Source organism: Algoriphagus ornithinivorans (assembly GCF_900115305.1).
In the GTDB taxonomy this organism is placed as follows: domain Bacteria; phylum Bacteroidota; class Bacteroidia; order Cytophagales; family Cyclobacteriaceae; genus Algoriphagus; species Algoriphagus ornithinivorans.
The window spans coordinates 173,015-230,685 of the sequence record NZ_FOVW01000006.1; the positions used below are offsets into that span (position 1 = coordinate 173,015).

The 57,671-nt window shown below is 38.8% G+C and carries 49 protein-coding genes (2 of these 49 running past the window's edge); 15 read left to right on the plus strand and 34 right to left on the minus strand.

What is annotated here, in order from left to right; all coding sequences use genetic code 11:
- Both BM073_RS10750 and BM073_RS10755 read right to left on the minus strand, forming a co-directional pair.
- Positions 1–2,101: the 5' portion of a T9SS type A sorting domain-containing protein gene (locus BM073_RS10750; RefSeq protein WP_091654019.1), read on the minus strand. It extends 1,622 nt beyond the left edge of the window; only the first 2,101 of its 3,723 coding nucleotides appear in the window; its start codon is at positions 2,099–2,101; the stop codon falls past the left edge of the window.
- A gap of 38 nt (positions 2,102–2,139) precedes the next feature.
- Positions 2,140–3,222, minus strand: a complete 1,083-nt coding sequence (locus BM073_RS10755) for a DUF1573 domain-containing protein (protein WP_091654020.1) — start codon at positions 3,220–3,222, stop codon at positions 2,140–2,142.
- A 70-nt stretch (positions 3,223–3,292) separates the two neighbouring features.
- Between BM073_RS10755 and trpS the strand changes: the two genes are divergently transcribed.
- A complete protein-coding gene (gene trpS, locus BM073_RS10760) occupies positions 3,293–4,267 on the plus strand; it encodes a tryptophan--tRNA ligase (protein ID WP_091654022.1) in 975 nt (324 codons plus the stop codon).
- A 709-nt stretch (positions 4,268–4,976) separates the two neighbouring features.
- Here the strand turns inward: trpS and BM073_RS10765 are convergent.
- Both BM073_RS10765 and BM073_RS10770 read right to left on the minus strand, forming a co-directional pair.
- On the minus strand, positions 4,977–5,399 hold the full coding sequence (locus tag BM073_RS10765; RefSeq protein WP_091654024.1) for a hypothetical protein: 423 nt from the start codon (positions 5,397–5,399) through the stop codon (positions 4,977–4,979).
- Between the two features lie 80 nt (positions 5,400–5,479).
- Complete coding sequence (locus tag BM073_RS10770; protein ID WP_091654025.1) at positions 5,480–6,448, minus strand: zinc-dependent alcohol dehydrogenase family protein; 969 nt, start codon at positions 6,446–6,448, stop codon at positions 5,480–5,482.
- Between the two features lie 368 nt (positions 6,449–6,816).
- Between BM073_RS10770 and BM073_RS10780 the strand changes: the two genes are divergently transcribed.
- The 5 genes from BM073_RS10780 to BM073_RS10800 all read left to right on the plus strand — a co-directional run bounded on the left by BM073_RS10780 (position 6,817) and on the right by BM073_RS10800 (position 13,293).
- Positions 6,817–7,584 carry an SDR family NAD(P)-dependent oxidoreductase gene (locus tag BM073_RS10780; RefSeq protein WP_091654029.1) on the plus strand — a complete coding sequence of 256 codons (768 nt, stop codon included), beginning with the start codon at positions 6,817–6,819 and terminating at the stop codon, positions 7,582–7,584.
- Positions 7,585–7,587: 3 nt separating this feature from the next.
- Positions 7,588–8,796: an acyl-CoA dehydrogenase family protein gene (locus tag BM073_RS10785; protein WP_091654030.1), complete on the plus strand. Its 1,209-nt coding sequence runs from the start codon at positions 7,588–7,590 to the stop codon at positions 8,794–8,796.
- Positions 8,793–9,818 carry a phosphotransferase family protein gene (locus BM073_RS10790; RefSeq protein WP_091654032.1) on the plus strand — a complete coding sequence of 342 codons (1,026 nt, stop codon included), beginning with the start codon at positions 8,793–8,795 and terminating at the stop codon, positions 9,816–9,818. Before BM073_RS10785 ends, BM073_RS10790 begins: the two co-directional genes overlap by 4 nt.
- 1 nt (position 9,819) lies before the next feature.
- Positions 9,820–10,695, plus strand: coding sequence for a 3-hydroxyacyl-CoA dehydrogenase (locus BM073_RS10795; RefSeq protein ID WP_091654034.1), 876 nt, complete (start codon positions 9,820–9,822; stop codon positions 10,693–10,695).
- A 207-nt stretch (positions 10,696–10,902) separates the two neighbouring features.
- Positions 10,903–13,293 (plus strand): hybrid sensor histidine kinase/response regulator, encoded by a 2,391-nt coding sequence (locus tag BM073_RS10800; protein WP_091654035.1) that lies wholly within the window; start codon positions 10,903–10,905, stop codon positions 13,291–13,293.
- Here BM073_RS10800 and trmB read toward each other — a convergent pair.
- Genes trmB through holA form a run of 9 tightly spaced genes read right to left on the minus strand, consistent with a single transcriptional unit; the run spans position 13,290 to position 23,951 of the window.
- Entirely contained in the window at positions 13,290–13,952 is a 663-nt protein-coding gene (gene trmB / locus BM073_RS10805; RefSeq protein ID WP_091654037.1) for a tRNA (guanosine(46)-N7)-methyltransferase TrmB, read from the minus strand. The genes BM073_RS10800 and trmB overlap by 4 nt on opposite strands.
- A 2-nt stretch (positions 13,953–13,954) precedes the next feature.
- Positions 13,955–15,241, minus strand: coding sequence for a bifunctional folylpolyglutamate synthase/dihydrofolate synthase (locus tag BM073_RS10810; protein ID WP_091654039.1), 1,287 nt, complete (start codon positions 15,239–15,241; stop codon positions 13,955–13,957).
- Positions 15,242–15,243: 2 nt separating this feature from the next.
- Positions 15,244–16,200: an energy transducer TonB gene (locus tag BM073_RS10815; protein WP_091654041.1), complete on the minus strand. Its 957-nt coding sequence runs from the start codon at positions 16,198–16,200 to the stop codon at positions 15,244–15,246.
- Between the two features lies 1 nt (position 16,201).
- Positions 16,202–16,591, minus strand: coding sequence for an ExbD/TolR family protein (locus BM073_RS10820; RefSeq protein ID WP_091654043.1), 390 nt, complete (start codon positions 16,589–16,591; stop codon positions 16,202–16,204).
- A 1-nt stretch (position 16,592) separates the two neighbouring features.
- Positions 16,593–17,282 carry a MotA/TolQ/ExbB proton channel family protein gene (locus tag BM073_RS10825; RefSeq protein WP_091654044.1) on the minus strand — a complete coding sequence of 230 codons (690 nt, stop codon included), beginning with the start codon at positions 17,280–17,282 and terminating at the stop codon, positions 16,593–16,595.
- Between the two features lies 1 nt (position 17,283).
- Positions 17,284–18,168, minus strand: a complete 885-nt coding sequence (locus BM073_RS10830) for an SPOR domain-containing protein (RefSeq protein WP_139217485.1) — start codon at positions 18,166–18,168, stop codon at positions 17,284–17,286.
- Between the two features lie 56 nt (positions 18,169–18,224).
- The gene (locus BM073_RS10835; protein ID WP_091654048.1) at positions 18,225–19,922 is read right to left on the minus strand and encodes a TonB-dependent receptor; all 1,698 of its coding nucleotides are present in this window, start codon (positions 19,920–19,922) and stop codon (positions 18,225–18,227) included.
- 2 nt (positions 19,923–19,924) lie between these two features.
- Entirely contained in the window at positions 19,925–22,912 is a 2,988-nt protein-coding gene (locus tag BM073_RS10840) for a tetratricopeptide repeat protein (RefSeq protein WP_091654049.1), read from the minus strand.
- A 16-nt stretch (positions 22,913–22,928) separates the two neighbouring features.
- A complete protein-coding gene (gene holA, locus BM073_RS10845) occupies positions 22,929–23,951 on the minus strand; it encodes a DNA polymerase III subunit delta (RefSeq protein WP_091654051.1) in 1,023 nt (340 codons plus the stop codon).
- Positions 23,952–24,071: 120 nt separating this feature from the next.
- Between holA and BM073_RS10850 the strand changes: the two genes are divergently transcribed.
- Entirely contained in the window at positions 24,072–24,761 is a 690-nt protein-coding gene (locus BM073_RS10850; protein ID WP_091654052.1) for a tetratricopeptide repeat protein, read from the plus strand.
- 1 nt (position 24,762) lies between these two features.
- On the opposite strand, the gene BM073_RS10855 is transcribed toward BM073_RS10850, so the two are convergent.
- Complete coding sequence (locus BM073_RS10855) at positions 24,763–25,605, minus strand: universal stress protein (RefSeq protein ID WP_091654054.1); 843 nt, start codon at positions 25,603–25,605, stop codon at positions 24,763–24,765.
- A gap of 9 nt (positions 25,606–25,614) precedes the next feature.
- Complete coding sequence (locus BM073_RS10860; RefSeq protein WP_091654055.1) at positions 25,615–26,535, minus strand: 2-hydroxyacid dehydrogenase; 921 nt, start codon at positions 26,533–26,535, stop codon at positions 25,615–25,617.
- A 237-nt stretch (positions 26,536–26,772) separates the two neighbouring features.
- On the opposite strand from BM073_RS10860, the gene BM073_RS10865 reads away from it, so the two are divergent.
- Complete coding sequence (locus BM073_RS10865) at positions 26,773–27,621, plus strand: DUF2911 domain-containing protein (protein ID WP_091654057.1); 849 nt, start codon at positions 26,773–26,775, stop codon at positions 27,619–27,621.
- Positions 27,622–27,802: 181 nt separating this feature from the next.
- Here the strand turns inward: BM073_RS10865 and BM073_RS10870 are convergent, their stop codons facing one another.
- From BM073_RS10870 to BM073_RS10915, 10 genes are all read right to left on the minus strand, one after another.
- A complete protein-coding gene (locus BM073_RS10870) occupies positions 27,803–29,503 on the minus strand; it encodes a sodium:solute symporter family protein (protein ID WP_091654059.1) in 1,701 nt (566 codons plus the stop codon).
- A 102-nt stretch (positions 29,504–29,605) separates the two neighbouring features.
- Complete coding sequence (locus BM073_RS10875) at positions 29,606–32,071, minus strand: PIG-L family deacetylase (RefSeq protein WP_091654061.1); 2,466 nt, start codon at positions 32,069–32,071, stop codon at positions 29,606–29,608.
- Positions 32,072–32,149: 78 nt separating this feature from the next.
- Complete coding sequence (locus BM073_RS10880; protein ID WP_175557893.1) at positions 32,150–33,286, minus strand: acyloxyacyl hydrolase; 1,137 nt, start codon at positions 33,284–33,286, stop codon at positions 32,150–32,152.
- Positions 33,287–33,522: 236 nt separating this feature from the next.
- Entirely contained in the window at positions 33,523–34,725 is a 1,203-nt protein-coding gene (locus BM073_RS10885; RefSeq protein WP_091654064.1) for a tetratricopeptide repeat protein, read from the minus strand.
- A gap of 25 nt (positions 34,726–34,750) precedes the next feature.
- Positions 34,751–37,273, minus strand: a complete 2,523-nt coding sequence (gene gyrA / locus BM073_RS10890; RefSeq protein WP_091654066.1) for a DNA gyrase subunit A — start codon at positions 37,271–37,273, stop codon at positions 34,751–34,753.
- Positions 37,274–37,368: 95 nt separating this feature from the next.
- Positions 37,369–38,385, minus strand: a complete 1,017-nt coding sequence (locus BM073_RS10895; protein ID WP_091654067.1) for a hypothetical protein — start codon at positions 38,383–38,385, stop codon at positions 37,369–37,371.
- A gap of 89 nt (positions 38,386–38,474) precedes the next feature.
- Entirely contained in the window at positions 38,475–38,987 is a 513-nt protein-coding gene (locus BM073_RS10900; RefSeq protein ID WP_245756401.1) for a hypothetical protein, read from the minus strand.
- A gap of 123 nt (positions 38,988–39,110) precedes the next feature.
- Positions 39,111–39,761 carry a ribulose-phosphate 3-epimerase gene (gene rpe / locus BM073_RS10905; protein WP_091654071.1) on the minus strand — a complete coding sequence of 217 codons (651 nt, stop codon included), beginning with the start codon at positions 39,759–39,761 and terminating at the stop codon, positions 39,111–39,113.
- Between the two features lie 37 nt (positions 39,762–39,798).
- Positions 39,799–41,463: a S8 family serine peptidase gene (locus tag BM073_RS10910; RefSeq protein ID WP_091654073.1), complete on the minus strand. Its 1,665-nt coding sequence runs from the start codon at positions 41,461–41,463 to the stop codon at positions 39,799–39,801.
- Positions 41,450–42,127 carry a hypothetical protein gene (locus tag BM073_RS10915; protein ID WP_091654074.1) on the minus strand — a complete coding sequence of 226 codons (678 nt, stop codon included), beginning with the start codon at positions 42,125–42,127 and terminating at the stop codon, positions 41,450–41,452. The genes BM073_RS10910 and BM073_RS10915 overlap by 14 nt, the downstream gene beginning before the upstream one ends.
- Before the next feature lie 102 nt (positions 42,128–42,229).
- On the opposite strand from BM073_RS10915, the gene trpF reads away from it, so the two are divergent.
- Complete coding sequence (trpF, locus tag BM073_RS10920) at positions 42,230–42,850, plus strand: phosphoribosylanthranilate isomerase (protein ID WP_091654076.1); 621 nt, start codon at positions 42,230–42,232, stop codon at positions 42,848–42,850.
- Positions 42,851–42,885: 35 nt separating this feature from the next.
- On the opposite strand, the gene BM073_RS10925 is transcribed toward trpF, so the two are convergent.
- The gene (locus BM073_RS10925) at positions 42,886–43,833 is read right to left on the minus strand and encodes an aldo/keto reductase (protein WP_091654078.1); all 948 of its coding nucleotides are present in this window, start codon (positions 43,831–43,833) and stop codon (positions 42,886–42,888) included.
- A 150-nt stretch (positions 43,834–43,983) separates the two neighbouring features.
- On the minus strand, positions 43,984–45,390 hold the full coding sequence (locus BM073_RS10930; protein WP_091654080.1) for an NAD-dependent epimerase/dehydratase family protein: 1,407 nt from the start codon (positions 45,388–45,390) through the stop codon (positions 43,984–43,986).
- A 147-nt stretch (positions 45,391–45,537) separates the two neighbouring features.
- Here BM073_RS10930 and BM073_RS10935 point away from each other — a divergent pair, with 147 nt between their 5' ends.
- Positions 45,538–46,443 carry a ThuA domain-containing protein gene (locus BM073_RS10935; protein ID WP_091654082.1) on the plus strand — a complete coding sequence of 302 codons (906 nt, stop codon included), beginning with the start codon at positions 45,538–45,540 and terminating at the stop codon, positions 46,441–46,443.
- A gap of 39 nt (positions 46,444–46,482) precedes the next feature.
- Here BM073_RS10935 and BM073_RS10940 read toward each other — a convergent pair whose 3' ends face one another.
- Entirely contained in the window at positions 46,483–47,094 is a 612-nt protein-coding gene (locus tag BM073_RS10940; protein ID WP_091654084.1) for a hypothetical protein, read from the minus strand.
- 87 nt (positions 47,095–47,181) lie between these two features.
- Positions 47,182–48,429 carry an NAD(P)/FAD-dependent oxidoreductase gene (locus BM073_RS10945; protein WP_091654086.1) on the minus strand — a complete coding sequence of 416 codons (1,248 nt, stop codon included), beginning with the start codon at positions 48,427–48,429 and terminating at the stop codon, positions 47,182–47,184.
- Between the two features lie 178 nt (positions 48,430–48,607).
- On the opposite strand from BM073_RS10945, the gene BM073_RS10950 reads away from it, so the two are divergent.
- The 3 genes from BM073_RS10950 (at position 48,608) to BM073_RS10960 (ending at position 51,089) form a co-directional block, all read left to right on the plus strand.
- Positions 48,608–49,825 (plus strand): serine hydrolase domain-containing protein, encoded by a 1,218-nt coding sequence (locus BM073_RS10950; RefSeq protein ID WP_091654087.1) that lies wholly within the window; start codon positions 48,608–48,610, stop codon positions 49,823–49,825.
- A gap of 343 nt (positions 49,826–50,168) precedes the next feature.
- Positions 50,169–50,765, plus strand: coding sequence for a DJ-1/PfpI family protein (locus BM073_RS10955; RefSeq protein ID WP_091654089.1), 597 nt, complete (start codon positions 50,169–50,171; stop codon positions 50,763–50,765).
- A gap of 6 nt (positions 50,766–50,771) precedes the next feature.
- Positions 50,772–51,089: an antibiotic biosynthesis monooxygenase family protein gene (locus tag BM073_RS10960; protein ID WP_217643106.1), complete on the plus strand. Its 318-nt coding sequence runs from the start codon at positions 50,772–50,774 to the stop codon at positions 51,087–51,089.
- Here BM073_RS10960 and BM073_RS10965 read toward each other — a convergent pair.
- Positions 51,086–51,589: a hypothetical protein gene (locus BM073_RS10965; protein ID WP_091654092.1), complete on the minus strand. Its 504-nt coding sequence runs from the start codon at positions 51,587–51,589 to the stop codon at positions 51,086–51,088. The two genes, BM073_RS10960 and BM073_RS10965, sit on opposite strands and share 4 nt — an antisense overlap.
- Positions 51,590–51,595: 6 nt before the next feature.
- A complete protein-coding gene (locus tag BM073_RS10970; protein ID WP_091654094.1) occupies positions 51,596–52,159 on the minus strand; it encodes a hypothetical protein in 564 nt (187 codons plus the stop codon).
- A gap of 244 nt (positions 52,160–52,403) precedes the next feature.
- Here BM073_RS10970 and BM073_RS10975 point away from each other — a divergent pair, with 244 nt between their 5' ends.
- Both BM073_RS10975 and BM073_RS10980 read left to right on the plus strand, forming a co-directional pair.
- A complete protein-coding gene (locus BM073_RS10975) occupies positions 52,404–53,003 on the plus strand; it encodes a hypothetical protein (RefSeq protein ID WP_091654095.1) in 600 nt (199 codons plus the stop codon).
- A 4-nt stretch (positions 53,004–53,007) separates the two neighbouring features.
- Positions 53,008–54,069 carry an alpha/beta hydrolase gene (locus tag BM073_RS10980; protein WP_091654097.1) on the plus strand — a complete coding sequence of 354 codons (1,062 nt, stop codon included), beginning with the start codon at positions 53,008–53,010 and terminating at the stop codon, positions 54,067–54,069.
- A 2-nt stretch (positions 54,070–54,071) separates the two neighbouring features.
- Here BM073_RS10980 and BM073_RS10985 read toward each other — a convergent pair whose 3' ends face one another.
- The 3 genes in view from BM073_RS10985 to BM073_RS10995 are tightly spaced (at most 38 nt apart) and all read right to left on the minus strand, a layout consistent with a single transcriptional unit that may run on beyond the window.
- A complete protein-coding gene (locus BM073_RS10985) occupies positions 54,072–55,985 on the minus strand; it encodes a sialate O-acetylesterase (RefSeq protein WP_091654098.1) in 1,914 nt (637 codons plus the stop codon).
- Between the two features lie 38 nt (positions 55,986–56,023).
- Complete coding sequence (xylA, locus tag BM073_RS10990; RefSeq protein WP_091654100.1) at positions 56,024–57,337, minus strand: xylose isomerase; 1,314 nt, start codon at positions 57,335–57,337, stop codon at positions 56,024–56,026.
- Between the two features lie 30 nt (positions 57,338–57,367).
- Positions 57,368–57,671, minus strand: the 3' portion of a protein-coding gene (locus BM073_RS10995) for a xylulokinase (protein ID WP_091654101.1). It continues 1,199 nt past the right edge of the window; only the last 304 of its 1,503 coding nucleotides appear in the window; its start codon lies beyond the right edge, outside the window — the gene reads right to left on this strand; its stop codon occupies positions 57,368–57,370.

A 57,671-nucleotide genomic window follows, 5' to 3' on the forward strand; every position in this document is an offset into this window, starting at 1 on the left:
CCGAGGCTAGGAAGTCTTCTGGTTTTAACTCCAGTTTTCCCACAATCAGATCCAATTTTTGGGTCGGTGTTTTACCAACCAATTTTGGAGGAATTTTATCCAGCACAGCGACAAGCACCACTTTGGTCCAAGTATTTCCTTTATCATCCTTTACTTGGATTTCCACCTCACTCCCAGCCAAATCGGCACAGGAAAAATTGATATCTCTGGAAAAGGTAATTGTCCAATTTGCCTGAATGGTGTTGTTGAAATAATCTTGAGTTTTGGTATTTGCATTTCCGTTCTCATTTAACTCAACAGTAATTTTCTCCTTGAATTGAGGAGCAATCACTTCGCTGGTTTGGGAAAGCTCAACCATCACTCTAAAAGAATCTCCATAGACTCTTCGCTCTACCTTTTCAAGATCATAATTGCTATTCAGCACAGGGAATGCATAAACAGGATCAAAGTCAATCTGGGCAAATGTCTTTCCTCCGTCTTGGATCTTTTTCAGATTGACTTCCAAATGTCCATAGTGTTTCCCCCCATCTTTTAAAAGAGGAGTAGCTCCGGAAGTGTCCCATTGTTCGGGTTCATTCTGATCAGCTGTCCATTTTTTATAAGGATTATAATTGAGTAACTCCAGCGGATTTCTGAGCCAATTTCGCTTTTCTCCCCGCATTCCATCACCCGCAACTCCTACATCATAGTACAAGACTCCTTTTCCATCCCCATCCAAATCTACCAGGCTTCTCTCAAATAGCTCATCATGTCCTGCCAATACAGCTATTACCCCATTGGCTTCAAAAAGTGGATGTAATACTCTCAATGGAGTTCCTCCTTGACCGGTAGCCAATTCATGATTCATAGGAACTCCATGCTCACCCGAACTAAAAGGAATATGATGAAACTGCACAAAAATCAACTGACCGGCTTCTTTTGCGCTTTTCAAATTTGCCTCTAACCAAACATATTGCTCTGAACCCGGACCAAAGCCACTCAAATCCGTTCCTCCTGCTGCGGCATATTGTGAGGCGGTAAAGTTTTCCTGAGTATCTGTTCCATCCACAGTATATTCCTGGTTTTTCAGTCTGGAATTCTCTGGAAAATCACTGCGGCTTTGATCAGGTGTGCCATTGGAGGAATCTAGTGTCAAAATAGTCACAGGACCATAATCTACTCTGTAATAGCTCTGCCTATGCTTCTGTAAGGGATCTGATGAAGGTGTTTCAAAATAGGCATGAAAGCGTTTTCTTCCCACCACTGGAGCAAACTGACCATTTTCATTATTCCCATATCCCCCACTGATACCACCAAAATTTTCCCAATTACCCAAAGCAGGAATGATGGGATACTTGCTCAAGCCATTATCAAAATCCCCCGCATTATGTCTCCAAAATTCATCCCATGCTGGCTGGTAACCTCCTCCCTGAACCAAGTCACCCGGCATCACAATGAAGTTGGGGTTTCTGGAATTGATGATTTTCAGATTTTGGGCATAGCCTTCTTTTTCAGTTAAGGCATAGTTGAGAATAGGTATCCCCTGTTCTACAGTTACTCCAAACTTATCCTTCCATTTACTGGAATTGGCGGAGGGTCTATAACTCAAGTCTCTGGGAAACCACGCTCTTCGATTGACTCTACCCAATGGCTCTGTTTCGCTATCGGATAATGCTATAAATCGAATATTTTCCCAATTACTTTTATCTGGCGCTGTGGTGAAATTTGACTCAAATACGGCCCCATTCCGAATAACTTGGTAACGATAGGTATGATTTGTTTTGAGGTTGGTTAGCTGAACTCTAAACCTAAATACCTGAGCCTGATAAAGCCAACTGCCCTTATCCAAGCCATCAATACTTTGGTTTAATTCTTGGCTGGTGTAAAAAATTTCCGGTACCTCTTCCCCATTGATTGTTTGACTCAAAACCAGGGTTCCCTGATTATCAAAAACCTTAATTTCAGAGGCTGTATTGGAACTGGTAAACCAGGATATCTGAACTTTTCCATCCTGGAAAACCTGCAAGTAGGGTTTTACACGGAATGTAGGTTCTGCAACTCTAACAAAAGAGCCTGAAAAGATTAAGAAAGCCAGGAAAAATAAAAATCTAAGCGGTTTCATAGCGCAGAATTTAATGAAAAACCCACTCAGAATTCCTCCTATTTAACCCTGGATTTAAGTATCAATGATTGAACAGGGTTTAAGGGATCATTGCTGAAAATGTAAATATTCCTTTGATCTATTCCTTTTCTTCCTTTAGGGTCAAAGGTAATTTGTAATTCAACAGTCTCCCCGGGATTAATCTGAGTTTTTGGTAAACTTAAAGTTAAGCAATTACAATTACCCTGTACCTTTCTTATTTCCAAAATTTCTTTTCCCTTGTTTGTGAGACTCACTGTTTTGTTCACAATTTCATTAGCGGGGATTTCTTTCAGATCGATTTCCACAGGGCTAATGGATAAATTAGCTACACTCCCTAGCTCCTCTCTGGAGAATGGAGGAAAGTATTCGAATATATTGGCAATAATTTCCAAGCTGATTTCCTCTCCATTTCTGAAGGAAAACTGAAATTGATCTTCAAAAAAACCTAAATCATTTTTCTTGTCACCATAATAGACCAGTTTCAAAATACCTCTTTCATTCGACCTTACAGAATCATACTCCATAGAAAGCTGAATATGTTCCGGTCCTTTATACTGAAACTGTTTGCTATTCAGCGTTTTTTTGGAAAAGTTATAAAACTCAATCTCCTTGATTTTAGGCTCATTTGTAAAAACATCCCCCATATTGACTTTATCGAGTCTAAAGCCTACTCCTTGTTGTTTTTTGGGATATTCAAGTTCGGGATTCTGAGGATACGGGATAGCTGTTCCTTCAATAAAAAGTGTATCGGAAGTTCCGGCAAGATTGCCTTTTACTACAATCATTCTGGAGAAAAAGCCTGCTGCAGAACTGGGATCCAAAGAAACAATCACAGAACCCTTTTCCCCTACTTTCAAACTATCCTGGGTAAAGTCGACGGTGGTACATCCACAATCGGTATATACTTTTTCAATTACAAAAATCGAATCCTGGGTATGGGTGAATTTAAACTCAGCGGTCACAGGACCTTGCTCTTCCAGAATAGTACCCAAATCGATTTTATTGATCTCCCAAATTAATTTAGGAGTCTGAGCCTTACCAATTTGTGACCCAAAAATGAAAATCAGGCAGCTGAAAAGGGTTTTTATATTCGTATTCATACCAACAAATAACGTATAAATCCAACCGAATTGTAGGCTGTTTTACTTATTTTGCGCCAAAATTAGACCAATGGCAAGAGTACTGACAGGAATACAAAGTAGTGGAAGACCCCATTTGGGAAATATTCTTGGGGCAATCGTTCCTGCTATCCAATTAGCGAAGGAAAACCAGGAAGAATCATACATTTTTATTGCAGATTTTCATTCTTTGACCAGTTCCAAAGACAGCGAGCTTCGTAAGCAGAATACTTTGGCAGTGGCAGCCGCTTGGTTAGCTTTTGGTCTGGATATTTCAAAGACAGTTTTCTATAGACAATCAAGAAGGCCGGAAGTGGCAGAACTCACTTGGTATTTGAACTGCTTTACTCCTTTCCCTATGCTTGCCAATGCACATAGCTTTAAGGATAAATCGGAGCGATTGGCTGATGTAAATGCCGGTCTCTTTACCTATCCTGTTCTGATGGCTGCGGATATATTATTGTATTCTGCCGATTTGGTGCCAGTTGGGAAAGATCAGATGCAGCATCTTGAGATGACCCGAGATATTGCTTCTACATTCAACAGGATTATTGGAGAAGATCTTTTGACCATTCCTGAGGCAAGAATTTCAGAATCAGTAAAAACTATCCCTGGAACGGATGGGCAGAAAATGTCCAAATCTTACAATAACTACATCGATATTTTCCTTCCTGAAAAGCAGTTGAAAAAGGTGGTCAATACGATTGTCACTGACAGCACTCCTTTGGAAGAGCCTAAGGATCCTGATACCTGTAATGTATACAAGTTATATAGCCTTATCGCTTCAGAAACCCAGACTCAAGAAATGAGAGCAAAATATCAGGGTGGAAACTATGGCTATGGACATGCCAAAAAGGAATTTTTTGAATTGATCCTAACGAAGTATGCTGAGGAAAGAAAGGCCTTTGACTTTTACATGTCAAACCCCAAAGAAATTGAAGAAAAGCTGGCGGCAGGCGAAGAAAAGGCCAGGCAGGTAGGGGAAAAGTTACTTAATCAAGTAAGAGAAAAATTAGGGTTTAGGTAAAAAATAAGAGGCTGTCTCATTAAAAGCTCCAATGTCAGCCTGAGTCTTAAACATTCTTCGGACATACAAAAAAATGATATGACAGAGTCATCCAAAATGGATTCGTCAATTGTTCTTTTGCAACAGAAAACCATTCCTTTTAGAAAAAACTTTATAATGAGGACGCGGTGGGCTGACGCAGCAGCGGGCCAGCGTCCGGCCTAGTGCGCCTGCCTGCCAACGGCAGGGTTGGAGCTTCCTGGCGCACTTTCTGGCTCAAAAACTTTCGTTTTTGCCCTGTCTTGTCCCGTACGGCTGTCGGGATTGGTTCTTTCGCTTCAAGGCAAAAGAACAAAGAGAAAAAAGAAAATGATTAATTGAAATAGCAGGATTTTAAGTTATCTAAACTTACTTTCCACAATAAAAAAATCCGAAATAAGTGAAATTTCGGATTTTAATTAGCAGCTGAATCGAAGGTCATTTCTATCGTTTTGACCTACATTACGAACCTGTACAATTGACTGGACTCTCAATGTGACAAATTGCACTTTTTAGACAGCTTTTTAATTTTATATGAACATCCGCTTTCTTATCAGTAATAAGATTTATATGGCCTAATATTAGCCCAGAGGATCAGAATCCGGAAGCTTCGGTCATCGGTCATCGGTCTTCCAATCGGTCAAGCAAAGAAAATATGGTAATTGCCAAGATTGCGGATAATCAGATTATTTTATCGGCTTCTCCAAAGATCTTTTAACTGTCTTCCATTGATCAGCATCACGAATCTAGCTGGATTAGGAACTAGCACAATCCTCACATCCTGCCTGTCAAATTGATCTGATTCAATTGGAACGCCTTCTTGACCTCCTACTTCATAACTGATTATACCATTAGCATCCGGTAATAAGGGCTTGTATTTATTAGCGATATAAGCCGTTGGAAGAAGAATATCAGTATCCGATTTCAACACGGAGTAAATTTTTTCTAATTCTTTTTCTAAAACTTTCTCATAATCCTCATTGAAATCATCCTCCAAGTCATGGATCTCCTCTTCAAGATCATCGTAATCTTCATGATTATAATCCATCTGCGCGAGTTGATTTCTTTTTTCAACAATTTCGGTTAGCTCTTTATCCAGCTTGTCCCAATTCATTACGTTCTGTCTTTTTGTTTTAGTTTTCAAAGTACAAAGATGGCCATTCCCTTTTTTTATAAAGAATGATTTGCGAGAAATTAACTCACTAAGAGAATTTTTCCATTTCTACCCGGCATTTCATAGGAATTCAGAGCCTCTTTGAATGCTGCCAAAGGGAATTTTCCTGCGATATCAATTTTGGAATCATCTTTCATCAAAAAGCCAAAAACTTTCAAAAAGGCCTGACCTCTAGTCTTTGGATCAGTTTCATCCATCCAAGTGCTCAACCAAAATCCCTCAATTTGAAGGTTATTGAAAATCATTAAACCGCTGTTAACAGGCATATTTTCCAAACTCAATGCCCCAAAAACCATCATTTTCCCTTTAGGGCGAAGTGAAGCTAGTGCTTTAGCTCCCAAGGTCCCTCCTACCGCATCGAATACCACGTGAACTCCACCATCTGTCTTTTCCGGCAATACTTTTTGTATTTTTTCCTTTTCAGAATTGATCACTAAATCTGCACCCATTTTTTCCAAATACTCGATTTGGTCATCATGCCTCACAGTGGCAGCCACCTTGATCCCTCTTTCTTTGGCCATCTGAAGCGCAAACTTCCCAAATGCAGAAGCTCCTGCTGTGATCAGCAACCAGTCTCCCTCTTTCAGACCTGATTTCTCCAGCATTCCATAAGCCGTCATGGGATTAACAAAAGCCTGGCAAGCCACCTCATCCGGCATACCTTCCGGAATGGGGATCGCTAAAGATGCAGGAACACATACATATTCTTTCCAAGTACCGATTGCGGAAAACATTACTCTGGTCCCTTCTTTCAAAATTCCTCCGGCATCTCCTTTTTCCACAACACCTGCTGCTTCAAATCCAGCACTGCTTGGTAATACCGGAGTGATTCCATACATCCCTCTGATAAACATGATATCCGATGGGTTGATATTCCTGGCAGTGACTTTAATCAACACTTGGCCTTCTTTAGGCTGAGGCATTGGAGATTCTTTCAGTTCAAGGACTTCTGATGGAAGACCGGTTTTTTCAAAAATTACTTCTTTCATCTGTTAATAATATTATGTTTTTCGTTTTAATAATTTGGATTAGATAATCACTCTGGAAGTTCTATCAATTTCTGAATGACTGTTCAACATTTAATTAGTTTCAAATACAAGAAAATCAAGATCCTTGGATGCCTTTCTTTCTGGTTTTCAGATCTATCAATTTTTTCTAGAATAAAATTTACTTCCTACCATTTTCCCTCTGGCCAAAAGATTTTGTTTTCCAAAAACTGCAAATCAGGTCGCCAAACAATTTTCTCCAGACAATTCAGGAAAAAATAAGAACTAAAACTAGGAATATATTAGCTGATAGCCCTACCATCAGCCCGATTTTTTTCTATCTTGAACAAGAGATAAAAAATAAACTTTCAATGGATTTATCAAGCGTTTTTTCATTAGACAACAAAGTAGCTCTGATAACTGGAGCATCCAAAGGGATTGGATTGGCAATTGCCGAAATATTTGCAGCAGCAGGTGCAAAAGTGGTTATTAGCAGTAGAAAGCAAGAAGCTTTGGATGATATGGCCAACCACCTTAAATCACGTGGCTATGAGGCTACTGGAATAGCCTGTAATGTGGGGAATATGGAAGAGCTTCCTCAATTGGTGGAAAAAACAGTGGAGAAATATGGTCAAATTGATATTCTGGTCAATAACGCTGCTTCCAACCCTGCCTTTGGTCCTGTTCACGAAACCAGTTTGGAAGCATTTGACAAAATCATGGATGTCAATGTAAAAGCTCCTTTTGAGCTTACCCGGCTCTGCTTTCCGCACCTTCGCAAATCATCCAATGCCTCAGTGATTAATATCAGTTCCATTGGAGGAATATCACCTGAACATGGACTTGGAATTTACTCGGTGAGCAAAGCTGCTTTAATTTCGCTGACAAAAGTATATGCAAAGGAATGGGGAGATGCCAAAATCAGAGTAAATGCCATCTGCCCTGGCTTGATCCAAACGAAGTTTTCTGAAGCACTTTGGAGTAATGATAAAATCATGTCCATGGTGATGAAGCAGCTCGCGATCAAGCGTGCCGGTACAAGTGAAGAAATCGGAGCAATGGCCTTGTTTTTAGCTTCCTCGGCCTCTTCTTACACTACAGGAGGAGTTTTTACGGCTGATGGAGGATTTACTATTTAATGTATGATTGATTCGAAAAATAAACCCAAAACCGATCTTGCTGGCATTTTAAATCAATACAGGGATTTTGTAAAGCAAGAGCTATTTCCTATTGATTTGAAAGTTGTCCAAGGACCTTTTAAGTCTTACTTACCTCAATTAAATGCCTTGAGAGAAAAGGCGAAAAAGCTCGGCTTATTTGCGCCTCATCTTTCCGAAAAAGAAGGAGGCTTAGGACTGAGTCTTTTGGAATTTGCTCATGTGTCAGAAATTCTGGGTCAAAGCCCGCTAGGACATTACGTTTTCAATTGCAATGCACCGGATATAGGGAACATGGAGTTGTTGCATTTATTTGGCTCAGATTTCCAGAAGGAAAAGTTTTTGAAACCTTTACAAAAAGGAGAAATCAGAAGTTGCTTTGCGATGACAGAGCCTGAAAATGCAGGCAGTAATCCTGTCAATCTGAGTACCGTAGCCCAACGAGAAGGAGATCATTATATCATCAATGGTCACAAATGGTTTACCACAGCTGCTGATGGAGCATCATTTACGATAGTCATGGCTGTGACCAATCCGGAAGCAGATTCACCTTATCAAAAGGCAAGTATGGTGATCGTTCCTTTGGATAATCCTGGTTATCAATTAGTACGAAACATCCCTATTATGGGAGAAGCTGGTGAAGATTATTTTTCTCATGCCGAAGTAAAATTCACAGATTGCAAAGTTCCTGCAAATCATTTGATTGGAGAAGAAGGCCAAGGTTTTGTACTAGCTCAGGAAAGATTAGGGCCTGGCAGAATTCATCATTGCATGAGATGGATAGGCATTTGTGAACGCGTATTTTCTATGATGTGCCAGAGAGCAGTTGATAGAGAGCTGTCACCGGGCAAAAGTCTTGCGGAAAAGCAAACCATTCAAAATTGGATAGCTGAAAGTAGAGCTGAAATCAATGCGAGCAGATTGATGGTGCTGGATACTGCCCGAAAAATGGAAGAGCAAGGTGCCAAAGCTGCCAAGGAGGAGATTTCCACTATCAAATTTTTTGTAGCCGATGTATTGATGAAAGTAATAGACAGAGCGATTCAGGTACATGGAGCTTTGGGTGTCACTGATGATACGCTACTTTCTTTTTGGTACAGACATGAAAGAGGAGCCAGAATTTACGATGGACCGGATGAGGTACATAAATCCTCTCTGGCAAGAAGCATTTTGAAAAATTACCAGCGCAAATGAAAGAGCTAGAATTTGATAAACTCAAGGAATTGTTGCATGAAAAGTTTAATTGGGATCCTTCTACCATAGAAATCAAAGCGCTATCAGGGGGTTTTTCGAATCTCACTTTCCTGGTACAAACTCCCACCCATCGCTATGCGCTGAGACGACCACCCTTTGGTTATCAGATCAGCAGTGCCCATGACATGGTCAGGGAAAGCAATGTATTGGAAGCATTGCAACGAGCAGGATACTCCAAAAGTCCCAAACCAGTTTTACTTTTTGAAGATGAGACAGTTTTAGGATCGCCATTTTTCATGATGGAATTTGTTGAGGGTATTGTCTTGAGAAATAAAATACCCCAAGGAGTTCAAATCACTGAGTCTGATTTCCTAAATCTATCCAAACATACCTTAGATACCCTTTTAGAGCTACATCATTTGGAGCTGAATCGATCTGGCCTTATTAATCTAGGAAAGCCGGAAGGATATGTCAACAGGCAAGTTTTGGGTTGGGCGGACCGTTACTCCCGCGCAGCAACAGAGGTGATTCCAGAAATGGAGAAAACCTCAGAATGGTTGAAATTAAATATTCCCGATCAAGAAAATGTGGGTTTCATCCACAATGATTTTAAGTATGATAATCTGGTCTTGGACCCGAATAATATCACTGAAATCAAAGCTCTTTTGGATTGGGAAATGGCAACTGTGGGGGATCCATTGATGGACCTGGGGACAAGTTTGGCTTATTGGGCAGAATCAGATGATCCTGAAATCCTCAAGATGTTTAACCTGACTCATCTTCCCGGAAACTTCACGAGAAAGGAAGTTATCTCCTATTATGATTTACACAGTGGACTTGATTTGAGCAATATCCTTTTCTATTACGTCTTTGGGCTTTTTAAGGTAGGAGTAATTGCCCAGCAGATTTATAAAAGGTATAAGTTGGGACAGGCTGCTGACCCTCGATTTGCAGCTTTGATTGAAGTAGTAAAGGCAGCAGGAAAGAAAGCTAAAAACAGTATCATCACAGAAAATATTTAATATGGAAATCCAAATCGTTAGTATCATTGGAGCAGGAACCTTGGGATCCCGGATAGCATTACAGGCAGCTATTTCAGGGTATCAGGTTTCAATTTTTGACATTACAGATAAAGCGCTTGATTTTTCATTTGAAACAATGAAAAAGATATTGGCACAACTCGATAAAGGAGGTCACCTGAAGGAAAATCCGGAAAAAATTCTTTCTAGGGTTTACTTTACTTTAGATCCAGAAAAGGCTGTAAAAGACGCAGATCTAATCAATGAAAGTGTCACAGAAGACATTGAACTGAAAAAGAAAGTATGGAAGCAGTTTGGTGAATTAGCACCTGAAAAAACTATCCTTACTACGAATACATCCTACTTGCTTCCTTCCATGTTTGCCGATATATCGGGTAAGCCTTCGAAATTTTGTGCTTTACACTTTCATGACGTTTTCTATTCTCGGGTTGTAGACATCATGCCTCATCCCGGAACTGACCCAAGTCTGATTCCTTTGTTGGAGAAATTTGGAAGAAGTTTGAATCAAGTTCCAGTTTTAGTGAAAAAGGAAAACCCTGGATATATTTTTAATACCATGCTATTAGCCTTGATAGGTGCAGCCGGTAAGTTATTAACAGGAGAAGTAGCCTCCGTTGAAGATATCGACAAATCTTGGATGGTCAACTTCCATATGCCAATGGGGCCTTTTGGAATTTTGGATAGCATTGGATTGGATACAGCTTGGCATGTGACCAAATCCAGAGAAGACTCAGCATCTAAAGCATTCGCGGCACATCTCAAAACTTATATTGATCAAGGAAAACTGGGGGAGAAAACAGGGGAAGGATTCTATAAATATCCCAATCCAGCATATAAAGACCCTAAATTTATACAGTAAATATTCGGTCTTATTTTTATTTAATCGGCTATTATTAGGTTTGGATGGATGTAATCTATTTAAAATGTATTACTAACTAGTAGTACTGCTTATAATTTAAATAGATTATTAAGGATTGCATTTTTATTAATTTCAAATTCAATAATCTGAATTCGAAAGGAATCTCGTATATCTGTCGTAATCTTGACACCCTAATTTTAGATTCCTATGAAAAATAAAATAGTTAAGATCATCATTCTAGGTCTTATCCTATTTTTGCCGCGATTGACATCTGCTCAAGTAAAGGTTTCACAAATTTCAGAATATCCATTTTCTGTATTCCGTGACTCTAAACTTTTCGATGCAGAGGACTCTATATATAGCATACAAAGTATACTCTCTAATGAAGAGATTTTACCATTTAATGATATACCAAATAGAAATTCAAATCTTGGTTTTACCACTTTTAATTATTGGGTCAAATTCAGTTTGACAAATGATAGCGAAGAGGATAAAGTATTTTTCTTTGAAACTGGAAGACCCATCACGGATTCAGTAGTATTATATCAAGTTCAAGAAGGGCTAATCAATCAAAAACTGACAAATGGAGATTTAGTCAGATGGGAAGATCGGGCATTTGATCATAGAAAGACAATTTTTCCGCTCAAACTTGAAGCCGGGAAAAGTGCTGATTTTTTCATCAACTATCAAAGTGATGGAGAAGTAATCAATCTCCCCTTAGAATTAAACTCCCCGAGTTCATTGATTAACAGTTCCTATTTCGATCAGTTGATCTATGGTATTTTCTATGGCATCTTATTATTAACAGGAATTACCTATCTATTTTTCTATTTTGGGATCAAGGAGAAAAGTTTTTTGCTCTATATCACTTATGTATTCTCTGTAGCATTATTACACTTAGGCTTAGATGGTTACTTATATCAATATATTTTCCAAGAGCCTGGTTTTATAGCTGATAAAAGTATACTAATTGCTGCTGTATTTTCCACTTTAGCTTTTGGAAGATATACTCAGGTTTATATTCGAATTGAGGAAATCAGCAAAGGCTTAAATAAAGTTTTTACCGGTTTAATTATAGGTATTATCGCATTACTTGGCTGTGTGATTTTCATCGATGCAGGAAGACCGATTTATTACCCTGCTGCAAATGGTTTAGCTTTAATCCTTTTGCTCTTAGTCATTACTTCAATCGTAGTGGGCTACATTAAAGGAAAAAAGATAGATGCATTTTTCACCATCGGTATATTCTTCCTTACCCTAGGCTTTGTTCTTTTTATACTGAATAATTTCAGTGTAATACCAAACACCTTTATCACAGAAAATGCTTCTAAAATCGGAACTGGACTTGAAATCATTTTCTTGTCACTCTCCATGGCAAACCGAATCAGTCTACTGAGATCAGAAAAAGAAAAAGCTCAAGAAGAGGCCTTGCAGCAATCAGAGGAGAGCAACCAAATAAAATCTTACTTCCTTTCTAATATGAGTCATGAATTGAGAACTCCTCTCAATGCGATTTTAGGGCTATCAGAATCCATAATGCGGGATTTGCCAGATGAAAAAGTCAAGGAGAATCTGGAAGTCATCAAATACTCATCTCTCTCCCTACTCTCATCCATTGACGATATCCTGGATTATTCGAAAATTGAAAAGAATGAACTCAATTTAGAAAGCAGACCATTCAGTGTTCATAAGGTCATTCATGAATTAAAAGCCATCACTTACCAGCAAGCTAGGGATAAAGGCCTTCAGTTTGCTTATGAAGAAAAAGCAATATTGCCTGAACGCGCAATTGGAGATGCTACTAGATTCCGTCAAATTCTTGGGAATGTTTTGAATAATGCTGTCAAGTTCACCAATGAAGGTTCGATAAAACTCGAAGTGCTTGATTATGAAGATAAAAAAGACAAACATCTACTAACATTTTCCATCAAAGACACAGGCGCAGGTATAAAAAAGGCGAAGCTTGACAGGATATATGAATCATTTATTCAGGAGCAAATTGATGATAAAAGAAAGTTTGGTGGCTTTGGTTTAGGGCTTTGCATTGTCAAAGCTTTGGTTGAGTTACACCATGGCAAGATTCAAATTCAAAGTGAAGTGAATAAAGGCACAGAGGTCATTATCAAATTAGAATTTGAAAAAGCAGCAAAAGAGACCAATGAGCTAATTTTAGCGGAAAAAAATAATTTACTTAAGGGAAAAAGAATATTAGTCGTTGAGGATAACCCTGTGAATCAGCTAGTCATCAAATCTATCCTCAAAAAGTGGGAAGGAATCAGTTATGATTTTGCGAATCATGGATTAGAAGCGCTGGATAAATTGCAGGCTCAACCATGTGATTTGATTTTGATGGATCTTCAAATGCCTGAAATGGATGGGTATGAAGCTACTCAGGCAATTCGAGCAGGTCAGGCAGGTTCACATCATCAAAATATCCCGATCATAGCAGTTACTGCGGATACTACAGAAAGAAGCAAAGCAAAAGCAATATCTGTAGGAATGGATGAATATCTCACCAAACCTGTAGATAGAGATTTGCTATTGGAAAAGGTATTAGGAACGCTTTACCTTGAGAAGGTCAAATTGAAGTTTGATTAATTCCTGAAATGGAATTTCAAATACTTGATCTTTTCACCCTTTTCGGAAAACATCTTTTCATATCGGGTTTGGATTCCAAAGTGATCATCCTTCCATTCACTTTGATAAAAATCATGAGTAAATCCTAGAATTTCTATGTCTTCTCTGGACTGAACCAACTCCAATGAATAATCAAAAAGGCCGGTATTATCCGTTTTAAAATGAATAATTCCGTCTCTTTTCACCAAGGACTTATACATATCCAAAAACTTGGGAGATGTTAATCGTCTCTTTTCATCTCCGTCCCTTGGAAATGGATCTGGGAAAGTGATCCATAATTCTGATATTTCTTCTTCTGAAAAAAACTGATCCAGTTGCTGAATCTGAGTCCTCAAAAAGGCCACATTCTCAATTCCTTCGGCTGTGGCAGTAGAACTACCTTTCCAAATTCTACTTCCCTTGATGTCGACCCCAATAAAGTTTTGATTAGGAAAAACTCTGGCTAAACCCACAGTAAACTCTCCACGGCCACAGGCTAATTCAACCACAAGAGGGTTAGGATTTTTAAACTGCTTTTCATTCCAATTGCCTTTGATTTCTTCAAAAATTGCTTTGCCAGCCTGGACTACATTCGGATTTAATTCGTTTTCCTTAAAACGAACCAGTTTTTTTCTACTCATTATTACAGCTCTTCGATTTCAGCGACCACAAAAGTACTGCCTCCTACAAATATCAAGTCATTTGGTCCTGCTTTTTTTCTGGCAAATTGAATTGCTTCATTTACATCAGCCATTATTTGGCCCTTAATCCCTATACTTTCTGCTTTTTCAGCCAACTCACTGGCCTTCATAGCACGGGGAATATTCGCTTCGCAAAAAATGAAATTTGCAGATTGAGGTAAGAGCCTGAGAATTTTGGTTACATCTTTATCCTGCACCATTCCTAGGATCATCCACAATTGCTCATAAGAATAAGTCTCAATCTGAGAAACAATCTCTTTCATACCAGGCTCATTATGCCCTGTATCACAGATTGTCAAAGGCTTTTCATACAAAGTTTGCCACCTTCCTTTCAAACCAGTACTGGCAACAACACTATCCAAACCTTCAATGATTGCCTGAGACTCTATATTCCAACCCTTCAATTTCAGTTGATATACAGTCTCAATAATTCCAGGCAAATTCCATTTTTGATAATTCCCTAATAGCTCAAATTTAAATGTAAAGGTTGCTTTGTCGGAACTAGCCTGATAAATCGCTTTCCCCGCCTCTTCTCCATTCTTTTCTATCTTCCAGATTTGATCGGCAAAATAAATAGGTGCTTTCGCCTGCGATGCTTTTTCTTTAAATACCAATGTAGTCTCGTCTTGGGTTTGACTAATAACTACTGGTATTTGAGACTTGATGATACCCGCTTTTTCTCCTGCAATTTGGGGCAAAGTATCTCCCAAAAATTGCATATGATCCCAACCTATATTGGTGATGAGAGAAACCTCAGGAGAAATTACATTGGTACTATCCAGGCGTCCGCCCATACCTACTTCAATTACTGCTATATCTACCTGCTGCTTGGCAAAGTACCAAAAAGCCATACCTACAGTCATTTCAAAAAAACTGGGCCTTAAATCCTCTAAAAAAGCTTTATTCTGTTCAACAAAATCAATCACAGAGATTTCCGGAATTTCTTCTCCGTCGATCTTTATTCGTTCAGTAAAGGACTTTAAATGCGGTGAGGTATACAATCCGGTTTTATAACCAGCCTTTTGTAAAATAGCAGCAATGGAATGCGAAGAACTTCCCTTCCCATTCGTTCCAGCTATATGGATTGATTTGAATTGATGCTGAGGATTGCCTAAGTGCTCACAAAGGGCAATCGTATTACTTAGGTCTTTTTTGAAAGCAGCAGCACCCACCCTTTGAAACATAGGAAGTGCCTGATACAGGTAATCCAGCGTTTCCTGATAGGTCATGATTAATCTACCTTGATAATGAAAGTGATTTTGCCAGTGGAGAAATCGGCAACAGCTCCTCCCTGTTTTTTGAAGGAAATCTGATTGACTACCTGTCTGTAATAAGCCAATACATCATTGGAAACATTATACTCCAATGGTACTGCTTGAACCACACGACCTGAGTCATCCACTGTGATTTTAAAAACTATCCTGCCGTTTCTTGTACTTACCCGGTCATTGATATTAGGCCTTGAAGCAAAATCCCATCCAGCAAGATCCAAGCTGTAGCCTGCACCGGAATTAGTACCTTGTCCGGAACCTTGGCCCATAATAGCTCTTCCGTCTACAGTACCTTTAGGATCTCCTTCGTCACCCTTTTCATTTGAGCTTCCCTGTGCACCTCCAGAGGCAGGAGTTGTTCCCTTCCCTTTTGTGCCTCCCGCACCGAAGATCGCTCTCTGATCAATTTTTGGTTGTTCAGGCGCTTTCTGAACAGTTTCTTCTGCCTTAGATTCTGCAGGCGTAGTTACAGTCTTGGCAGGCTCTGTTTTGGTAGGCTCTGGTTTTTTGGTAGTCTCCACGGCCTTTTTCTCACCCTTAATAGGCGAAGGCTTAGTGGTTACTGCTTCATTTGCAGCCGGTTTGGATGTGGCTTTAGGTTTTGCTGTTTCAGTTTTAGGACTTGGAGCGGGTGTAGCCGGCTGAGTTACTTGTGGCGCAATTTCTCCAGGAGCAGCGGCCTCAGTAACCGGAGTTACGGTTTCGGAAGGGGCATTTGCTGAATTTCTATCGCCCGAACCTGTAGGAGTAAACCCTAGGTTTAACTCCAATCCAAAAGTAGGCAAAGGTGGAATAGGTTGCTTCCAAACTACTATAAAGTAAAAAGCAATCAACAATAGGATGTTGATCAAAAGGGTGATCAAACCAGATCTCCTTTTGTTTTGATTTTCTACTTTATCTGCATCCCAAAATTCCATGTTAATAAGGTTTTGTAGCGATAGAAACATTGGCTTCCAAACCAGCAGCTATACCGCCAATTTCTACCAAATACTCCACAGGTACTTCTTTATCGATATGTAATACGACTTGTCCTTTTTTATTAGCCAATAAATTGGTCAATTCTGCCTTAATCTGATCTCGTGCTACTACTCTATCATTTACGGCATAACGCAGGTCTTTGGTTACCGATACTGTGACCTCTTGAAGAGCAATATCAGATGTTTCACTGGAAGGTAGATTTACCGGAAGACCTGATGGCGTAATGAATGATGAGGTCAACATAAAGAATATCAACAACAGAAAGATAATATCTGTCATAGATGACATGCTGAAAGCAGTTTCTACTTTATTTTTTGACTGGAGTCCCATCTTATTTCTCTTGAAGTAATTCGATAAACTCTATGGAAGAATATTCCATGCTGTGTACCAACTTAGAAACCTGAGTTACCAGGTAGTTGTATCCTAAATAAGCCAAAATACCTACAACCAGTCCTGCTGCTGTAGTAATCATAGCCTCATATATCCCTTCGGAAAGCAATTTAGGAGAAACCATCCCCTCCTCTTGGGCAATTGCTATAAATGCCTGAATCATACCTGCCACTGTACCCAAGAAACCTATCATAGGAGCAGCACCTGAAACAGTTGCCAATAGATTGAGATTTTTCTCAAGCTTGTAGATTTCGATTTTACCTACATTCTCAATAGAAACTTCAATGTTTTTCAATGGAGAACCGATTCGCTCAATTCCTTTAGCGATCATGTTAGCAACTGGCGTTTTTTCACCAGCACAAAGAATTTTTGCTTTTTCTATCTGCCCGCTGGAAACCAAAACTTTCACTTGATCCAATAAATGGGAAGATGTTGCAGTAGCTTTCTTCAAGGTCATTAGCCTTTCAATAAAAATGAAAATTGCTAAGATGAAGAGTAAATAAAGCGGAATCATCATGTAACCACCTTTAATCAGGAGGTCAAGTAATCCGATGTTTTGTCCAGCTGCATCCATTCCAAGACTGTCAGCTGCAGAAAATGAATCTGTTGAGAGGGTTTGAAGAAGAATCATATTAATATTTCAAAATCCATAATGCTTCGGTGTAGTTTTCTTTGATTTTATCCAACTCAGCACTCGCTTGACTAAAGGAATTAAATTTCCCTATGGCCAAACGATAATTAGAGACTTCATCATAAGGAGCAATTAAATAAAGCTCCTTCGTGCGATCTCTGTACTGGTCAGACTCCTGAATTGCTAGTCGCTCGTTTGGCAAACTACCCACTACGATAAAATATCGGGGTCTTGCCTCTCTCGCTTCAATTCGAATCAAAGAACTCTCCTCTTTACGATCAATAGTTGTACCAGTTTCAGTACTTTCTTGAGGTGATGAGGAAAGAGCATTAGAATTTGAGATAGAGTCCTGATTTTCAGTTACTTGATTTTCTTCTTTTGATGTATTATTTATTTCTTCGGTAGTATTCGCAAGACTCTCTGTTGGGGTCATGGAACTCTGAGATGCTTGTTCTGTAGGAGAGTCTGCTTTCTCCTCTTTCATCAACTGCCAAACAATGGTTGAAACCAATAGCAAGCCAATGATGGCAGCATATACAACCCAGGAATTAGATTTCTTTGGAGTCGGTTTCGGGCTTTCTGGCTCTGGCTTTTTGGCCTTGATTTTAGGCTCAGCTGGTTTTTCAGCTTCTACCTTATCACTAGCCTTCGCTTTTTCTTTTACCGGCAAGACTTGTTCGGGCTTTTCTGTAGCTACTTTGGCCTTCTCCTTTTCTTCAGGCTTGGCTACAGGGACCACCTGTTCCACTTCTTTCTCTTTGGATTCAGAATCTGAATTTTTGGTAGCCTCACTCTTCGCATTATGCAAGGGTTTAACTTCCACATAAGGAAGTCCATAATCTTTCGGATCAGACCACATACGTTGTTCAGAGTTCTTATCTGCCATTTTATAAAAAGGTAGCTACGAAACTAAGTTATTTGCCCGGAAAGGCAAACCAATTTTTAGAATTTCAGCCAAGCTCCACCAATTAATTGCACTCCCCTCACTGGATAGTTTAACCACCGGGTGTTTTGAGCATTTAATAGATTGTTGCCTTCGGCAAATACACCGATTTTTTCTGTGATTTTAAAATCTGCTTTTAACTGGAGGTCTGCAATTGTCTTTAGCTTGACCACTGGATAAGGAATCATCGCTGCAGCGTCTGAAGGAGACAAATATCCTCTCCCCTTCAAACCACCCATTACATTGACATTAGCCTGAATTAGCAATTGCTTAAATGGAGTAACTTGGTTGTTGATTCCCAATTGCCAGGTTGGTCTGTGCCAAGCTTCTTGCTGTTGATTGAGATCGTATTGGAAAATATCCAACCTCGAATTGAGGCTGTAAATGGAAGATAATTTGAGACCTAATTCAGCATTGATATTAAATACACTGACTTTATCATCGTAAACTATTTCAAATCGAGAGGTATCAGCGCCTGAATTCACGAAGAAATGATATTGATTAAATCGGCTGATATCTATGCCTGCCTTGTAATGAAAATTCCCCTGGAATTGTCCTTCTATTCCCCCTGCTAATTTGTAATTATTAACCGTATTAAGGAGTTGCTCGGAAGGACCCAAAAATGGATTTTCCATTACAAAACTGTAGTAAGTATTTCGCTGAACATCTCCACTAAACTCCCCGAAAAACCCAAACTCTTCAGCAAACTGATAGCTGGCTTTTAAATTTGGAAAAATCCTAAAATCACTTGATTTCCCCGGAATTCTATCATTTTCAGAAATTATATTCAGTCCCGCAGAAAAATTGAACGCTTCGTATTGATAAGCTACCTGCGGCCTGATGGCGAAATACGTCCTATTTCCCTGGTATAATTCATCTTCTGTGTTTGTAAAGAAGTATTCAAAACCTAGATTACCTGTCCAGTCATCACTTGGTCGAAACTTACCTTTAGCATTCAAACCAAATTCATTTTCATTGACAAAATAACTGTCCTTGAAGTTTCTGAAATTGATTTTACCTTCATATGAAACCGGTCCGGTCTTTTCTATATCCCGAATACCCGCTTCAATTTTGATCGTGTTTAGGACATTTCCATCAAAGCCCGTAAACTCCAAATTGGGATTATTGTAAAAAGCACTATCCACTCCATAAAATGAATAGGAATCCTGTGCCCAACGAAGACCTCCAAATATCTCAACCTGGTCCATAAAATAACTGGCCGAGCCTCCTAAAGTAGAATGAGACTCCTTGGACTCTTCAGCCAAAACTGGACCCTTTCCAAAGCTTTGATGTCTCAAATCTATGGCGTAATTCCAATCATAAACCTCCGTAGCCATAAATCTGGCTTCCAACAAGGGACTCGCAAAATTACCATAACCCGCCTTCAGAAAGCCCGGGAATAAATCTATTCTCTCCTGTCTATAATTTTTCTGAACGGGCTCAGCCTCCAGTTTTACCGGAGGTAGATTTAATTCGTAGAAATTCACCTGGTAATTAAAATCACTCAGACCTTTGGGCTGAGGCAAAACAGGAAGTTTCTCGAAAATTCTAGGCTGAGTCGGCAAAGTCAGAACTCTGTCTTTACGGATGACAAACTCCTGATCCTGAACTTCTCCACGAGATTGAATCTGAGCTTTAACTTCAGCACCTGCACCAAATACCAGCGCTAAACAGAAAGGTATGCAAAGCTTTTTCATGATTATTTAAGGTTTTGAAGTTTAGCTTGAGCCATTGATTTAATCTCAGCATTCGGAGTGTTTTCTACAATAGATTCTAGCGTAGCTTTCGCTTGGAAGCTTTCTCCTGATTGAATATAATTTTCGGCAAGCAGAATAAACATCCTTCCATACCAGTAGTCAAAATCCACGAAAGGTCCTGACAGATCAAAAATGGCATTGTTAGATTGCTCAATTTGACCTTTTGCTCTGTAAGAATCAGCCAAAAGGAATAAGCCTTCTGCCCCTTGGACAGTTTTAAATCCATCTACTAGAATTGCCAAACTAATTTCGGCTGCATCTCTTCGACCTAATGCTAATTGCGATTTAGCTTTGAAGAGCAGGGCCTTAGGTTTTGCCTGAGGTAGGATCCCATCCAGTTTTTCCAGTCTTTCAGCAGTGCTTATCACTTGATTATGCTTTTGTGTTTGGAAATAAGCCAACACTAAGCCCTCCAAAGCTTCCGCTTCTTCTATTTTGGTTCTTGCATTTTGAGAGGAAGTCTCCAAATAAGGAATCGCCTGCTCATAATTTCCTTTGGAAAGTTCTATGCTACCAATTTTCTGAATAGCCTTCAATCTTTGTGGAGAAGCAGGCTCTTTTTCCAATGCTCTGAATGAAACCAATGCTTTTTCTTTATCTCCCAACTGCAAATAGGAATCTCCCAAGAAGTATAATGCGTCGGAACGCTGTGCAGACTGGGGATAGGATCTCAGATAGTTTTCAAAGGATCTGGTAGCCTGTGAATAGCTTTTTTCAAAATACAAGCTTTTAGCAGCTTCAAACTCCAAAGACTGCACTGATCCACCATCCGGATTGGACCTCTTGTAATTTTCTAAATAATCCGAAAACTCGCCGGATCTTCCTTGCAAAGCCAAGGTTTCCTGCAATCCTTTCAGGGCTGTTTCTGATGATTGCGAATTTGGATGCTGATCTAAAATTGCTCTATAGTCCCTGATCGTGTTATCATAATTTCTCATAGAGAAATTGGCTACGGCTCTACCCTCCAAGGCATAAGGAACAAAAGGACTGCTCGGTCTTTTGTTGATCAATTCAGTAAAAGCATTGGCAGCCTCGGAGTAACGTGTTTCCTCCATGAAAATCTGACCTCTTTGAAAAAGTGCATCTTCTAAATAGAGGGAATTCGGATAGTTTGAAATCAACCTTTCCAGATTAGCCAGTGCTGCATTATTATTAGATTGGAAATTTTGTACAACAGCTAATCTGAAATAGGCATAATCAATCCCTTCATTTCTTTCTGTAATTGCCAATTGAAATGTTTGCTCAGCTTCTCTGAATCGCTTTTGAACATAATAGCAATCGCCTAATCTCAGTAAAGCATCACCATAATTCTCCTTATCATTTCTATTTCTGAGTCTATCTGTGTAGGTCTTAAACTGTTGTTCGGCCTGAGCATATTTTTGGCTATTGAAATAGGCATAACCCAATCCATACAGACTCTTATTGATGTAGGAACTTGAAGTGGTACGACCCAAATTGATCGCTGTCTCATAGGATTTAATAGCAGCATTCAAATCACCGGAAGCAGCATAAATCTCCCCTTTCCAAAAATGTGACTCCAAAATCAAATCCTTGTCAATGGGATACTCCAAAGATTTGTTGAGATAAGCGATTGCTCCAGGAAAACGTTGGTCCCTGTAATAAACCATTGCCTGATAAAAGGCTACTTTTTGATAGGCTTCTCTTATTCTTGGAGACTTATTGTTGATTTTGTCCATCTGCTCTATTGCACGCAGATAGTCATTGGTGTTAATTAAAGCTTCTGACAATAGTGTTTCAGCTTCACCTTTAAATTTGCCTCGAGGATATGTTTCCAAATACTCATCTAAGCCTGAAATTCCAGCCTGAAAGCTTCCTTTTTGCAAATTGACCTTGGCATAATTGAAAATAGCTTCCTCCTGAATGTTCTTGTTGAATGTGGAAGTTGAAGCAGCCTTGAAAGAAGTGCTGGCAAATTGGAAATTATCCAATTTGAGATAGGAATGTCCTAAATAATAACTTGAAGCTTGCCCCAATTCATCATTGGAAGAGGCAGAGACTTTTAAATAATCAGCTGCACGCTGATAATTTTTGATTTCAAATTGAGCGATCCCTCCTTTATATACCTGCTCACGAGTCAATTCCCCTTTTCTGGCATTGACGAAAGCATCATAATTTTCAGCTGCCTTGTTAAATTGTTTTTTTGCAAAATAAGCTTCCGCCAAATACAAGTGAATCATTTCTTTCCTTTCCAGATTAGAAACTGATGCTAATTTGGGTTCAGCGTAAGAAATCAATTCATCAAAATTTTTCTGCTCATAATACATGGCCGCCAATAGGTAAGGAACTTTATTGGCATAAAACTGAGACTTAGAAGCCGCTTGAAGATCTGCGATAGCTTTCTGAGAATTCCCGTTTTTCAGGGCGATATATCCTGAGTAATAAAAGGCATCAAAACTTACCGGTTGGTTTAAAGTCTTTGCTTGATCAAAAAAAGGAGCTGCCTTGGAGTATTCATTCAATTGGAAGTAAGCATAACCCTGCTTAAATAATACATCTGCCCTAGCTTCCGCATCTAATTTTTCGCTTTTGACTAAGCTATATCCTTCTAGAGCTTCCCTATAATTTCTTTTATAGAAAAAATGATCCCCCATGTATAAGCCCGCAGTAGCTACAGATGGATGATTTCCATTTTCCAGTATATAGGTTTTCATTAAGCCGGGTCCATTGGGAGCTTCCAACTGCAAAGCAGACATGGCTGCATGAAGTTGTCCACTTCTACTTTGTTCGGAACTTAATGGTAAGTTTTGGATTTGCAGATTATCCAAAAGAGCGGCAGAAAAAAGCTGCTTATCAAACAACTCGACTTGCTCATCGATAGATCGCTGGGGACTGGTTTGGTACAAACCGGATTGAGCTTGGACTTTCAAACACAGACCCAGGCTTGCTAGAAGCACCAGGTGGTATTTCATAAATGGAATAAGGGGTTCAGTGTAAAATCTTATACACAAGCTCGCGGAGGTTCTCTGATTCGCTCAAACTCCCGGAGTCAACTCCTTTAAAACGAAGATCAGCCTCTTTGATGTATTTGAACACCTCAATTACCTTGCCCAATTTATAGTTTCTGGCCGCGATCACGTATTCCTTTGCAACAAATGGAGGAACTCCGATTACACTGGCTACCTGAGAATCTGAGTATACCTTGGATTGATGAATCAGCGCTATCCTGGTAAAGTAATTGTAAATCAGGGAGAAAAGTGGAATTACCGGATGTGCTTTTGGATTCTGTGAAAAGTAGTGAATGATTTTGTTGGCTTTTCCCACATCCCGAAAACCAATCGCTTTGAGTAATTCAAAATTGTTGTAATCCTTATTGATGCCAATGTACTTGGAGATATGATCTACAGTTACCTGAGTGGGTCCCTGAAAATTGATTAACATTTTTCCAACCTCATTGGTCAATACCTCCAGGTTATTTCCAATTGAGTCTGCTAATAATTGACAAGCTTTGGGCTCGATGCTATGCCCCATATCTTTGAAATAAGCATCTATCCAAGCCGGAAGTTTATAATCCTGTACTTTATCAGATCTTACATAAACTGCTTTTTTATCTAAGTCTCTGTATAGCGCAGATCTACCATCCAATTTTTTATGCTTATGCGCCAAAACTAAAATGGTGCTGGGCAAAGGATTTTGAAGATATCCCTGCAATAGCTTTACTGAATCCTCTTTGCCTAGATCTGGTAAGCTCTGAAATTCCTTGACAATGACTACTTGCCTTTCAGCCATCATGGGAAACTTTCGGGCATTGTTGAGAATCAATCCCATATTGGAATCTTTTCCATAAAGCACAATTTGATTAAAGCTTTTCTCGTGCTCAGCAATGGCGTTTTTCTCAATAAAACTGGTAATCAAATCCACGTAAAAAGGCTCTTCTCCATCTAAAAAATAAATAGGAGCAAATTTCCCTCCTTGCAGATCTTTAAGAACATTAACTGGATTCTGTGGCATAGACTCAATTGATTCGGCTTTAAAGATAACAGGACAGTCCGAATGGGAACAAAAACCAAAGGAAGTTTATTTGGCAAAACTATTCAGGGCTTAATTTTGTATTAAATAAAACGATTGAATATGAATTTCGAAACAGGCATCAGTTTATATAAAGAAGGTAAGTTTCAGGAAGCGCTAGAGGTTTTTAACTTGCTGATAGAAAAGGATAACTCTTCCACAGAGTTGCTTTTATATAGAGGAAGAATACTATCCAGGCTAGGTCAAACAGAAAATGCCTTGGCTGATTTTGATAAAATCGTAGCCCTGGAACCATACAATACCAATTTCATTTCTGATAGAGCTGTAGTTCTACACCTGCTTAAAAGAAATGAAGAAGCCTTAACTGAATTTGACAAGGCAGCTAACTTAGATCCATCCAATCCATATAGATATAGCAGCAGGGCTTTTTTCAAAGATAGAATCGGTGATTTGAAGGGGGCTATTCAGGATTATGAAAAAGCAATTGAACTGGATCCTGAGGATGCTGTAGCTTACAACAATAAAGGATTGGTGGAAGAAAAACTCGGCTATCAATCACATTCAAAAAAGAGTTTTGAAAAAGCAGATGAATTGGTAGGATATAAACCAAACCAAGATCAAGAAGACGCACTTCCGAAGATTGGAACTGAAGAAAAGAAGCCTATTCAGCCCATTGCCAAAGAGGAAGAAAAGCTGACTTTATCCTACTTTTTCAAAACTTTAAAATCAGTAATTGTGGATGAAAAGGCTAGGAAAGAGTTTATCACTTTCCTGAAAAAACCTTTTCAATAAATCAAAAACCTTTGATTACCCAAAGTGGCTTATTGATGAAATAAGCCATTTTTTTTGAAAGACTCCTGGTAAATACCCGGTCGAAAAAATCCTTCTTTTCACTGAGAGTAATCAGCATATCCCCTTTGGACGTTTGAAGGTAATTTTCCAAACCCAAAGCCAAATCATCACGGAAGCTTTTCAGCACATAATTAACCTTATCATACTTGATAAAAGGTCTAAGTTCATCCGTCATAATTTGATGAAGAGATTTATCTGTTGCACGCTTACCTTGACTCGCATGAACCACATCCACCTCAGCATCATAGTATTTGGCAAGATCTATAATCTTTTGAACGGCCAGTTTATCTTCTTCCAAATAATTGGTGGCAAAAATCAATTTTTTGGGTCTCTTGAAAAATACTTTTCTAGGAACTACCAATACATCAATTTCTGATTGTTCTACTATTTTGCTGGCTCTGGAACCGATGATATTTTTCCTCAACTCATTCATCCCTTCGGTTCCCACTACAATGATATCAGCCTTTACTTCCTTTGCCAGAGATAAAGACTCTTCTACAATTTTCCCATCTACTATTTTCCATTCACAGGATTCCAATCCCTTTGGCAAACTCTCCCGCTCTATGGCTTTATGCAGACTTTTTAGTTTATCTTTTAAAAAATCCATTTGATAAACTGCGTTGATGTCCATTGGAGAAAGCTTGAGATAATCTTCCGTATTGGCCACATGAAACAAAATTAGCCTTGAATTATACTTTTCCCCTATCCTAGCAGCATATTCAATTGCATTTAGAGAGCACTCAGAAAAATCAGTCGGACAAAGTATAGTATGTGTTTTATTCATTGGTTCAGTTTAATATCCTTTTTCACGGTTTACGGTATTTAATAGTTCATGGTTATTCTTAACTCTACTAAAGTTTTCTAAAATTTGAGGAACGGCAGCTTTTGGGTTAGTAACACTAGCAATATGAGGAGTAATGGTGATTTTTTCTTGATCCCAAAACATATGATTTTTTGGTAAGGGCTCTTTTCTGTAAACGTCAAGCAAGGCACCTGAGATATATCCTTCGTCTATAGCCTTGATTAAATCTTCCTCTACCAAATGTTTTCCTCTAGCCACATTGATCAAATAAGTCCCTTTTGGACAGGATTTGAAAAAGTCCATATCAAGTATATTCTCTGTATCCTTGGTCAATGGCAACAAACAAACAACCACATTTACTTCCTGCAAAAATTCATTCAGTTGCTCTTTGGTATAATATGGGAACTTGAAATTCTCTTTGGCAGTAAAACCAAGTCCGGCGACTTCAAAGCCCATAAAATCTAACTTTTCCAAAACATCATAGCCTAAAGCCCCTACTCCCATGACACCAACTTTGACCGGGATCTCAGGATTACTCATATCCCAAACTTTACGCTTTTGATCTTTTTGATATCGAGTGATTTGTCTGTGATAGTTCAACACCCCCATCACCACATAATTAGTCATAGACCAAGTAAGCCTATCGTCTACGATGCGAACAATCGGAAGGTGAGCCGGAATACTGGGATCAGTTAATATATGATCTACGCCAGCTCCCATAGAACTAACTAGCTTCAGGTTCGGAAAATCAGATAAAATCCCTTTAGGATGCTGCCAAACAAGAACTGCTTCAACTTTCTCAGGTTCAGTAATTTCTGGATAAACCTGAATATCTAAATCTTCTTGGTAAGACTTTAATGCTTCAATCCATGGTTCTGGATTCTTCCCGGGACAAATGATTGCTAAATTCATAACGCAAAGTTCTAAATTCCTTTACTCCTTTCGAATAACTGCAAAGAATCATAGGCCCACTGATCAAAAAAGAAATTATTTTTGAGCTTGTTAGAATTTTAAGCCCTAATAGACAGTTATAGCTTGAAACAAAGGCAATAAAAAATTCATTCCAATATACCACAATGGTATTTAAAGGCACATAAATTGATAAGTCCTTGAAGCTTAACAAAACGCATTTAAACTAAATTTATATCAATGAGAAAGTCAATTATTCCGATTTTATTATTTACCCTATTATCCTTCAGTTTTGGGTTCGCACAGCAAATTCAAATGCCTCAGGCATCGCCTTCAGCCAAAATTTCTCAGAAAGTAGGTTTGACAGATGTCACTGTAGATTATTCCAGACCGAGCACCAAAGGAAGAAAGATTTTCGGAGAATTAGTTCCTTTTGGACAGGTTTGGAGAACTGGTGCCAATTCGGCAACTACTGTTGAATTTTCAACAGAAGTAAACATCCAAGGCAATAGCATTCCAAAAGGTAAATATGCTTTATACAGCATTCCAGGGAAAAATAAATGGACAGTAGTTCTATCCAAAAATACTCAGCTTTGGGGAGCAATTGGATATAGCCCAGAGGATGATATTCTTAGGTTTGATGTTACCCCCAATAAACTAAGCAGAAAGTACGAAACTTTTGAAATCAGCTTCAATAACATGACTGATAACGGAGCTGACCTCTCCATGAAATGGGAAAATACCAGAGTGGATTTTAGAATCACAACAGAGGTGGATCCTATTGTGATGGCGCAAATCAAGGAAAATGTAATCGATACTAAAACCAAAGATCCAAGCCTACTTTATGCTGCATCTAGCTATTACTTCACAAATAATAAAGATCTGGACCAAGCGTATGAGTGGATTTCTGAATCTGTGTCCTCAGATCCAAAATATTGGACCATGCACCTTAAAGCTAAAATTGAAGCGAAATTAGGTAAAAAAGAAGCGGCTAAAACATCTGCAAAAGAATCGATGAAGATGGCTGAAGAAGCTAAAAACCCTGACTATGTGGGACTCAATGAACGCTTGATCAAAAGTTTGGATTAATAATCTTCACGATAAGATTTCTTTGAGAGGCTGTCTCAAAAGCGCAAATTGTCAAACTGATCGTCCCGACAATTGAACGGGATCGATATGTAGGCCAAAAAGATAGAAATGGCCTTCGACTCCCTGTCAGCGACAGGCAGGCGCTCAGGCTGACACTAAAGCTATTTATGAGACAGCCTCTTTATTTTTTCAGAAACTGGATAATTGTACTGAACAGCATTACAGACAAACATCCTATGGCATTGTACCAGAGAAACCCTATTTCCCATTCAATTCCAAAAAGGCCTTCACCATTTCTGAAATGAATCAATAAAATCAAGGCTTGAGACATTAATGCTGAAATAAAAACAGCTTGCCCTTTCACCCACTTCATCAGAAATCCTACTAAGAATATCCCAAGGATTGTTCCATAAAACAAGGAACCCAACAAATTCACGGCTTGGATTAGATTTTCAAAAAGGGAAGCGTATATGGCGAATAAAATAGCTCCTGCCCCCCAAAATGCGGTGAAAAATTTAGAAGAAAAGACGTAATGATTGTCCGTTCCATCCTTTTTCATGGAACGCTTGTAGAGATCTATGGTAGTTGTAGATCCTAATGAGTTCAACTCTGAAGCACTGGATGACATAGCCGCTGAAAATATCACCGCAAAGAGTAATCCAATGATTCCTTTTGGTAAATGATCCATGACAAAGCGCATGAATACATAATCCGTATCCCTAGTTTCAGCAACAGGATCATTTTTGACAATTAACTCCTTTACATCATCCCTGATTTGATTTTGCTCTACCTTGAGTGTTTGAAGTTGTTGCTGCAACTCTCTTTCTTTGGCCTCATCTTCTTTTTCAATCGCTGCCAGCATTTCCATATAGCTGGATTTACTCGTCTCAAAATTTCGAGTGTAATTGTCTTTTAGAACCTGATATTCCTCAGAGTAAGGACTATCCTCCAACTTTTCTGTTTGAACCTGATTGAATATGACTGGAGGCTGATAGAATTGATAAAAAACGAAAACCATTACTCCGATGAAAAGGATAATGAATTGCATGGGAATCTTTAAAAATCCATTCATTATTAATCCCATTCGGCTTTGGGAGAGGGACTGACCGGATAAATATCTCTGAACCTGACTTTGATCTGCTCCGAAATAAGATAAAAACAAAAATACCGCTGCAGTCATTCCTGACCAGACATTATATCGATCAGATGGATCAAATTCAAAGGTGACGATATTCAGTTTTTCCATTTTCCCAGCCACATGCAGCGCCTCTGTTAATGAAACAGGTATCAGCTGTATCACTATAATTCCTGCCAAAATCATCCCTCCCATCATTACTGCCATTTGCTGCTTTTGCGTAATGGACACTGCCTTAGTTCCTCCTGAAACGGTGTAAATAATGACAACAACCCCAATGAAAATTACAGTCCAAGTTAAGTTCCAGCCTAATAAGGTAGATAGGATGATCGCCGGCGCATAAATGGTAATTCCTGCCGCTAGCCCTCTTTGCACAATAAATAATAAGGCTGCGAGTGTTCTGGTTTTTAAATCGAAACGATTTTCCAGAAACTCATAAGCAGTGTAGACTTTCAGTTTGTAATAAATAGGAATAAAAAATACTGAGATAATGATCATAGCCAATGGCAAGCCGAAATAGAATTGAATAAAACCCATTCCACTTTCATAAGCCTGCCCTGGTGTGCTGAGAAAAGTAATAGCAGAAGCCTGAGTCGCCATAATAGAAAGCCCTATGGTCCACCAGTTCATAGTATTGCCCCCTCTCAGGTAAGAATCTAGATTCTTTTTGCCTCTGGTCATGTAAATACCATAAGCAGCAATGGAACCTAAGGTTCCAAAGAGCACAATCCAATCAATTAAACTCATGAGAAGGATTTCATTAGCAAGAAAAATAGCACGATCAATCCGCCTAAACTAAGCATTAAGCCAATATACAGGTTTCTCCATTTGATATCTCGCTCTTCCAATTTATTGTTCGATCAGATTAATGAATAATTTAATAGCGCCGGGAACGGCTGCCGGTAATTCTCTAAAGAAGGAAAGCCCGGTGTACACATAGGTTCCCTTACCATACTTTGCATAAATCAATGAACCAGTTTTTGGGTCTTCCCCAGGATCATTCATCACCAAAGGTGTGCTGTACTCCTCTGAAAGCCTTCCAGCAAAATATAAGCCTCTTTCCTGAATCCAATCCTCAAAGTCACTTGCAGTGATTTTATTTGGCCCTTTTAGAAGTGGATGTTGATAATCTACCTGAACTGCTGCCCCTTCCACAGAAACTCTATCCCTTGTTATGGTAAAAGGATAAGGCCCCAATTGATTGGTAAGTAAAGGAGATGAAGTATTATACTGAACGATCAAGTTGCCTCCAGAACGCACATACCCCATTAAAGCTTGCTGATTGGAGGCCAAATCTAGATTTGTATTATAAGCTCTGATACCGACAATTATGGTTTTGAATTCAGCTAATTTTTCTACGGTGTAATCAGCAGGCCCAATCATTTTTACCTGATAACCTAAAGCTTCAAGCACCTGTGGCACATCGTCTCCCGCACCGGGAATATATCCCAAAACATCACCTGAAACTTTCCAGTCTTCCTGAATCAAGGCAACCTCTGCAGTAGTAAAGTAGGTCAAATTCGGAATGTGCTTGTATCGAATATGATGCGTGATTTGATCGAATACAGCTCCATCTGAGGTAATATATTGAGCTGTAATCACCTTTTTCCCCTTTCCATTCGGGAGAAAACCAACCTTGTAAATTCTCTGCTTCAAAACAGGATTATCAGTTACCTCTAATATCTGATATTGATTTGGCTCTAAACCTTTAAAATTCAGCTTTCCATCAGAAATTTGACCTCTAAAATTCACTGTAACTTCCAAAGTTGGGTTAGAAGTTGGCAACTGAAAAACTGCTTCTTTGGATAGGCTAAGATCTATTTTGGGAATTATGGTGAAGGGTTGCTTCACCTCTCCATCCACCTGATCATTGAATTTATGAAATAGCTGAACGGGGAAAGAAAATTGCTCTCCTCCTAAAGTAAAGTTCACATTTCCACCTATCTGAATATCATTGAAAGGCTTACCAATAAGGGTCTGATCCTTGACGGTATACATCGCGTCTCCTTCCTTGTAGTCTTTTAGCCAATAAGGTTGAGAAAAGGAAGCATTATCTGGAATCTTAAAATTCACATCGATTTCTACAGGCTGATTATTGGAGATTTGGTCTTTTTCGCCTTTTAAGATGGAATTGAAAACCTCAAACTCAAGATTTTCCACAGCACTTATGGAAGGATTATTAAAAATGAAAAAGCCCTGTACTTCTGAACCTGGAAAACCGGTTTCTTTATTTGTATTGAATTCGAAATCTATACCCAACACTTGCAAAATCAGGCGATCCAGTGCTTCTTTCTTTTCAAGAAACCAGGTGGCTTTGCTTTTTTGAGTAGCAAAAGCTCTCCTTAGGGCTAAAAGATTTTGAAGATTTGATTCAGGATTTATTAAGTCAAAATCTTTGATAGTCTTCTTCAAAAGATCTTGAACTTCTTTTGAGTTAGACAATTCGTTCCACCTTGATTTCACCCCATCAAAAGGCGTATCGATAAATTCCTCCCCCTTGGTAAATTGAATATGATCCAAAGCTTCTCCAATTCCAGCTGTGGAGCCGAAACCCTGAGATTTATGCATGGTCCTGCTATCAGCCGCTATTTGACTATAAGTTTGTCCCAAAAGAGGATTAAAATTTCCAGTAGGAAATGCGTGATATATTTGTCCCTCCTCTTCTACAAATTCTCCTCGGAAATTATAAGCATTCCAAAAAATCCGTTTCGGTTGCCAAACTTCCACATACTTCAGCTGATCAGGAAAGGCCTTGGGGTCCCCTGCTAAATCAAAGGCCTCCTCTGCTAAAATGGCAGATGTAGTATGATGCCCATGTGTTACCCCAGGAATGGTATTGAATCTTGTGATGATAATATCCGGGCGGAATTTGCGAATGACCCATACAACATCGGCTAGTATTTGCTCCTTTTCCCAGTTAGTCAGGGTTTCGTCTGGATTTTTACTATAGCCAAAGTCTTTGGCCCGGGTGAAAAATTGCCTTCCCCCGTCTGTTTCTCTGGCCTTGAGTAGTTCTTGAGTTCGAATTTGTCCCAACCCAATCCCCAACTCTGGTCCTATCAAATTCTGACCACCATCTCCACGCGTAAGGCTCAAATAAGCAACTTGAGCCATCTCCTCATTAGCTAAATAGGATATTAGCCGGGTGTTTTCATCGTCAGGGTGTGCTGCCACATAGAGTACTCTCTTGGTCTCTTCAATTTTTAAAAGCTCATGATAAAGCTCTGAAGAGGGAAGAGATTGAGATTGTAATTGGTAAGAAATAAGACTTGCCACAAAGGCAAGCAAGCAGTGTGTTAGTTTTGGGTTTAGCATAGGAAGTTTTCGCGAAAACTTTCACAAACTACCTTTTGCTGGACGGAAATAAAAATTTTTTGTGATTAGTGGAAAAGTTCAATTGCCAACTACCTTTTGTATTTTTCCGGGGATTGTGTAACCGATAGTAAATTCAAAGAAATCAGCTTTGGCTTTATGAGCTTTAATCTGTAATCCCCCGAATAAATGCTCATTGATTTTATACCTAACACCTATTCTTTCATAAAACCAACTTTCCTGATTTTCAGAATTGTAGTGGAGATAAGCTCCCAAACCTATTGGCATATACAGCCTATCATTCAGTTTCCATTCCCATGAACCTACGATTGCCAAGGAAGATTGATTAGAAAAGGTACCCTCTCTGCCTGGGTATCTCGATTCGAATCCAGGAGCAATAAAGTAATCTAAACCAAGTCCAATCCGGTACTTATAGGATGCATCCCACAAGTAATTGACACCAAATCCACCTCTGAAATAAGAAGGATCTCCGACCTCATAATTTTTTGAGCCCAAATACAATGCAAAATTCCAATATCCCCGCTTTTCAAGTTCTGGATAATCGAATGATCTAAGTGGTTCGGGGCTGATTTTATCAATATTGTATCGTACACCAAAAGCAATTGGAGCGAGATTAATTCCGGCATTAGGGCGCTTGGTAGCGCCATTAGAATAATGCTTCAATCCTATTGTGGAAAAGAGTTCAAAGTCTTGATTGAGCCTATAATTTGCTTTAAACCCAAAATGAATATAGGCATTGAGCGCTGAGCCTATATATTGGTTCAATGGATTATCTAAAGAATCATAAGGGTTAAGATTAAAACCCAACCCTAATTGAGCGAAGTAGGCCAAGTAAAGTCTTTTGTCTAGATTCTTATTCGAAAATGGAAACTCTCCAAAACCATAAACTCCCTGAGGCCTGCCGATCTCGGGATAATAAGGAAGTGCCGTAGAAAAACCGATTCCAAAAGTCGGGTAACGATATAATTTATTATAAAAATTATTGGAAGTTTTTCTCCAACCTAATCTAATATCAGCTCCACGATAGGATACAAGATCTCTAATTTCATCTGCCCATTCTTTTCCATTGCTGATCATGGGACCATTTTCATAGGACAATTCCAGAATTTTCTGATACTTCTGTTGTCCAAGCGATGGAAGAGAAAAAATCATTATTCCTAAAACCAAAAAAAGCCGCAAAGAAATAATAGTATTCATAAGGGTTTTCGAGTACAATTTTAAGTCCATTTATACGATGAAGACCTGAACTCTTGTTTCAAAAAGTAAATTTTATTCCGCATAAATAAAAAAGAGGCTGTCTCATTATTAGCTCTAGTGTCAGCCTGAGCGGAGTCGAAGGCCATTTCTATCGATGTGGCCTACATTTCGACTTCGCTCAATGTGACATATTGCACTTTTGAGACAGCCTCTTTTATTTCAATATTTAATCGAGATTATCTTTCCATCCAATTTGGACCTAACAATTCGATCAATTTCTTATTGTATTTTTCAGCTTCAGCTGTGTTCTTCAAACGAGTGTGAATCTGGTATAGAATACCCATGATATCTGTATCATCAGGTCTCAATTGCAAAGACTTCTCAAAGTAAGGAATTGCATCTGAATAATACTGGTTTGCTTCTTTTCCCATTGACTCAGATCTCTTCTCCCATTCAGCATCGGAAAGTGAGTTTAGCTCAGCAAGAATTTCTCTTGATTTCTCCAAAAGAAGAGCTCCTGCATAATAGTTTCCTTCATAGAAATCAGGATCAACCTGAACAGACTTCTTATAATCAGCCAAAGCACCGTCAATATCACCGGACTGCTCTTTCAAGTAACCAGATCTCAACAAGATGGAAGTGTTTTCAGGATCATTAGCTAATGCCTCTTTGATTTGAGCCATAGCTTCATCCATTTTATTCAATTGAAGCAACAACTGAATTTCGTACTCAGCCAAGATTTTATCTGAAGGATAATCTTCTCTAGCAGCCATTACAATATCATAAGCAGCTTCTGGGTTTTTCTCCTCAGTACTTAAAATCTGCACCATGAAGTAATAAGCATTTAGCTTATTGTATTCAGGGATCTCAAGCAAATAGCCAAAGTGCTTTTTAGCATCTTCAAATCTACCTAGATCATTTGCCAAGAAACCAGCATTGTAATGAATAGTAGTATCTGTTTTGTCTACCATTCCTGCCAGATTGAAAAACTCATATGCCATTTCAAAATCATCCTCATTGTATTGGGTGATTGCTTTATCAAATGAGGTGTTTTTTAGCGTGTTGATAGAGTATGGTCTCAAGTTTTCAGGAACTCCTGGAATATCATCTTCTAAAACTGCCTCACCTGTTTTTGATGACGCACCAGCTTTTTCAAGGGTTTGCTGGAAAGTCTCATAAGAGGCCTGACCTTTTTCCAAAGTTTCCATTGTATTGGAAGAGTCAGATCCGAACATTTTCAATTGGATCTTAGCTTTCAACAAATGTGTTTCAGGATCAGCACCAGTTTCAGGGTCCTGTAGAGCAGTATTCACTTCAGAAAGAGCGGTGGCTAAATCACCACTTTTAAAGTTTTTCTCTGCTGAGCGTACCACTTTCTTTTGTCCAAAGGCCAAAGTCGTTGCGCCGACCAAAACCATTGATAGAATTAGCTTCTTCATTTATTTAGCGTTATAAATTGTTTGGTTATTCATCTTTATCTTCTGAATTCTCAGAAGAATTTTCTGCAATTTGGGAAGAATCTATTTCTTCTACATCTTCTTCTTTCGAGATTTTTTCAACAGAAGAAATTTCATCATTTTCCCCAACTTTTATTAATCGTACTCCTTGGGTGGCTCTACCCATGACTCTTAGATTATCCACTGAAATCCTGATAATAATTCCGGACTTATTAATAATCATCAAATCATCTGTGTCAACTACCTCTTTGATCGCTACCAGAGCACCGGTCTTCTCGGTAGTGTTCATGGCTTTGACACCTTTGCCCCCACGATTGGTGATTCTATACTCGTCAAGGTTAGAACGTTTTCCATAACCTTTCTCCGAAACTACCAACAGAGTTGCATTTTCTTCGGATGCACATACCATGCCAACCACATAGTCGTTAGGATTATTTAAGGTTATGGCTTTAACACCCGTGGCAGTTCTTCCCATCGGCCTCACAGCTGATTCGTGGAAGTGAATAGCTCTACCTGACTTCGCAGCAATCACAATGTGTTGATCTCCATTAGTCATATCAACATTGACCAATTGATCATCCTCTCTGATATTCAGAGCTATAATTCCATTAGACCTTGGTCTGCTATATTGTTCAAGAGTAGTCTTTTTAATGACACCCTGTTTAGTGACCATTACCAAGAAGTGATTATTCACATAATCTTCATCATTCAAGTCGTCTACTTGAATAATCGCCCTAATCTTATCGTCCTGCTGAATATTTATCAGATTCTGGATTGGCCTACCTTTCGATGTTTTTCCACCCTCAGGTATGGCATAAGTTTTCAACCAGAATAACTTCCCTTTATCGGTGAAGATCAATAAGTAATTGTGGGTAGACGCGGTAAATAAGTATTCAGTGAAATCATCCTCTTTTGTGCTTACACCTCGAGAACCAACTCCACCTCTACCCTGGGTTTTATATTCTGTAAGGGCTGTTCTTTTAACATATCCTTGGTGAGAAACAGTTATAATTACTTCCTCATTTGGGATCATGTCTTCATAGCTGAAATCTTCCGCGTTGTGCTCAATTTCAGTTCGGCGATCATCTCCATAACGATCCTTCATTTCCTGAAGTTCCGTCTTTATAATCTCCATCCTTTTGTCTTCGTTAGCAAGAATCTCTTTCAATTCCTCTATCAAAGCCATAATTTCCTTGTATTCTTGGATGATTTTGTCGCGCTCCATTCCTGTCAAACGCTGCAATCTCATATCCAAAATCGCTCTGGCTTGAATCTCACTTAATTCAAACCTTTCCATCAAACCGTTTCTAGCAGTTTCTGGGTCAGCTGAATTTCTAATTAAAGCAATTACTTCGTCTAAGTGATCCAAAGCGATCAAGTAACCCTCCAAAATATGAGCTCTTTTTTCTGCTTCTCTTAGCTCATACTCGGTTCTTCTTACTACTACTTCATGCCTATGGCTTACATAGTGTACGATTAGATCCTTCAGGTTCAGGGTCTGTGGTCTTCCTTTAACAAGGGCCACGTTATTTACTGAGAATGAAGTCTGTAGCTGGGTTTGCTTGTACAAGTTGTTTAAAACAACATTTGCCATCGCATCCCTTTTCAGTTCGTATACGATTCGCATACCTGATCTATCAGATTCGTCGCGAATGGCAGAAATTCCATCAATTTTCTTTTCGTTGATTAAGGCAGCGGTTTTTTCTACCATGCTCGCCTTATTCACCATATATGGAATCTCGGTGATAACAATCATCTCCTTGTTGCCACCTTCTTTGGTCTCTACATTCGCTTTTCCGCGAACTACAATTCGACCTCTACCTGTTTCGAAGGCAGCCTTAACTCCATTGTAACCATATATAATACCACCGGTTGGGAAATCAGGAGCTACAATATGCTCCATCAGTTCTGCTACGGTAATATCTCTATTATCAATATAGGCTACGATACCGTTGATCACCTCTGTCAAATTATGAGGTGCCATATTAGTAGCCATACCCACTGCAATTCCGGAAGCTCCATTAAGTAATAGAGCAGGAACCTTAGCAGGTAGAACAATCGGCTCCTTTAGAGAGTCATCAAAATTGAACTGAAAATCAACAGTTTCCTTATTGATATCCACCAAAAGCTCCTCGGCGATTCTTTTCAACCTTGCCTCGGTATAACGCATCGCTGCAGGATTATCTCCATCGATGGAACCAAAGTTACCTTGTCCATCTACCAACTGATATCGCAAAGACCAAGGCTGGGCCATACGAACCATGGTATCATAAACTGCTGAGTCACCATGTGGGTGATACTTACCTAGTACCTCACCGACAATTCTGGCAGACTTTTTATAAGGTTTGTTGTGTAATACTCCCAATTCCTGCATCCCGTAAAGGATTCTTCTATGAACTGGTTTGAGTCCGTCTCGGACATCCGGAAGCGCTCTTGAAACAATAACCGACATCGAATAATCGATGTAGGCTCCGCGCATTTCCTCTTCAATGTTAATGGGTATAATGTTCTCGTTTTCTCCTTGAGCCATAGTATGCTATTCACAGGGTATATTAAGCCTGCAAGATAGTAAAAAGCCTAAGCTTTTGAAAAGAGAATGTGAACTCTAGGCAAGGAAAAACGAGCTTAATACCATTGGCCTATTTTTCTATTCTGTAGATTAAAAATTGAACTGCCTCTATATTCTATTCCATTGTGCATGTGTTTCATTACTACACCACAACCCTGAACTTTACATCTTTTTGTTCCAGGGAAACGCACAGAAAAACCTACCTGCATCGCATATACCTGTTGGTCAATGTTTTGCAACTCAGAATAGTCAGAGGAGGCGAAGGTAAACTTCCTAAATTCAGCTCCTCCTTTGATAAACAATTTGGTATATTCTGAAAAATCACGCTCTAATCGCAGACCGATTCCATAGTATGGTTCGTTAGCAACAGCCAAGCGGGGGGTGTAATTTCCATTGGCATTCAAAGAAGGATCAAAGGCTTTTTTTAGTGTTAACTGTCCAAATTCGCCCTCTAATATGACTCTCCAAGGATACAATTGCCTCACTCTTTGTTTCAATTCGGACTGCATATAAATGTTAGCACCGGCATATTTTCTATACTGCCATTGCAAAAACTTCGCTCTTTTATTGGCGTCCCAAAGAACCAATCCAACTGTTCCGTATAATTTGCTGACTTGATAGGAGGCTCCTTCGAATTCAAATTCGAAATCTCCACCTCGCATTGGAGAAAGATTTCCCCATTCCTGACCATAGCCCCCTCCTATGGTAATAATGTTAAAAACATTAATTCTCAGTCCTGCATTGAATAATGGAGCTGTCCAATCATTTCCTCTCATTACCAAAGGATTCTCTTCAGAAATATCCAGTGGCTCTTCAAAATTTTGAAACTGTGTTAGTGGATATAGACTAGGACTTTCTGAGAAAAAGCTGGTTCCAAATTGATGATAAGCAACTCCCCCTGAAATCTCCACTGCAAACATTTCTAAGATATTCCTGCTCAAATTTCCGACAGAGGACTCACTTTTAGGATTTTTGGCCTTTCTACTGATACCAAAAATATCTTCGTCTTGGGCTTGAAGGTCACAAAAAGAAAATAACAAGATAGCAGATAGAAGAAAACAGGATTTTTTCATACGAAGAGAACGCTCAAAATTTGTTCAAAGTGTGAAAGTAAAAAAAAAGCCTCCAAAATTTGGAGGCTTTCAGTGTTTTTATTGATCTATTAATTTTCTCCGTCTTCTTTCGCGGCTGCTCTTTCAGCATCTTTTTCCTCTTTGATCGTCAAAATCATTGAGTCCAGTTTTTCCTTCACAGAAGGATCACCTTTAATAGCAGCCAAAACTTTATTGTATACAGATACACTGATTACATCGCTGTCAGTGATCAAATTTGTTTTGTAATCCACTACGCTTTGTTGTAAGGAGTTTTGGAAATCCAAAATTGCTTGGTAAGCTGCCTTCTCCTCATCTGTTACATTTGCTTCAGTCAATTTAGCGTCATCTCCCCATGCAGCTTTGATCTCATTATATCGAGCTCCTCCGTCAATCACCTCATTATTAAGAATCATATTTCTCAATTCATCGGTTTTATCCTCAACGTACAATGAAGTCATCACTTCCACCGTTGCATACTGGGTTAGATCCTCATCTGTTACTGGTTCATTCGCAGCTTCTTGTGCAAATGTGGACAATGCTAGACCCATAAAGAAAGACCCAAATAGCAATACTTTTTTCATAATCATTAGTGAGTTTAGTTTACGATAAGCTTTCAAAGAAATACCTTAAAGTCAAAAAATCAAGTAAAAATCGCCAGAATTAAGGTTTTTTAGGATAAATGGTAATCAACCTAAATTATATGTCTAAATATTTTTTAATTCTGAAATTGTTTCCTTGGGATTCGAAGAATTAAATACAAAACTACCCGCTACTAAAACATCGGCTCCTGCCTCCATCAATTTGGGAGCATTATCAAGGTTTACCCCGCCATCAATTTCTATTAAAGTCTCGCAACCTTTCGTATCAATCATCTCCTTCAAACGAGAAACCTTGGAATAGGTATTTTCTATAAATTTTTGCCCTCCAAAGCCGGGATTAACAGACATAATACAAACCAAATCCAGCATTTCTAAACTATCGCTCAAAAGCTCTACAGGCGTATGAGGATTAATCGCAACACCAGCCTTAATTCCTAATTGACGGATTGCCTGCAGCGATCTATTCAAATGCTTACATGCCTCATAGTGCACACTAATAATAGAAGCACCTGCATTTTTAAATGCCTCCAGATAATTATCCGGCTCCACGATCATCAAATGCACATCCAAAGGCTTCCTTGCATGGCGGTGAATAGCTTCGGTAACCGGAATGCCAAAAGATATATTGGGAACAAATAATCCATCCATGATATCCACATGAATATAATCTGCATCGGATTCGTTAAGCATCTCTACATCGCGCTGTAAGTTTGCGAAGTCTGCTGCAAGGATGGAGGGTGCAATTTTTGGTTTCATAATTCTTTTAAGGACTGTTTCGATCAACCTGTCCTTTTTAATATCTATATAACTTAGTTTGCTTAATCAATTTACCCTCTTGGAGTCTAATTAGATAAAGTCCTGGTTTGATTCCTTCCAGATTAACCCAATAAGGATTTTGATTTGATCCTCGTAGGATAGTGGATTTTAAAACTGATTTTCCGCTAAAATCAATTAGTTCAAATGAAGCTTCATTACCGATTCCAAAATAAATGCTCAACTCATTTTCCTCAATTGGGTTAGGATAAACCTTCCATAAAATAGCTTCCTCATTTTCCTGGACACTCAGGATTTCTCCATAATAAGCCTTGAAGAAGTTAGGAATTCCATAACCTAGAAGATTATCCGGTTTTTCAAATTGACTTGCGCTTCTAAGAAGATTATCTATCAACTCCGCTCTGGTCCATTCTGGTTTAGCCTGCCATAAGCCAGCTGCTAATGCTGCAACTTGTGGAGCTGAAAAAGAGGTACCGTTCGCAAAACCCACATTCCCATTGGACCTGATTAAAGCTGTACCATTACCGTAAGCTGCCAAATCAGGTTTGATCCTGCCATCGCCTGTGGGGCCTCTCGAACTGAAGCCTGAAACAGAAAGGTCCTGATTTACTGACCCAATAGCTAGGATATTGGGAGAATCGGCAGGAGCTACTAAAGAGGAAACTCTAGAACCATAATTTCCTACACTATTTACTACCAAAATACCTTTAGATGCTGCAATATTGGCTGCTTTGGTGATAGTGGTAGTGTTTCCATCCAAGTCGTTGATGGTATAGTTCATAGAAGTATCATCAAAGTCCCAGTATCCAACAGAACTATTGATGATATCCACACCCAAAGAATCTGCAAATTCGGCTGCTCTGAGCCAATTGTATTCCTCTACCCAATATTCAGTTGCTACCTCCTCTGTCATAGCCAAAATATAGCTGGCATCAGGAGCTCCTGCGATTATTTTCCCATCCTCATTGGATGCTATCAAAGACAACACGTTTGTTCCGTGCTGATTATCGCCATAAACATTGTTATTCCAAGGTCTAACAAAGTCACGTGTTGCAACAATCTGATTTTTTTGAAATAAATGACTTAAGGAAGATGCGGTATTTGCCCCGGGAAAACCAGCATCAAAGACAGCTATGGTAATGCCCGCTCCTTTGAAACCCAATTTGTGCATTTCATCGATTCCCAAAAGTTTATTCTGGAAATCGGAAGGAGATTCCATGCTTTCCAAAACTCTTTCAGATTTACTGTCCGATTTACAGGCTTTTGCGGTAGATGATGCAAAAAGTCTTTTGCCTACCCTAGCATTGGGATTGGGAAGGAATCCCCTACCTATGAGCGTGACTTTATCTACAAAAGGGAAGGAAGCTATCTCAGCCACCGCAGCTTCATCAGCCACGATAATCGAGGCATTCAGCCACTTACTTTGATAAAGAATATAATTTGACTTTTCAAATACAGCGTCTATATATTTCTTCGCGACTGGTAGATCAGTGCTATCTGCCTGTACTCCTTCCCTTGCTCTTCTCTGTATGGCTTTCGAAGTCAGGAAATCCTGAGGCTTGTCTAAGCTTAATCCATTTTGAGGTTTATACTTATAAAAAACAGCATATCTATCCTGCGCCCAAATAGATCCAACTGCCAAAAAATAAATAAAGGTTAAAACCAATAGCTTACTCGCTCTCATAATTCAATAATTTCATATGAATCTTACTCCCGGAATCAATTAATTGTTCACCCAAACAATCATTTCTAGAACAATAAGTTAATACTTCATAGTACAACTCCACCATTCCAATCCCTTTTTCATAGCTTTCATAGCGAATATCTCTGAATGTAATTTGATCATCAGAATCCTCTTGCTCGATTTGAAATAGTTCTGAGGAAGTGTCCCCTACTCTTTTGGCTACAAACTCATCGGAATTTTGACCTCTATATTTATTGCCATCCCATGTGGCTCCATCACGAATAGATTCAATCAAAATAACTATAGGTTGATTGTCTATGGTTCGAACAATATTTCCCTCTCTCACCAAAAGCGTATAATCCTTTTCCTTCACCCAATTTGATCTGTCTTCGGATTTGCTTCTTTGAATTATAAAAACCTGCTCTTTCGCATCATTGATAAAGACGGTTCGAATTCTGTCTCTATAAAAAAAGTTTGAGTCCTCGGAGTCATTTTCTCCAAAATAAATGGTTTGAGAAACCTCGTATTCCCATTGGCCTCCAATTCTTAAAGAAATGTAATCCAAACCCACAGTTTGCATGGGTTCTTCTAACTCCCTTTCACAGGAAAAGAAACTCAATAGAATCAAAAAGCTAAAGATTGCTTTTGTAGATATTATTTTCATCAACCTAAAAATAGAAGGAATAAGTCAAATATCCTCTTTTAGATGCTGAACTCTATGGTCAAAATGACCTTTGTTTTTACCTTAGCGGAATAATTCAAAAAAATGGCGCTAAGTACTTTTGTAAAAATAGATGGAGTTACCAACCTCAGTGATGCCCGTTACTGTGCTGGGATGTATGTGGATGTATTGGGCTTCAATTTGGAAGAGGGTTCACAGAAATTTCTTAATCCAACTCAGTATGAAGAAATTACGGGTTGGGTTTCTGGTTTGGAGTTTGCTGCTGAATTTGAAACAGAGGAAGCAGATATTATCCAATTGAAACTGGAAAAGTATCCGAACATAACTTGGATTCAACATCAGCGGCTGGATACTTTACTCAAATTGAAAGACACTGGGAAAAATCTCATTTTTCAGGCAGATGTTGCTGAATTAGCTCATATTGAAAGCCAAGTTGCTGAAAAACTTCAGAGTGAAGGGGTTTATTTATTACTAAAAGCGGATCACGAAAAACTGAGTAAAGATGAATTGACTACCATATCAATCCTGGCGAAATCAATTCACGTGATCTTAGGTTCAGGTATTTCAGCATTCAATGTAAAAAAACTGGTAGACGATCTGGGCTTATTTGGTATCTCTCTGGAAGGCGGAGAAGAAATAAAACCAGGCCTGAAAGATTTTGATGAACTCGCTGATATACTCGAAGAATTAGAAGTAGAAGATTAAAAATGTCCCGCAAAGTGTTTGCGGGACTTATTTTTTTAATCCCAAAGGTCAGTCAGTTTGTATGGACTCTGAGGACCTGTAAAGAATGAGCCATCTACAAAACGATGGGAAACCCCTATTTCATTCAATTCCCTTACATCTTGCTTCGTCAGCTCTACCTGAGAGGCTTGAAAGTTTTCCTGAATTCTCCCTTGATTGACCGACTTAGGTATCACCACTACATCCCTTTGTATTGACCAGGCAATCAAAACCTGTCCTTCCGATATCTTATGTCTTTTCGCAATTTCTTTTACAGTTGGATTACTAAGCAAAACAGGATCATTTTGATGTTTTTCACCTCTGGAGTCTTGTGAGCCTAAAGGTGAGTAAGCAGTCATAAGAATTCCATTGGATTTACAGAATTCTACCAAATCAATTTGGGGTAAAAAAGGATGCATTTCTACCTGATTCATTTCAGGTTTTTGTCCATCCATGCTCATCAACTCAGTTAGTTTTTTCTGATTGAAATTTGAAACCCCTATATGCTTGGTCTTTCCAAGTTTTTTCTGTTCCTGCATAGCTTCCCAAGTTTGGGTCAATGGAACATCTTGATAGGTGTAAAACTCCTCTCTGTGGGAGGCAAAACTTACTCCATGTTTAAATGCTATGGGCCAATGAATCAAATAAAGATCCAGGTAATCCAAATGCAAATCGCTGAGCGTTTTATCCAAGGCAGGTCCAACATCTTCGAAGCGATGGCTATCATTCCACAATTTGGAGGTGATAAACAAATCAGATCTTTTAACCAAACCTGCAGCGAAAGCATCTGCTAAACCTTGTCCAACCTCTTTTTCATTGCCATAGATAGCCGCACAATCTATATGCCTGTACCCAGCCTCGATTGCCCAAAAAACTGCCTTCCTAACTTCTCCCGGTTTACTTTTCCAAGTTCCCAGTCCAAGAAGAGGAATGGAATCTCCATTTTTAAAATTCACTGATTTCATTTGTGTTGATTTATTTGAGGTCGTTGGAAAATCAAAATATTGATATCTGTACCTTTCCTTTTGACAATTTGCGCTAAAATCTAATACTGATTAAGAGAGCGATTTCTGAGCCTTATTTTTCTTACGTAATTTAAGAGGGATAAAGACGTGCTAATCCTCTTTTCTTTCTAAATATTTTTTAAATCGATTCATAACCCATAGGTGAAATCTTGCTTGGGTATTAACATAAATGAACCAAGGCAACCTGGGAACAAACTCATGAATAGCTGTGATAATATACCTCCCTCCTAAAACTCCTCTAAACTCCAGCCATCCATAATCAAAGCGTTTTACAAGCCATCCTCCTGTAATGTAAAATAATTGCCTTTCTTGATCACTTCTATCAGGAATCATGGTCAATTGCAGCATGGGCTTTTTCCCCCAAAGCAAATGAAAGCCCACATCCCCTCTTTCTGTCGTCTTTCCATTAATCAAAAACTTAAAAAAACTAGGCAACCAAATATTATATCGATTTCCTACCCAGGTGGCTGTGTGGCCATTTTTATTCGCCATTCGCTGAATACTTCTTACCGTATTCTTAACACCTTTCTTCTTATAGAATTTGGGTAAAATCGGTTTTTCCTTGGAGTTCAATGCTATGCTGACAGACTCTTCATAGCTGAGATAATCAATTTTTTTCTCTTTAAACGCCAAATTTGGAGAAACTGTAAGCGTATGAATCAAGCTTTCCACTAAAGGCGAAACCAATTGTGGAGGGCTATCACCAAAAAGACCAACCCAAAATTTACTTAGGCCTAAGGAAAAAACAGGAACTGAAAAGACCAAGCGCTTTTTCCCCATCACCTCAGCTGTCCTTTCCAACATACTTCTATAAGTCATCACTTGAGGGCTGCCAATTTCTATAGCTTTCCCATAAACATTTGGATTCCCAATGCAGGTATCCATGATATCTAAAGTATCTCTTAAAGAAATGGGTTGGGTTTCAGACTCAGTCCATTTGGGACACATCATCACAGGAAGTCTATCAACCAGATTCTTGATCATGTCGAAGCTAGATCCACCAGGTCCTACAATAATAGAAGCCCTCAAAGCAGTTAGTTTTGCCTTTCTGGAACCTAAAGTTTGCTCTACTTCCAATCTACTTCGAAGGTGTCGAGACAGTTTTTCTTCAGGCTCATCAGGCAACAAACCTCCCAGATAAATGATTTGCTTAACATGATTAATATTGGCAGCTCTGCTAAAATTATCCGCCAATAATAGATCCGTATCCTCAAAGCTCCCTTGATTTAGCCGGGTGGAAGCGTTCATAGAATGGACGAGGTAAATCGCCACATCCACGTCTTTTAGAGCATCCACTGTAGAGGTGATGGAATAGAGTTCTACCTGTCTCCATTTTACTTCAGGATTGGGATTATGCTTGACCTTTCTTCTGCTAAGGCCTATAATGTTGTATTTATCTTTGAACTGGTGAATAAACCATCGACCGATATAGCCTCCTGCCCCAGCGATGGCAACAGTTAGTTTTTTCTCTTCAAAAGTTTCCGTTTCAATGTTCATAAAAATTCTATTCAGGTATATAACCCCCAAAAGAGATTAGGTGTTCATAAAATGACTAGACTGTTTACAAAAAACACCCGTTCACCATTAAATAGCTGGCTCTGATCATGAATATTATTTAATTTGACTTCTTACTCTCCAACCCCCATGAAAAAATTTATTTTGACTTTTTCGCTTGCTGCTTTTGCTACACTTAATTCCCTATGTCAGGATTTGAAAGAAGTAGCACTTACCGAAGAATGGCTTCAGAAAATAGAAAAACTTGCTCCCTCGAAAACTAATTTTCCCTTTTCAGAAAAGAAAAAAATATTGGTTTTTTCTCTTTACACTGGCTTTCAGCATTGGGTAATTCCGCACACCACAGAAATGATCAAAATTATCAGTAAGAAAAGTGGTGCCTTTGAGGTTGTAGAAAGTATAGATATCAACCAGTTTGAGAAAGAGAATTTAGCCCAATATGATGCGGTCGTGATGAATAATACCTGTTCAAAACCAGAACACAGAAACTTATTTTGGGACCAATTGAATATTGAGCAGGATAAGGATTCCGTTTCTCTCATGAGCAAGGCTATGGAGTTAGAGCAAAATTTGATTGATTATGTCAAAAATGGAGGCGGCTTATTCCTATTACACGGAGCAGTAACCACTCAAAATAACTCCATGGATTTTAGCAAATTGGTGGGCGCTAGTTTTGACTACCATCCTCCTCAGCAAACTATCCATATTCAATTAGAAGATGCTGAGCATCCACTTGTAAAGCATTTTCCTCCAAATGGATTTGTTCATGTGGATGAACCTTATTTTTATAAAAATGCCTATTCAGAATTAGCCTTCGAACCTTTGCTATTTTTCAATAATTCTGAAATCAAAGATCAAAGAAAAAATCAGGAACTTACTGCAGGAAAAACCTATGTGGCTTGGATCAAGTCGGAAGGAAAAGGAAGAGTAATGTATTCAGCAGCCTCTCATAATGCCCAGAGTTTTGAGAATCAGGACCTTTTGGAGTTTTTCCTTAATGGATTACAATATGTAGTTGGTGATACTCCTGATTAAGGAAAGGAATTTAACCTATAGCAATACTTTTAAGCCAACCTATTCTTCGTCCTCCTCTGGTTCAATTCCCTGATCCCTTCTGGCATCTATCAATTCTCTTTTGAGCTTTCTCTCCCTTTCTACAGCCCTTCTTTTATGCGCCTCAAACTCTTTCTCAATATTAATAATCCTTTCTTCATTAGTCCTTAGGATGCTTTGATTTGAAAAAAAACGGAGGCTTATGTATCCTGCATAAATGATAAATACAACTATAATCGCATAAAAAATAGGAAGGGGAATTGGTAGGTCCGAATCGCTGGATGATGCAAATACAGGCTTTTGTTCAGTTTGAGCCTCGTTAGAAGACTCTGTTTTTCCCAAATCCACCAAATACTGAAGGGAATCATTCTTTTTGGAAATCTGGGCCAATTCATCCTCAATAGATTTCAATTGGCTTTCAAGGGAGGATTTAAAATTGGCCAGGTCGCTATCTTTTACGACTGAGAATCCAACTGAATTGGATGCAGGCCTGATGATGGAGTCCAACTGGTCCATTTGGCTTTTCACCAAGCTTTGAGCTAATGTATAATTCGAGAATAAAAAAAGGATACCAATCAGCAATATATGCCGTCGAATGGTATCCTTTTCAAGTTTGAGGTCTTTAGAGTTCATTGGGGGTGGTGATTTAAACTCTCAAAAGTTACGGAAAGAAATATATAATATATATAAAAACCGAAAAAAGTATGATCCAAAGTATACTTAATGAGTTGGCATATAAGAATGTACAACAGCCTCAGAGGCGATTCTTCCCGAAGTCATAGCTGCATTTATTGAACCATTTAATAAGTAGTCACCTGCTAAAAAGACATGATCAGTAATCTTACATTCAGTAAATGGAATTGTATATTTCAAATCATCCAAGACTGGCAAAGCATAATTTATTTGATAAGTTTTTATCAACTTAAAATATTCTGACTTGATCCCAGAAACGGCCTCCAACTCACTTTGAACAGCTTTTACCAGCTCTTTTTCTTCTAAGTCAGATTCTAAAACAGTCACAGACAATAATGATCTATCAGAACTACAGTATGCATCTGAAACATCATCCATAAACACAATATTATTCACATACTTCCCTTCATTTAATAAACCTATCATAGGTCTTGCCAAGAAAGATTTTTGTAGCGAGAAATACATATTTATCACTTTTCTAGGATCAGCAAACTGCCCCTGAAGCTGCTTCATCACTTTATCAGGTTGAACAGCTATGATGATTCTATCTGCTAATAAGGTTTCACCGTTTTCTAAATGGATTGCATTTCCCTGTACTTCCTTAACAGCAGTATTAAAATAGATTTGAGTTGTGCTTAGCTGTTTCCGCAAGAGTTTAGGTATTTCACCCATTCCTTTTTCAGGAACGGCAGCATGACCAAGGGAAAACATTTTAAACACGAACTCAAACATTCTGGAGGAGGTATTTAATTGTTTTTCAAGAAAAACTCCACGGAAAAAAGGAATGAAGAAATTGGTAATTATTTGATCAGAAAACCCATAAGCTTTCAAATACTGAAGGGTGGGTAAACTTGGAGTGTTAAAAATTTCCTCGTTGGTCTTTTTCTTCAATTCTTGAGTCAAAGCAAACATTTTCACTTTATCCAAAAAGGTCCCAACCTTAGAAAAAACCATCCCCATAATTTTCAATGGGTTTCTCATTGGGTCTGAAATGATATAGGACTCTTTCGAATTAAGAATTACTGCTCCTGGATCAAAAGTCTTCAAATGAAGCGCTTGAAAATCCAGGTATTTCTTAGCCTCGGGATAAGCAGTATTCAATACCTGAAATCCATGGTCCAAGAGAAATCCATCTACCACATCAGTTTTTACTCTACCTCCAACTTGATCGCTTGATTCCAATATTATAGGAAAAAATCCTTCTTTCTCTAATTCCAAAGCGGCAATCAATCCTGATATTCCTGCACCAATAATGTAAATTTTTTCCTCTTTCATTTTTTTGCTGGGTAAAACAATGTGTATTCTAATCTACTTGCTTATAAAGTTCAGAAATTTAACCAAGGAAAAAAGAAAGAGTTTGATATGATCTAATTTTGATACCATATTCCTCAAATACATCAACGGTGAGGCTTTACTTTCTTTTTTTGGTAAAATCGCAATAAATCATCCAATCATGACAAAATTCTACATTACTGCCCTGATCCTTTGTTTATTTTCAGAACTATCCATTGCCCAAGTTTATTTCCCAAATAAGGGCACATGGGAGCAAAAATCTCCTTCCGAATTGGGTATGAATTCGGACAAAATTGCTCAGGCAATTCAATTTGCCAAATCTCATGAAAGCGATGCAAATCCAAATTTAAAAATAGCCCATTATGAATCTGGTTTTGGGCGCGAACCATTCGGCTATCCTGTGGGTCCAATGAAAACCAGAGGTCCTGCTACAGGTCTCATTATTTACAAAGGATATGTAGTCGGTCAATGGGGTGAACCTAATAGAGTCGACTTGACATTTTCGGTCGCCAAAAGCTTTTTATCTACCACCGCTGGATTAGCTGTCCAAGAAGGCTTAATCGCAGACGAAAATGATCTGGTCTATCCTTACATGGCCCCGATTTACCCCTATGAACCCGCGAAATTGATGGTTAATAAGTCTGATCATTTTTTTGAAGAGGATGTGTTTGAGCTTTTTGACACGGAACATAACCGAACCATTACTTGGGATCATTTATTGAGACAAACTTCAGATTGGGAAGGAAGCTTATGGGGTAAGCCGGATTGGGCAGATAGACCTAGTGAAGGAGTAGCCAAAAAAAGAGCAAGGCCGCAAAATGCACCTGGATCTGTGTATGAATACAATGACACAAGAGTAAATGTATTGGCATTGGCACTTTTGAATATTTGGAGAAAGCCACTGCCAACTGTCTTGAAAGAAAAAATCATGGATCCGATAGGCGCTAGTGATACTTGGCGCTGGACGGGCTATGAAAACTCATTTGTAATCATTGATGGTCAGATTATTCAATCAGTCAGTGGAGGTTCTCATTGGGGAGGAGGAATGATGCTTTCCGCTTGGGATCAGGCAAGGTTTGGCTATTTAACTCTTAGAAATGGTTCTTGGAATGGAAAACAATTGATAGCTCCTGAATGGATCAAAAAATCAAAAACCCCTACTCCGGCCAATCCTTCCTATGGTTTCATGAATTACTTTTTGAACGAAACCTTGAAACAAGTTCCTGCAGCTCCAAAATCTGCCTTTTTACATATTGGAGCAGGAACCAACATGATCTATGTGGACCCTGAAAATGATCTACTCATCGTTGCCAGATGGATACCTAATGAAGACAAGGCGGAGCTGGTTAAAATGGTGTTGGAAAGCTTAGGTAAATAAAAAACAAGCCCCGGTTTTCGGCCGGGGCTCTTGGTGATAAACAAAAATCACTATTCCTTTTTCAGGGAAGGAGCCCTATTTGGTTTGTACTCTTAATCAACTAACCCTATGAGATCTTATCTTTACGATAAATAGAATACAGTAAACGAAATAATATTTTGCCTCTGGAAAATATTTACTCGTCTTGCATACAAAATTACGATGGGTTTTTATAATTTGATTAAGCAGAAATAATTATTTGATCCAAATCAAAGGAAGAAACTCTCAAAATTTAATCAGAACATTAAATCAGGATTAACTTCATTTCATTTTCTAAAATTCTACTAGTTCCAATTCATCAGATATGGCCCAATCAGGACAAAAATTAAGCTTAGGTGTTTACATCTTTCCGGATGTAGAAGTTCTTGATTTCGCAGGACCATTTGAAGTTTTTTCAGTAGCGAGTGAAATTATCGGTAAAGAAAAACTCGAGGTATTTACTATAGGAGATTCCTTAAACAGCCTTACAACCATTGGCAATCTGACAGTGAATCCAGCTAAATCAATTGATTCAGTTGAACAATTAGATTTTTTAGTAATCCCAGGTGGAGACGGAAGCAAAAGGGTGATCGAAAATCAAGATTCACTAAACCAGCTAAATAGACTTATCCAGTCTTCAAGGTGGACTATGACTGTTTGTTCTGGTGCGAGGATTCCTGCCAAACTTGGCTTACTGAATCAACAGCAATTCTGTACACATCATGAGGTTTATGATGATATTTTAAAAATAAGCCCTACCTCTATTCCTATTCGAAAAAGCAGATTTGTTCAATCAGGGGATCGGCTTTTTACAGCGGCTGGAATTTCTGCAGGGATTGATTTGGCCTTGCATTTGGTAAGTCAAACTTTTGGGAACGAGGTTTTCCAAAAAACTAAAAACTATATGGAATACGAAAAATAAATACAGATGCTAGCTCAGACACCAGCTCCCCCCTATTACGCAGTGATTTTTTCTTCGGTTTTAAGCGAAGAAACAACTGGCTATACAGAAATGTCAAAATTGATGGTAAACTTAGCCAGTCAGCAAGCAGGATATCTTGGGCACGAAAGCGCAAGAAATGAAGTAGGGATCACGGTTAGTTATTGGAAGGATTTGGAATCCATCAAAATCTGGAAGCAGAATCTAGATCACCAAGAGGCCCAAACTTTAGGCAAACTCAAATGGTATCAATGCTATAAAACAAGAATTTGTAAGGTTGAGAGAGATTATGGTTTTGAAATTTAAAAAGCATAACCAAAACTGAAACCAGCATAAAAGGGCCAGAAAAACCCTGATCCAAACATTGGCGTGACAGAGGCCCTGAACAAAAATCCTCCATCTTGAGGTTCACTTCTATAGCCTAGAATCAAATTCCCCACAAATCCATCTCCTGTCGTTCTGCTATCTCCTGAGAAAAAGGTATTTGATCTATCGGCTCCCGCCAAGTAAGTCCCACCTAAACCCATTTCAAAGTATTTTCCATTCTTCCCAAGCAGGTAATTTAATCCTAAGGGAAAAGTTGCCACAGAGGTGCCATCTACTCCAATGTAGGAAAGACCCGCTTTGAAGCCCAATCCATCAAATCGCTTTTCAAATCTTTGATCGTAATTGATAGAATAGGTAAGGCCACTACCAAAAAGCTCAAAATAAACTCCTCTACCTTGCTCTCTCTCTGTTTGTTGGGCGTAGGAAGCAGAATGTCCAATCAGAGAAAGAAATAAAAATACTACTACAAATTTTTTCATAATCTTTTAAAATGAATAACCAATCCCTATTCCTGCAAAGAGTGGCCAAAAACCATTGTTGTTAAATATTGGGTTGATATTGACCTTCCAAGTAAAACCTCCATCCACAGGGACTTTTCTATAACCAAAATTCATCGTTCCCATTACACTAGGAGAACCGTCCACTTCTAAAATGAAGCTGTAATAATTAGAAGAGGTTTGTCTGCATATATAATCTCCGTTCTGATTGAAAAAACCATCGATACAATAGGTATTGTCATAGGTATCAAAGGCAAAAAAAGTGGCGCCAAATCCTAACTCAAAATAATGTGGACCCTTCCCATATAGCTTATTTACCATCACTGGTATGGAAAAAAATGAATCGTTATCAGAAACTGTATAACCTCCCATCCCAACTCTCATACCCCAGGAATCCATTCTTTCTTTATCAAATCGAAAATCATAATTGAAGCTATATGGAAGTCCCGGCCCACCGATTTCGAGATAAACAGAACGGGAAGGAACAGGTTCCTGTGCGTTGACAAAATTGAATACTAGGAGGAACAGGAAAAATAAAAGGGCTCTTTTCATGATTGTACTTTTTTGCTTATACGGCAATATTAGTAAATCGATACATCAAAATTTCCAGAAATTTAATTTCTGTTACTTCAGCAAAAGAGTGTTTTTATCCAGACTTCTTTCTGAGTATATTTATTTCATGTTTTATAAAACTCATTTTCAGATATTTAAGTATATATAATGAATGCTTCAATCTAGGATTCTGACATTCAATTAAAAATGATTTATTTTCTTTAAAAGCATCTTATCACTTGCTATGAAAACACTATTTACCTCAAAATCTATCAATAGCACTTTGATTCTGTGTTTTGGATACTTAGCTTTTTTGGTGGGGTCTTCCTGTGTTCAAGAGCAATTACCTGATTTATACGAATCTTGTCCACCACCGCGGGCAGCTAATGCAATAGATCTCAAAGTGCTGTACCTGCCCTATATAAATAATACTTACTCTAAATCAACAGATACCGTTGATTCAAAAGACTTCCAAGTGGTACTGGAATTAGAACCTGAATTATTATCCGAGAACTCTACAGGTAGTTCTCAGCTTGGAAGAGCCTTTGCCTTAAGTTGCTTGCCGATCTATGATTTTAGAAATATCTCCAACATCGCTATCACCCTGACAGAGTCCTATGGCGAACTTCAGGCTGGTTCAGATATTTCTTATCTATTTGAAAATTTCGAAGGTATTCGATTGTCGGAGATCAGAGATTTTAGAAAATTCGACAGGTTGATTGGGCTTAGTTTTAAGGGTAACATCTCCAATAACTCACAACTGAAAACAAGGACTTTTTTATTTCTGAAAAATGGTAACCAAATCGTCGTAAATTCGAGCTCTCCAATTTTGAAACTGAACTAGAGATATGCTTCGTAAAATATTCCTTGGGCTTTTTGCCACTGCAATGGTTATTGCCATAGTCTATATGTTGGGCCCTAAAGTGGAAGAGCAGGAATTACTAATCCAATTCTCTGAAGTTCCTACTCGAGTCAATGAGCTTTCTGAATATATCCAACAAAGAGAGGATACTGTAAAAGGATTGAAAGCCGGAAATGAGGCATACATCATTTGGGCTGACAGCGCCAATAAAAGAAAAACACCCTACTCTATCGTGTATATTCACGGGTTTGGAGCCAGTCCTATGGAAGGTGATCCTGTGCATAGATTTTTAGCAGACCATTTTGGGGCCAACCTTTTTGTAACCCGATTACCTGAGCATGGAATCAGACGAGAGAACGGTATGGAGTACTTAAGTGCTCAAAAACTGGCTGATGCTGCAGGTGAAGCTTATCAAATCGGAAAAAGCTTGGGAGATGAAGTAATTGTAATTGGCACTTCTATGGGAGGAGCATTGACGCTACTCCTAGCTAGTCAGCAAGAAGATATTAAAGCAATCATGCTTTACTCCCCAGCTGTAAGGGATAACGGCGGTAGGCTAGAGCCTCTTTTCAAGCCTTGGTCAAAGTTTCTAATGGAAAAAACCATGATGGAAAACAGTGTTATTCATCAGGAAAGAAAAGGTGATAAAGCTGCTTTTTGGTCTGAAGATTACCATATCCACGCTTATGAAAGTTTAGCTGTATTATTATACAGCATGATGAATGAAAACACGTTCAAAAAAATCAAGCAACCTTTATTTTTAGGCTATTATTATAAAAGTGCAGAAGAGCAGGATTTTGTGGTGTCTGTTCCAAAAATGCTCGAGATGTATCAACAGGTATCCACTCCAGAGTCCCTAAAGAGAGAAGTAGCATTCCCTCAAGCAGGAGACCATGTAATAGCCAGCTCCATTACTTCCAAAGATTGGGAAGGAGTCCTATTTGAAAGCATTGATTTTTTGGAAAACGTGGTTAAAATACCTTCACGTCCAGAATATGCGGAATTGGTCAATCAAATGCAGCAAGTTCAAGTTGTGAAAGAAAAATAGGGTTACTCCTCTTTCTTAGCCATTATTTTCTGGAATGGGATTGCAGGAAGCCCTTCTGAGTTGATTAAGTTCACTTCAGGGTTATCGGCCCAGGCATAGCGTATTTCCATAGGTTCTATTCCACTTTCCAGTGGAATTTTCACTTGATTTTTCCCCTCAATTTGTCCCTTAACCTGATGCCACTTGCCATTTTGGTCTTTGATGATAAAACCTAATACATCTCCATCTTTTACTAGAGTCAGGCCTTCACCGATAGACTCATAGGTCAAAGTTAAATGCGCTCCATCTTTGGATATGGATTTAATTTCAGGCCCTGAAGCAACCACTTGTTCATTGAAAACGATCTTTTTTGCTTGCAGCCAAAGCCTTTCCCCTACATCTTTTTTATTTCGGGGGTGAATATCATCTTCTTCTCCGATATCAATTGTTACAGCCATTCCGGTTTTCGGAAGTTCTAAAGTTTTACGCTGAGCTTCCCGCAATGCTGCCCAGTTGCTTTCTGGTTGCATTTCCTTTCTTTCCATGAAATTCGCTAACTGAACAAAGAGAAATGGAAGCTCCTTAGAATTCCAAGCTGTTCTCCAACTTGAAATCAAAGTAGAAAACAGAACTTGGTACTCTCCTGCTCTACCAGCATTACTTTCACCCTGGTACCAAATAATCCCTCTTAAAGTATAATTTACCAAGGGGTGAATCATGGCATTGTACATGGCTCCTGGCTTCCAGTTATACCACTTTACCTCTGGAAGTTTAGGTTCGACCACATTATTGGAATATGCCCATGTTCCTTCTAGGTTTATTTTTCTACCATCCTGAAGAAGATACATCATACCTTTTTCTCCAATTCTTGGTTGATTGTTCCAGGTATTGATGACTCTAATTGTAATCACGTTTTTTCCTGTAAATAAAAGGTCAGCCGGAACTTTAACATCTGGCATTACTGAGCCCCAGTCTTTATGATGAACCAGTTTGCCGTTGACGTAAATGAAAGCCATTTGATCAATTGCAGGTAAAATAAGTTCCAGATCAGAAACCTTAGTCAGATTGAATGATTTTCTCAACCATGCAATGTCTGAAAGAGGATTATCTGCTGGAAGGTTAATTCTCTTCCAGTTTGAATCGTTGTATGAAACAGATGATGCATCCTTTGCCGACGTAGAATCTGGATGATGAACCATCATATCCCTCATTTCTCTCCGATTTTCATTTGCCTGAAATTCCCTCTCCCATTTCTCCTGATTTTCTTGCATATCCAATGCTTCCTCAGAAAAGGACATATTCTGCATTTCAGCCAAAATCTCTGCTTTAGTCCATCCTTCTGCAGGAGTTCCTCCCCAATTGGACTCTATAATTCCAACCGGAACTCCCATTTCCAGGTGATTTTTTTTCGCAAAAAACCAAGCTATGGCTGAAAAATCCATCAAATTAGAACTATCAGCCTTTCGCCATTCAGCTGGTGGAATTGTTGATCTCGGAATAGCTGCGTAAGATTTTTCAACTTTAAAAAAACGAATCAAAGGAATTCCTCCTGATTCATATTCCTCTTTGGCACCTATCACCCCAGACTTTAAAGGCCACTCCATATTGGACTGTCCCCCGGCAAGCCAAACGTCCCCGAAATACACATCTTTGACTTGTTGCTGATTTACTTGCATGATGTGTGGACCTCCAGCTACATTGGCAGGTATACTCACTTTCCAGGTACTATCAGGCAATACTTTTCCACTGGAAATTGACCCGGCAATACTTACTCGTACTTTTTCTCCTGGGATTCCTTTTCCCCAAATGGTAACCGGTTTGTCTCTTTGCAAAACCATTCCATCGCTTAGAACAGAGGGAAGCGTTACTACAGATTCAAATTTATCTGTACAGGAAAACAGAAAGGTAATAAGAAGTAGTGCAAGTATATTTCTCATAGTCTGGTCATAAAAAAAGAGGCGATTGCCTCTTTAATTTAAATAAAACGATTCAATAAATTCTCATAGTATTCCTGCTTACCACTGATTTGGGTTGGCTCTCCTACTTGAGCAGCATAGTTTCGTAAATCTTCTAGGCCTAATTTACCTTGCTCAAAATCTTTCCCTTTGCCTGAATCGAAGCTGGAATATCTCTGAGCTCTTCTTTCTAGGTAATCTGATTTTTCCAGGATGTCCTGTGCAATCATCATACTTCTGGCAAAAGCATCCATGCTTCCAATATGTGCAAGGAATAAATCATCCATATCCGTCGAGTTCCTACGAATTTTAGCATCAAAATTCACTCCTCCGCCTTGAAGACCGCCTGAAGTCAACAATACTAACATGGCCTCAGTCAATTCCTGCAGATTCAAGGCAAATTGATCAGTATCCCAACCATTTTGATAATCTCCTCGATTGGCGTCTATACTTCCAAGCATACCAGCATCAGCTGCTACTTGCAATTCATGCTGAAAAGTATGTCCAGCCAAGGTAGCATGGTTTACTTCGATGTTTAACTTAAAATCTTTGTCCAAGCCAAAATGCCTCAGGAAGCCGATAACAGTTGCTGAATCGTAATCATATTGATGCTTAGTTGGCTCCATCGGCTTGGGCTCTATAAAGAAAGTCCCTTTGAAACCATTTTTTCTTGCATAATCTCTAGCCATGCCAAGGAATTGAGCTAAGTGCTCAGTTTCCCTTTTCATGTCAGTATTCAACAAAGACATATATCCTTCTCGTCCTCCCCAGAAAACATAATTTTCACCACCTAACTTAATGGTAGCGTCAATCGCATTTTTCACTTGGGTTCCTGCCCATGCCACTACATCAAAATTTGGATTAGTCGAGGCTCCATTCATGTAGCGAGGATTGCTAAATACATTAGCCGTCCCCCAAAGTAATTTTACCCCTGTTTCTTTTTGCTTTTGAAGTGCATAGTCAGAAATGATCTCCATGCGTTTTTCATATTCTGCCAAAGAGTTTCCTTCATCAATCAGATCGATATCATGAAAACAATAATAAGGAGCTCCAATTTTGGTGATAAATTCAAAGGCAGCATCCATTTTATCTTTTGCTCTTTGGATTGGATCAGGATTCGCATCCCAAGGATGGCTGATTGTTCCAGGACCAAATGGATCTCCACCTGTTCCGCAGAAGGAATGCCAATAAGCTATAGCAAATTTGAAATGCTCCTTCATCGTTTTTCCACCAATCATTCGATTAGGATCATAATAACGGAAGGCCAATGGGTTGTCGCTTTCTTTTCCTTCGTAGGAAATTTTGTCAATCCCTTTAAAATAGGTTTTCGTCATAATAGGTTTATTTAGGTTTGTCTTCAGTAATTATAAGGCCATTTTTTGGATTCCCTCCAGGCACTTATTCCAACGGGAATAAACTTCCTCATATGGTTCTATAAAATTCTCATTAGGCTCGAAAGTCTCAAGTAGTTGCAGTCCTTGAAAAGCTTCGGTTTCAGATCCATAAACACCAGCTCCTATTCCGGCTCCTCTAGCAGCTCCCTGAGCCCCATCGGTATCATACAGCTCCAAGCTGACCTGATTCATGTGAATAAAAGCTTGCCTAAATACAGGGCTTAAGAACATGTTTGCTTTACCAGCTTTGACTGTCTTAAGGTTCAGTCCCATA

Bases quoted from the DNA above. Each gene is read 5' to 3' on its own strand.
- BM073_RS10755 (WP_091654020.1), bottom strand. From the start codon at position 3,222: ATGAATACGAATATAAAAACCCTTTTCAGCTGCCTGATTTTCATTTTT.
- trpS (WP_091654022.1), top strand. From the start codon at position 3,293: ATGGCAAGAGTACTGACAGGAATACAAAGTAGTGGAAGACCCCATTTG.
- BM073_RS10765 (WP_091654024.1), bottom strand. From the start codon at position 5,399: ATGAATTGGGACAAGCTGGATAAAGAGCTAACCGAAATTGTTGAAAAA.
- BM073_RS10770 (WP_091654025.1), bottom strand. From the start codon at position 6,448: ATGAAAGAAGTAATTTTTGAAAAAACCGGTCTTCCATCAGAAGTCCTT.
- BM073_RS10780 (WP_091654029.1), top strand. From the start codon at position 6,817: ATGGATTTATCAAGCGTTTTTTCATTAGACAACAAAGTAGCTCTGATA.
- BM073_RS10785 (WP_091654030.1), top strand. From the start codon at position 7,588: ATGATTGATTCGAAAAATAAACCCAAAACCGATCTTGCTGGCATTTTA.
- BM073_RS10790 (WP_091654032.1), top strand. From the start codon at position 8,793: ATGAAAGAGCTAGAATTTGATAAACTCAAGGAATTGTTGCATGAAAAG.
- BM073_RS10795 (WP_091654034.1), top strand. From the start codon at position 9,820: ATGGAAATCCAAATCGTTAGTATCATTGGAGCAGGAACCTTGGGATCC.
- BM073_RS10800 (WP_091654035.1), top strand. From the start codon at position 10,903: ATGAAAAATAAAATAGTTAAGATCATCATTCTAGGTCTTATCCTATTT.
- trmB (WP_091654037.1), bottom strand. From the start codon at position 13,952: ATGAGTAGAAAAAAACTGGTTCGTTTTAAGGAAAACGAATTAAATCCG.
- BM073_RS10810 (WP_091654039.1), bottom strand. From the start codon at position 15,241: ATGACCTATCAGGAAACGCTGGATTACCTGTATCAGGCACTTCCTATG.
- BM073_RS10815 (WP_091654041.1), bottom strand. From the start codon at position 16,200: ATGGAATTTTGGGATGCAGATAAAGTAGAAAATCAAAACAAAAGGAGA.
- BM073_RS10820 (WP_091654043.1), bottom strand. From the start codon at position 16,591: ATGGGACTCCAGTCAAAAAATAAAGTAGAAACTGCTTTCAGCATGTCA.
- BM073_RS10825 (WP_091654044.1), bottom strand. From the start codon at position 17,282: ATGATTCTTCTTCAAACCCTCTCAACAGATTCATTTTCTGCAGCTGAC.
- BM073_RS10830 (WP_139217485.1), bottom strand. From the start codon at position 18,168: ATGGCAGATAAGAACTCTGAACAACGTATGTGGTCTGATCCGAAAGAT.
- BM073_RS10835 (WP_091654048.1), bottom strand. From the start codon at position 19,922: ATGAAAAAGCTTTGCATACCTTTCTGTTTAGCGCTGGTATTTGGTGCA.
- BM073_RS10840 (WP_091654049.1), bottom strand. From the start codon at position 22,912: ATGAAATACCACCTGGTGCTTCTAGCAAGCCTGGGTCTGTGTTTGAAA.
- holA (WP_091654051.1), bottom strand. From the start codon at position 23,951: ATGCCACAGAATCCAGTTAATGTTCTTAAAGATCTGCAAGGAGGGAAA.
- BM073_RS10850 (WP_091654052.1), top strand. From the start codon at position 24,072: ATGAATTTCGAAACAGGCATCAGTTTATATAAAGAAGGTAAGTTTCAG.
- BM073_RS10855 (WP_091654054.1), bottom strand. From the start codon at position 25,605: ATGAATAAAACACATACTATACTTTGTCCGACTGATTTTTCTGAGTGC.
- BM073_RS10860 (WP_091654055.1), bottom strand. From the start codon at position 26,535: ATGAATTTAGCAATCATTTGTCCCGGGAAGAATCCAGAACCATGGATT.
- BM073_RS10865 (WP_091654057.1), top strand. From the start codon at position 26,773: ATGAGAAAGTCAATTATTCCGATTTTATTATTTACCCTATTATCCTTC.
- BM073_RS10870 (WP_091654059.1), bottom strand. From the start codon at position 29,503: ATGAGTTTAATTGATTGGATTGTGCTCTTTGGAACCTTAGGTTCCATT.
- BM073_RS10875 (WP_091654061.1), bottom strand. From the start codon at position 32,071: ATGCTAAACCCAAAACTAACACACTGCTTGCTTGCCTTTGTGGCAAGT.
- BM073_RS10880 (WP_175557893.1), bottom strand. From the start codon at position 33,286: ATGAATACTATTATTTCTTTGCGGCTTTTTTTGGTTTTAGGAATAATG.
- BM073_RS10885 (WP_091654064.1), bottom strand. From the start codon at position 34,725: ATGAAGAAGCTAATTCTATCAATGGTTTTGGTCGGCGCAACGACTTTG.
- gyrA (WP_091654066.1), bottom strand. From the start codon at position 37,273: ATGGCTCAAGGAGAAAACGAGAACATTATACCCATTAACATTGAAGAG.
- BM073_RS10895 (WP_091654067.1), bottom strand. From the start codon at position 38,385: ATGAAAAAATCCTGTTTTCTTCTATCTGCTATCTTGTTATTTTCTTTT.
- BM073_RS10900 (WP_245756401.1), bottom strand. From the start codon at position 38,987: ATGAAAAAAGTATTGCTATTTGGGTCTTTCTTTATGGGTCTAGCATTG.
- rpe (WP_091654071.1), bottom strand. From the start codon at position 39,761: ATGAAACCAAAAATTGCACCCTCCATCCTTGCAGCAGACTTCGCAAAC.
- BM073_RS10910 (WP_091654073.1), bottom strand. From the start codon at position 41,463: ATGAGAGCGAGTAAGCTATTGGTTTTAACCTTTATTTATTTTTTGGCA.
- BM073_RS10915 (WP_091654074.1), bottom strand. From the start codon at position 42,127: ATGAAAATAATATCTACAAAAGCAATCTTTAGCTTTTTGATTCTATTG.
- trpF (WP_091654076.1), top strand. From the start codon at position 42,230: ATGGCGCTAAGTACTTTTGTAAAAATAGATGGAGTTACCAACCTCAGT.
- BM073_RS10925 (WP_091654078.1), bottom strand. From the start codon at position 43,833: ATGAAATCAGTGAATTTTAAAAATGGAGATTCCATTCCTCTTCTTGGA.
- BM073_RS10930 (WP_091654080.1), bottom strand. From the start codon at position 45,390: ATGAACATTGAAACGGAAACTTTTGAAGAGAAAAAACTAACTGTTGCC.
- BM073_RS10935 (WP_091654082.1), top strand. From the start codon at position 45,538: ATGAAAAAATTTATTTTGACTTTTTCGCTTGCTGCTTTTGCTACACTT.
- BM073_RS10940 (WP_091654084.1), bottom strand. From the start codon at position 47,094: ATGAACTCTAAAGACCTCAAACTTGAAAAGGATACCATTCGACGGCAT.
- BM073_RS10945 (WP_091654086.1), bottom strand. From the start codon at position 48,429: ATGAAAGAGGAAAAAATTTACATTATTGGTGCAGGAATATCAGGATTG.
- BM073_RS10950 (WP_091654087.1), top strand. From the start codon at position 48,608: ATGACAAAATTCTACATTACTGCCCTGATCCTTTGTTTATTTTCAGAA.
- BM073_RS10955 (WP_091654089.1), top strand. From the start codon at position 50,169: ATGGCCCAATCAGGACAAAAATTAAGCTTAGGTGTTTACATCTTTCCG.
- BM073_RS10960 (WP_217643106.1), top strand. From the start codon at position 50,772: ATGCTAGCTCAGACACCAGCTCCCCCCTATTACGCAGTGATTTTTTCT.
- BM073_RS10965 (WP_091654092.1), bottom strand. From the start codon at position 51,589: ATGAAAAAATTTGTAGTAGTATTTTTATTTCTTTCTCTGATTGGACAT.
- BM073_RS10970 (WP_091654094.1), bottom strand. From the start codon at position 52,159: ATGAAAAGAGCCCTTTTATTTTTCCTGTTCCTCCTAGTATTCAATTTT.
- BM073_RS10975 (WP_091654095.1), top strand. From the start codon at position 52,404: ATGAAAACACTATTTACCTCAAAATCTATCAATAGCACTTTGATTCTG.
- BM073_RS10980 (WP_091654097.1), top strand. From the start codon at position 53,008: ATGCTTCGTAAAATATTCCTTGGGCTTTTTGCCACTGCAATGGTTATT.
- BM073_RS10985 (WP_091654098.1), bottom strand. From the start codon at position 55,985: ATGAGAAATATACTTGCACTACTTCTTATTACCTTTCTGTTTTCCTGT.
- xylA (WP_091654100.1), bottom strand. From the start codon at position 57,337: ATGACGAAAACCTATTTTAAAGGGATTGACAAAATTTCCTACGAAGGA.